A 57,671-nucleotide genomic window follows, 5' to 3' on the forward strand; every position below is an offset into this window, starting at 1 on the left:
CCACGGTAAGCCGCCTGTAAAGTCAGTCCACCGGCCATTTTAGGATAAGGGCTGCCAATAAAGGTGCGGTCGTTCAGGTCTATTTTATCGTCGCCATTCACGTTGCGGTAAATAAAATCACCCGGACGGGCATTGGGTTGCAGCTTATCGCCTGCTTTATTCCGGTAGTTGTCTATCTGTTGCTGATCCTGGAAAACGCCATCCACCACATAACCGTAATAGCCACCTACAATATCGCCGGCGGCTGTTTTCGTGCGGCGGGTAGACTGGAACACGTCGTTGGATATCTCGTCATACAATACCTGTCCCCTGAGGTCTACTGCTTTGGAGATAAAGTGTTGCAGGGTAAGTCCGATGTTGTAGCTAACCTTACCTATTTTATCCTTGTAGCTGATGGCCGCCTCGTAACCGCTGGTACGCATAGTACCTACGTTGGTATAGATAGTGGGGATATAATCCTGCGGATAGCCCAATGATGGCTGAACCGGCAGGTACAACAACATATCTTTCGGCGAGCGCCAGTATTTATCTACCACCAGGGAGAATTTGTTGTTAAATAATTCCGCGTCCAGGCCTATGGTAACGTCCTGGGTAGTTTCCCATTTGATGTTTGGATCAGGCACGTTGGATGGCGTATAGCCGTAGATGCGGCTATGATCGCCATTCACATAATCCACCAGTCCCAGTGTGCTTTGATAAGCCCCGGGCGATGCCGGCAGGTTACCACCCACACGGCCATACGAAGCACGCAATTTCAGGTAGTTGATCCATTTCACGGGCGACATAAACCGCTCATTGGAGAGCACATAACCCGCGGAGACTGTTGGAAAATAGCCCCATCTATTGGCCGGCGATAACAAAGAAGAGCCATCCGCCCGGAAGGAAGCAGCCAGAAAATAGGTTTCGTTGAAATCATACTGCAGGCGGGAGAAGTAGGAATTCATTTTACCGAAAGGACCGGCGCCGGGTTGGTAACCACCGCTGCCATCCGCCAGTACAGCGCCTCCGGAGACGAAACGATACGGGTCGGCATCATAAGGGATGTCTTGCCGTAATACGTAGGTACTATTGGTGATGTAGTTGTCGGCCGATTGCCCCACCAGCACGTTGATATGATGTTTACCGATAGCACCCAGGTAGTTCAACGTATTGTCTACCTGCCAGCGATAGGCCAGTGCTGTTTTTTGGGATACTTCGGCTTTGTCTCTTTTATCCTTGGGATCTATAAAATATTTCGGATTGTAATTGGTGGCGTTGGAAGAATTATAGAACCCGGAGAAGCTGGTCCGGAACGTAATGTTTTTGATTGGTTTTACTTCCAGGTAAGCAGAGCCTTGTGTACCAAAGAAACGGTTTTTATTGAAATCCCGTGCCATAGCCGCTACCGGGTTACTGATATTATTAAAATTGGAACGGGTGAACTGGCTGTATACCGGGTTGTAGGCGGTAAAATTCCAACCGGGATTACCTGCTGCATAGGCATTTACATCAGCGGCTGTTTGTTCCGGTGTTTTAGTGATGCCTACGTTGGGTGCGATAGACATAATATTGAACAGGCCCGTGCCGCCGCCATCACCATAGGTTTCAAAGCGGGGCACCAGGTTCACGCCTATCTTAAAGATTTTGGACAACTGGTAGTCGATATTCAGTCGCGCTGTTACTTTCTGGTAATCGCCGGTGTTGCGTTGGGCGCGGAAAGTAGACGTTTGATCGAAATAACCCAGGCTGCCGTAGAAAGAGAGACCGTTTTTATTTCCGGAAGCGCTTACATTATAGTTGTGCGTGTAGCCGTCACGGATAGTAGCGTTCCACCAGTCGGTGTTTACATCCGATACCGCGCCGTTGGCCGGCAGTGTTTGATTGTTGGCAGCATATACTTTTTTGTAGAAATCAACGTACTCGCCGGTTCCGGCCAGATGGGGCTTTACCCAGTGATTGACACCGGAGCTGCCGTTAAAATTGACGAGTGTTTTTTCTTTTCCTCTTTTGGTAGTTACCATGATGACGCCGGCGCCGCCCCTGGAACCGTAGATGGCCGTAGCAGCGGCATCTTTCAGCACGTCAACCTTCTCGATGTCAGCCGGGTTCAGGTCATTAAGTCCACCGAAAGAGGTGAGCACACCATCCACCACAATCAGCGGATCGCTGCCGCCGGTGATGGTGGTAAACCCTCTTACCAACAACTTAGGTTGGGCGCCGGGTGTTCCGCCGCCCTGGAAAACCTGCAGACCGGGCACTTTACCTTGCAGGGTATTGGCCACGTTGGCGGTAGTGGTAGGCGCTATATCTTTTGTATTGACAGAAGATACCGCGGTAGTCACACTTTTACGGGTAATGGTCTGGTAACCGATAACCACCGTTTCATTGAGGTTATGCTCCGTTTCGGTGAGTACGATCAGATGCAGGGCGGCCGCTGTAACCGGCGTCTCCCGCGAAGCGTAGCCGACAAAAGAGCATACCAGGGTATCGCCTATACGGGCGTTCAGGGAAAAGAGCCCGTTTGCGTCCGTGACCACCCCGGTTTTTTCATGTTTAACGTGTACACTCACACCCGGTAAGGGCTGTTTGTTACCGTCTGTCACCTTTCCCCGCACCGGATGTTGTTGTGAAAAGCCCACCCCGCTCGTCAAAAGGAGCAGGATGAGTAAAGGAAGGAAGGCATTTTTCATATACCAGTTTTTTCATTTGGTGTGAAATACTGTCCTGCTATGCCCGGCCGCCATCCAGGGGCTGCCGGACCATCACAGTGAACGTGGATACCAGTTGGCGTTACATAGTCTATGGTTTAGGTGCAACAAACGTGGAAGAAAGGGTATATTGTATGAGCTGAAGATGAACCTGGGCGCCGGTATGCATACTATCGAGCGCTAATACTTCCTGCAGGCAGGATGCGCTTTTATCATATTGTTCCAATCCCAGGTATCCTAACCCCAACAGATATTTGCAATGTATTTTGTTGCGCAGGCTCAGGTCATCATCGAAGATGAGCAGGTTGGGCAGGGAAACAGCGAAATAGTCGATCCGTATTTCGTCGTTTTCATGAGCCTGACCGTAAGCCAGCAGTTTCTCAAAAATGGCGGTGGCGGCGGCTTCCTGCCCGGCTGCCTTGCAGGCGAGGCCCTGGTAGAAGATCTTATCCGGCTGCTGGTCGTTGTAGTAGATCGCTGCGCCAGGCTCCGCATTGCCTTCGGCTGCGGTGTTCCAACAGGCTTTGGCTTGTGTTTCGTTACCCGCCTGTTGATGGGCTACACCCATCCAGTAGAAGATGTCATTTTCCCGGGCGCCGAACAGTTTACCTTCGCCGAGGTTGTCGGGGTACTGTTGTGCTTTTTCCAGGTAAACCAGCGCCTCTGCCGGCTGGCCTTCGCGGATAGCTTGTTTAGCCAGTTCCACCAGGCTCAGTACATACTGACCGGATACCTTTCCTTCTCCCCCTTCCCAGGGATGAAACTTCCGTTGCTGCAACAGCGTATAGGCGGTATCGTGATGACCCAGGAAATTATGCAGGGCCGCTATTTCCAGGTACAGGTCATCTCTTTCGCGTGCGACGGACCGGTGTGTAGTCAGCAGTTCCAGGCGGGTGGCTGGCGGCACATTGAGCCGCTTGTACAGCTGGTCCAGTTCCATGAGTACCCGCGCATCCTGCTGGTTCAGACGGAAGGCCGTTTCGAGATAAGTCCGTGCTGCGGCCGGGTCCTGGCGTTTATTAAAGAAAGCAATGCCCAGGTTGCGTTGTACTGTTGGGAAAGCCGCGTCTTTCGCGGCAGCCGACAGCCAGTGGTCTATTGCCAGTTCGTATTGTTTTTTATCGTAGAACAGGTTACCCAGGAAATAATGCGCCTTCGCGTCCTGTTCATTTAACCGGATAGCCGTTTGCAGTACCGCGATATCCTGCAGCCTGTTGGGGAAGTGATGCCCTGCCTCAGCAGCGGCAGCGCGCCGGAAATGATCCGCCGCCTTTGTGGCTTCACCCGCTTTATGGTGACAATATCCCAGGTAGTATTGTGTTAATGGTAGTTGTAATTGTGTTGCCGAGGCCAGGCTGATCAGCGCCGCTGCATGCGCATACAGCCCCATGCCCATATAATCCAGCGCGTAGGCAATCAGGTTGCCGGCATGCTCCCTGCTCCGTTCCCGTATAGCCGTGAGCGTGGTAGCTGCTTTTTCTGTATGACCTGTTTCCTGGTAACTCAGGTACAGCTCATAAAGGGCGCTGAGGTTGAAAGCATCCCGCTGCAGCGCGTATTCCGCCGTGGAAAAGGTTTCTTTCATACGCCCCAGCTGCCGCAGCGCCTGGCACTTTACCGTATAGGCGCGGCCGTTACGGGCGTTACGATCGATAGCCCAGTTAATGTGTGACAAAGCGCGGGCTGGTTTGCCCTGCAGGATGTCCAGCTGGGCAATGAAATAATAAGCCGCATCCTGCCAGGCGCTGCTCCATGCTGCTTTGAAGAAGGCATCGTAAGCCGCTTCGTAGCGCTCCTGGTAATACAGGCAGAGGCCCAGGTTATAATAAGGCTCCCCATCATAAGGATTAGGGTTCCGTTGGGTGATCGTGGTAATAGCCCGGCGGAAATATGGTTCACTTTGGGCAAACTGTCCTCTTCGCAGGTACCATAGGCCCAGTGCGTTATTACAGCGTACATCACCGGCATCACGGCGCAGCGCCTCTTCATAATAAGGTACCGGGCTATAGGTTGCGTGGCGGTATTGTTCCAGGTGTTGCCCCGTAAGGAACAGCTGTTCATTCTGCGCTATTTCCGCAGGCAGTTTAGCCGGGGCTGCCGGTTCGGGTACTGGTTTTTCCTCCGCAGATACCGCTGCGCTGAAATGCAGCAGCTCCTGTCCACTGCTACCTGCTATGCTGATCTCCAGTGCGGTGCCGGCCACACCGGCCGGCCAGGGTGCTGTGGCGGTAAATATTGTTTCGGGAGATACCGTAGCGGTTTCACGCCAGATAATTGTTCCTTCGGCACTGGCTTGTATCGTTAGTCCTTCCTGCAGACTGGTAGCAAACAGCTGCACCTGCAATTGGCAGTCCGCTACCGCAGCGCGCAGCAACAAATCTTTAGAAGCGTTGCTTACAAGCCCCAGTTCCCGGTAGGGCAGGAAATATTGTTTGAACGTTTTTTCTTCAAAAGGCATCAGCCAGGTAAAGTCTGGCTGGTTATCGGTATAAACACCGGTCATCAGCTCAATATAAGGACCGTCGGTGTCTGTCAGGTTTTTATCCCATGCCAGGCCGAAGTCGCTGTTACCCCAGGTCCATTGTTTTTTACCTGGCGACACATGATGATCTGCCACATGCAGTACACCTGCGCCGGTATCATGTTCGTAGCCACCTACAAAGTCATACGCCGAATTGACGGCCATATATGAAGTTGGTACCGGAATGTTTTTATACCGGGAAATATCGGTCCCTGGTGCATAGTCGACTTTATAGTACACGCCTTTCGCAATCGGGAAGGTCGACACATCTCTTTTACCGTGGTCAAATACCGCATGTACATCCGGTGGAAACACCGACTGGTAGTGATCGTTTACCTTCACCGCCGGATTGGCCCACCAGAGAAAGGTCTGCGGCAGGTGCGTACGGTTAAACAGTTTGACATCTATTTCCAGGTAGGCTTTATCTTCATACAACGTGAAGCCCGCCATGCCTTTGGTTTGAAACATAGCCTCTACCTCGCTTACCCAAATTGTTTTACTGCCATCAGGTTGTTCCGTGATATGGTAATCTACCGGTTCAAACGTAGAAGGCCGGTGGTGCTGTGGCCAGTTGAACTCGATACCGCCTGAAATCCAGGGACCGCACAGCCCTACCAGTGCCGGTTTGATCACCTGGTTATAATAAATAAAATGCCGTTGTTTCAGTTTATCATAGGCCATTTGTATACGGCCGCCCAGTTCCGGCAGTATCATGATCTTCAGGTAACGGTTCTCTATAAACAAAGCCACATAAGGCTTATCCTGCTTCTCATCATGAATTTTTTCAATCACCGGGTTGGGATATACTACCCCGCTGCTGCCCTGATACACCCGTTTTTCAAAGAACATGGGATTTTTTTCCGGCTCCCCTACCGCATAGGTAGGTATCATAACAATCTCCTTCCAGGTTGCTACTTTCATCAGCTATCTTTTTAATATGCAATTAGTGTATGGTTAACCGTTGTTCCAGCTCTTCGAGTGTCTGGCCTTTGGTTTCTTTTACTTTGGCACGGATAAACAGGAAGCCCAGCAGGCAAATGCCGGCATAGAGATAAAAAGGCCCATAGGCGCCCAGGCGCTCTGCCAGTAACGGGAAGGTAAAGACCAATATAAAGTAGGCGCCCCAAAGGCTTACAATTGCGATGGAAGATGCTTTCCCCCTCACGCTGTTGGGGAATATTTCCGATATCAGCACCCAGGTAACCGGAGCCAGGGAACTGGCATACATGGCGATAGCCAGCAATACGAGCAGGGAAATCCAACCGGCGGCAGCTTTAGCGCTCAGCAATACTGCCAGCACCACGTATACTACACACAAGCCAAGAGAGCCCATCAGCATCAGCGGACGGCGTCCTATCTTATCTACCTGCGCCATAGCCACCAGCGTAAACACCGTATTCACCATGCCGATGCCGATGGTCTCCAACAGCTGCCGGTTGACGTCAGCGCCGATAGAAGCGAAAATGGTTGAAGTATAGTTGAAGACTACGTTAATACCACAGAACTGCTGAAACACCGCCAGTGTAATACCGACGAGCACCGCAGGCCTCACCGCTTTTCCAAATACATCCCTGTAGGAGGGCGCAGGCGCATTTCTCACCGTGGCCTTCACATTTTCTTCCACAGTAGCGGCAAAAGCAGGCCCGCCGATTTTCAGCAGCGTCTTTTGGGCAGCTGCCTGACGGCCGGCCTGCAGGAGCCAGCGCGGGCTTTCCGGCAGGAACAGTACGCCCAGTAAAAACAGGAGCGACGGTACCGCCCCCAGCCCAAACATCCAGCGCCAGGCATCCGGTCCTTTATCTGCCAGGAAATAATTCACCACATTGGTGATCAAAATACCGAGTACAATGGTCAGCTGGTTAATGGCCACATTTCTCCCCCGTATAGCCGTTGGCGATACTTCCGCTATATACAGCGGACTTAACATAGAAGCCATGCCCACACCGATACCGGCACAAAAACGCATACCCACGAAAATGGTGAACCCTGTAGCAGCGGCCATACCCAGCGATGACAGGAAAAACGTCAATGCCGCCACCACGAGGCCCGGCCTTCGCCCGTAGCGATCCGCCATCCAGCCTGCGAGCAAACAACCAACAATACAACCCAACGCCAGCGAACCGGTGAGAAATCCTTCTCCCAATGTAGACAATACAAACTGCTCCCGCAGGAAAGGCAAGGCCCCTGAAATCACGGCAAAGTCAAATCCAAACAGATAGCCGCCCAGCGCGGAAATAAAAGATATGCCCAGAATATAGCCGGCATTGTAAGCATTGTTGTCTTGTTTCATTCTTCAGACGTGGATGATTGGTTGTAATGTAAAGCTACTGATTGATCCGGCATAGCGCCATGGACAATATACAGTAAAACATAGATTATCTTATGCTCACTGCCATATCACTTGTATAGTAGTAAACGATTTTCCCGGAAATTCCACCAGGTAATAATTCAGATTCACATTGTCCTGTGTCCATACCAGGGCCTGGTTTTCCGTAGCGCTGGTGCGGTAAATACGGATCGAGGAGATATTCCTGCCGAAGTTGATACGCACCCGGTTTTGTGCATAGGTATTCCAGTTGACCACGTTCACCATCCCCCGGTTATTATCCATGAAAGCTGTCACATTATCCGCACCGAAGTTAACGATGCTATCCAGTGTAGTGGGGATATAACGTTTACGCAGCAACGAATCCGTAAACTGTTTGTAGCTATAGTAATTCTTTTTTCTCACGGCATCCTGGCCCCATGGCGTATACAGGAGACCGCCGAAGTTGGACTCCGGATTGCCCCATTCAAAGTAGAGCCAGCCCCTGGCGCCACCACGGAAGGCATCGTGGAATTTGTTGACCAGGTCGAGCGCGGAGACCAGTTCATCCGGCGCTGTACTACCAAAACCGGTATGCCATTCGGTCATATAAAGTCCTTTATTGCCGGCAAGATTGGAAGCTGCTGTAAAATTAGCGGCAGAACTCCCCCCGTACTGATGGGTAGTAAATTTATCGATGTAGGGATTCAGCAGGCTCGCGTAGTTGACGGTATGTGTTACATCAATACAATCAGGCGCAGTAAGCTGAGGCATCACCACACCGGCGGCAGGTAATTTGGTTTTTAACCAGCTACCAGTTTGGTTATACACCGCCTGCGCCACCGATGGCGTGAAGGTGGCGGATTCATAACCGGTATTATCTGCATTCTGATCCGGCTCATTCATCAGGCTCAGATAGTCCACCTGCAGTCCGTTATCTTTCAGGTGTTGCAGGTGCGCGTATATATGTTCCCCGAATTCCGCATAAGCATTGCTGACACTGGTATTCAGGGTACCGCCGTGATTGACATCGTTATTTGTTTTCAGGAATTTAGGCGGTGATAGGATGATTGCCCATATTTTGATGCCGGGGTTGAGTAACCTTGCTTTCTTCACCGCCGTGATCTGGTCTACCAGGTTGGAGTTGACCGAAAAATTAAATTTGCTGAAGTCGGTCACATTGGGATCGGTGTTATCATTCACATCTTCCACTCCACCTGCCCGCAACACAATACGGAAAACGTTTACGCCCAGGTCCTGCCAAAGCCAGTTGGCTGCCGTATTGTAGTTGGTGATACCGTTCACGATATGTCCGCTGTAAAAGTAACAGCCGGCGCCGAGCAGATCTATGGTTTGGCGGGGATTATTCAGGTCCAGGGTAATTTTACCGCCGGTTTCAATGTTGGCAGCGATACCTGTCTGCTGCTTATCCGGTTTATCTATATCGGTCAGTGCCCGGTCGATGGCCGATTTGCTGCAGGCCAGGCCAAACATGGCGCTGACGCCTGCCAATACAGCAATGTAGTGCAGTTTTTTCATGACGTGGGTGATTGATAAAATGATTAAAATCGCGGAATCGATATGAAATTAGGCATAGTTTCCATGCACGCCTATGGATATTTTTGTTGATTACATGGATTATATTATTATTGTCTTCCTAAACCAGTGCGCATGACTTACAAACGCGATGGATTCGACGGGCAAAAGGCGATCATCATTCCCGGAATGGTGCAGGCAAAATTTTGTAAGGCTAACCCGATGATCAGCGGGGCGTATATTACCGATATCGGTTATTATCCTAATGCACGTTTTCATTTCCGCAGAAGGGCCAGGGGTGCAGATGAGAACATCCTCATCTATTGTGTGGACGGTAAAGGTGTGACGTCCATTCAATCTAAAATACACCCTATCAGTGCCGGTGATTTTTTTGTGATACCGGCTGGTCAGCCACATTATTATGGCAGTGACGAAGAGCATCCCTGGAGTATCTACTGGTGTCACTTTAAAGGCCCACAGGCGGAAGAAATTATCCAGCAGATCATTAACCGGAACGGTTCCTGTAAATACAGCATAGACTACGCAGAAGCACGTACGCATTTATTCAACCAGCTGTATTCTCACCTGGAAAAGGGTTATAGCTATGAGAACCTGAGCTATGTCAACATCCTGTTTCTGCAATATTTACTCTCTTTTCTTTTCAGTGATAAGTTCACCTCTGCCCTGCCGGAAAAACAGGACAACTTCCCGGAGAGTTCCATCGAGTATATGCAGGAACACCTGGACAGCGCGCTGACACTGGAAATGCTGGCACGGCGGACCAATATCTCTCCCAGTCATTACTCCGCCCTCTTCAAGAAAAAAACGGGCTTCTCTCCTATTGATTATTTTAACCACATGAAAATACAGAAGGCTTGTCAGTACCTGCAATTCACTGATCTGCGGATCAATGAAATAGGCTTGCAGCTGGGTATTGAAGACCCCTTTTATTTTTCCCGGCTTTTTACCAAAACGATGGGAATGTCGCCACGGCAGTACCGGCAGTCGAAACAGGCGAATATCTGAAGTTCACAACTTAGCCTTAGCGGCTGTAAAATCCTGCATAAAAGTCCGGAGCATGGTTAACGTAAACATTCCCCTGGTACTTACAAACGCCTCGGTTTTACCATTGGTAACAATGTGCAGCACATAATATAAATCATCCACAAAAACAGATTTCCTGCTTACCTGTTCATGCTCCGTTAGTAACAGCACGGTATCTGCAATATTTACCCGTATAATATACCGCCTGAAGAGCCGCCGGAATATTATTTCCACCTGTGTATCCGTCAGGTCCAGGGATACTACCTGCTGTTTTCCCAGTATGAGCAGGACCAAAAAAGCCACCAGTGCGACTACCATGATGCATGTTAATATTAAAGACGAATCTGCAAACATCAGTCTATTCATATAGCGTAAAGGGATATACGTAAATATACCTAATCTAACGACTCATAAAACCAGCTGTTTGCATTTTCCCTTACTTCTATTATTTTGTGAGACGATAAACAGGTTTATGTCAGGTTCAGTTCCGGTTCAGCTCGCAGAAGGCACCTATGTAGGTACCAAGGTGAAAGAACGCGCTTTTGGCGCGATCATCACCAGTGAGACCACTTTTGCACCCAACCAGGCGTCTGACTGGCATTTCCATGTAAACCCACACTTCTCCCATATCCTGGAAGGAGGCAGTAAAGAGGTTAGGAAAGGCGGTACAGAGCGGCAGCTTGCCGGTACCGGTCTGTATTATCATCCTGGTGTGGCACATCAGAATGTGGATTATCTACCGGATACGCGTATATTTAATATCGAGTTGAACAACGATTTCTTTGCAACCTTTGGCTTGTCACATCCGCCGCCCTCCATGATGTTTGATGACAGGTTCCCCTTCAATACCAGCGGTCTTGTCCGGATCATGAAAGAACATTACCTGAATGATAGCGCGTCTGCGATAGCGATGGATCAGCTATGTATAGACCTGATTGCTCCCTCCCAGCAGGATTTCCGCTGCTTCCCGGAATGGACGGGGAAAATCAGGGATATCATGCACGACCACTGGGATACCCCGTTATCACTCCCCTTCCTGGCCGCCGAGCTGGATCTTCACCCGGTCACCATTTCCCGTTACTTCTCCCGTTATTTTGGTTGTTCGGCAGGGGAATATCTCCGGAAAATAAAAGTCGAGCGGGCTATCTCCCTTATCAAAACAGCCACTACTTCCCTCACCGATATTGCCTATGAATGCGGGTTTACCGACCAGGCACATTTCACCAAAACCTTCCGGCGTATTACCGGTATGCTTCCCAATCAATACAGAAAGATCTGACAAAAGGTTAATCCCGTACAATTTTACCTCCTGACGGTTGGGTAGTTTTGTGGCATGACAGTCACCAGCAACATCCGGCCGCTGCAAGAACGCGACAACCAACAATTGGGCGCGATCATACAACAGGTATTAAAGGAATTTAAAGCCGATATACCTGGCACCGCCTATTTTGACAAGAATCTTTATGAACTGTATCGTTCTTTCACCATCCCTGGTGCGGCCTACTGGATCGCAGAAGTGAAGGGCAAAGTAGCCGGCGGCGCCGGCATCTTCCCGGTACCCGGACTACCGCCCGGGCATTGTGAACTGGTGAAGTTATACCTGTTGCCCGAAGCCAGGGGACTGGGTCTGGGAAAACAGCTGATCGCACAATGCCTGCAATCCGCGCGTTCCTATGGATACAGCCATGTATACCTGGAAACACTACCACAGCTGGAACAGGCCATACCGTTATACGAAAAAATGGGATTTAATTATTTACCCGCTCCGTTAGGCCATGCCGTTCACTTTGGCTGTACTATATGGATGATAAAAGAAATATAAACGATGATGAAAGGATTGATGAAAACCCTGCTGATACCGGCAACACTGTTTTACACGATCAGTACTCAGGCACAGGGAAATAACCAACAACTGCACCAGCTCTTTGATGATTATGCTGAAGAGCGGATGCAATTCTTCCCTTCCGAAGCCACTACAGCCGGTTTCCACCAGTACGACGACCGCCTGGCCATTGACGGCGGAGCGCCCTACCTGGCCGCCAGTAAAATCTTCTACCAAAAATACCTGCGGGCGCTGCAAAAATTTGACAACACAGTATTGAATGCCGGTGACCGGATTTCCTGTGATGTACTCGTATACATGTTACAGGCAGCCCTGGAGGCGCAATCTCTCCATCTGGAATACCTACCCATGAACCAGTTTGTTTCCACGCCGCTGGAACTGGCTTCTTTTGGCTCCGGCGATGGAGATCAACCCTTTAATACAGTAAAGGATTATGAAAACTGGGCCAAACGCATGACCGCCTTCATGGAGTGGACGGATACCTGTATCGCCAATTTCAACAAAGGCATACAGGCCGGTGTAGTATTACCCAAAACGCTGGTGAAGCTGATGATTCCACAGATGGAAGCCCTGGCAGAAAAAGATACCAGCAAGAACATCTTCTATAAACCACTTTCCAAATTCCCGGCATCTTTTACGAAAAAAGATAAACAAAGACTCACCCTGTTATATCACCGGGTGATTACAGCAAAGATGCGTCCTGCCTACGCCAAACTGGCCACCTACCTGCAGGAACGTTATCTTCCCGCAGCACAGGACAAGGCCGGTCTGTATGCCGTGCCTGGCGGAGACCGGATTTACGATTATTATGTCCGTTATTTTACAACCACCGATCTCACCCCGGAACAAATATACCAGACCGGGCTGACGGAAGTTGCCCGTATCCGGGCAGCGATGGAACAGATAAAAAAACAAACAGGCTTTAGCGGCAATTTAACGGAGTTTTTCACCTACCTGAAGACCAACCCCAGCCTGATGCCTTTTAAAACGCCGGAGGAGGTGCTGGATGCTTACAGGGCCATTTATAAGAAGGTGTTACCGCATATACCGGCGTTATTTAGTCATCAACCACAAACGCCCATGGAAGTACGGCGGTTGGAGGCATACCGGGAAGCGGCCAGCGGAGGGCCTTTTTATATCAAAGGAAATATCCTGGAGAAACGCGCTGCTATCTTATACGTGCCGGTACCCGATGCCACTAAGGTGAATGTGACCTTTTACGGTATGGAAGCAACGTTTATCCATGAAGGTATACCGGGGCATCACTTTCAGATTGCCTTACAGCAGGAAAACAAGGACATTCCGGCTTTCCGGCGGCAGCCCTTTTTCAGCGCCTATTTTGAAGGCTGGGCATTGTATGTGGAGTCACTGGGAGAGAAACTGGGTTGTTATACGGAGCCTTATCAGAAAATGGGAGCGCTCAACAATGAGATCCACCGTGCTATCCGGCTGGTGCTGGACGTAGCCATCCATACCGGTAAAATGACCCGGGAAGAAGCCATCGCCTATATGATGGAGAATGAATCGGTGAGCAAAGCCATCGCTACGGCGGAGGTGGAACGTTATATGGCCATGCCTGGACAGGCATTATCCTACAAAACCGGTGAGATACGCATAAAAGCGCTGCGGGACAAACTGGCTGCACAGCTGGGGGCGAATTTCAGTCTGCGCGCCTTCCACGACGCCCTGCTGGCTTACGGCGACATGCCGCTGCAGGTACTGGAAAAATACATGGATAACTGGGCCGCGCATTATCAGCAACAATAAACAGCCATATCTTGTACAAGTAACCGGCAGACATAGATCGTCTGCCGGTTATTTACGTTTACCGGATCAATAACCATCGTTTTGCCAGATCACGTTCTTGTCGGGGTTTGTATTGAGTTCATATTGTGGAATCGGAAATACAACCATATAAGGTTTCATGGAATACCGTCCGCTTCCCTGATCAGCGCGGCTGAAATGCGCATTCATAATAGCCACCGCTTTATCGGCACCCTGCCGCACAATATCAAACCAGCGGTTAAATTCTCCGGCCAGTTCCCGCCTTCTTTCCAGGAATAAGGCGTCCCGGAAAGCGGCCTGACCGGGCAGGTCGGTAGCCGTATAGGCATTTACGTGAGCCCTCACCCGGATATCGTTTAATTGTTTGAAAGCCTCTCCTCCAGCGGCATACCCGAGTTCATTCAACACTTCGGCATACATCAGTTTTACATCGGCCAGGCGTAAGATGGGTTTATTCACCGCATAATCTTCCTTGCTCAGCGGAATAGTACCCCAGGCAAACTTCACGAACATAATGGAAGCGGTATCCAGCAATTGTGAGGTGGTGCGGTACCCCTTTTGTATGGTGATATCCCGCCGTACATCACCGGCTTCGTAGATTTCGTACAGCTCCCGGCTCAGGTGCGGCCAGGTAGAACGGCCTCCATTGGGGAACATAGGACTGAGAATATCCTGCGGCACATAGGAATAAATCAGCGCATTCCCTTGCCCCATACCAGTACCGGATTTATGTTGCAGCTGGAAGATATGTTCCGGCCCGTTGTTATTGGCATCTGTAAAAGCATCTTTAAAATTAGGGTACAGCTGGTATTTACCCGACTGCAGGATGTCTTCCAATAATGGACGGGCGTCGGTATACTTCTTCCTGAACAGGTGTAATTTTGCCAGCACCCCTTTTGCCGCATACCGGGTGGCCCTTCCCAGATCGGCAGTACCCCAGGCTTCCGGCAACAGGTCAACAGCCGTTTTTAAATCATTGGCCGCGAAATCCAATGTACCGTCCTGCGTACTACGCTTCACTTTCCTTACCTCTTCTACAGACATGGTTTTGTCAATCAGCGGCACTCCGCCAAACTGCCAGCCCAGCTGAAAATAGCAGAATCCCCGGATGAACAGCGCTTCTCCCTTGATCGCTTTTTTCATTTGTTCGTTGAAGTTAGCCTGGTCTATCTGAGTCAGTACCGTGTTACAGTTATTAATAGTAACAAAAAAACGTTGCCAGAAGTAGTTCAGGTCTACATGCGCCGCATCCAGGGTGAACTGGGCAAAGGCCATCTGGTTACCGGGATTGTCTGCATTGGCGTCGTCGCTGTGGCATTCCAGGTTTTCGGGCACATAGTCTGTGTAAACATTGCGTAAGGTACCGTAGGCGCCCAGTACCGCCAGTTTAAATTCTGTTTCTGTTTTAGCGGTGCCGGCAGTATACTGTGATTCCGGTAGTATGTCCAGGTATTTATTGCACCCGGCGAAAGTACCGGCGCCGAGGAGCAGTGTTGTACAAAGTGTATATCTGATCAGTGTGTTCATCTCTTTTGTTTTAATCATTTTTAGAATGACAGATCGATGCCGATGTTATAGCGGCGTGACAAAGGATAGGTGCCATAGTCGGTACCCGGCATGGTGGTGAGGTTGGAGGTGACGCCGCCTTCTGTGGTGGTGGCTTCCGGCGTATAGCCGGGGTAACGGCTCCAGGTGTATAAATTATCTCCCATGACATATACCCTGGCCCTGCTGATGCCTGCACGGCGCAGCAATGCCGGTTGAAAATTGTAACCCAGCGTAATACTACGGATACGCACAAACGTCATATCATACAACCAGGTATCGTTATAACCGGGATTATTGCCTTTCGGATAAGGTGTTTTGCCATCCCATGACATATCTACGCCTGCCGGCACCGGGTTTTGTCCTTCGGCGTATTCCGGTTTCCAGGCATGCAGCCAGCGTGAAAACATATTACTGTTACCAGAGCCTGCATCCATGTGACGGGTACCCAGGAAAAATACGCTGCCGCCCTGTGAGCCTTGCAGCACCACATTGAGATCAAATCCTTTGTAGCTGATAGTATTGGTAATGCCCCATACAAAATCCGGCAGGTTGTTTCCGCAGATGGTTTTATCATAGGCATCGATCTTGCCATCCGGTACGCCATTAGGCCCGCTGATATCCCTGATACGGATATTACCTCGCTCCTGTCCGGGTGCAATGGGCACCAGTGCTTTGCCGCTGGCATCAAAGTCTTTGTCTGTCAGTATACCATCTGTTTTATACATCCAATAGCTGCCGATCGGTGAACCTACTTTTGTTACATAGGCATCCTGTCCCCAGGCCTGCAATATGAGCGGCGCATTGCCGGGACCCATGCGCAGCACTTCGTTCTGGTTCCGGGATATATTAAAAGTAGTGCTCCATTTCAGGTTGGGCTTACTGATGTGATTAGCCACCAGCTGTATTTCCCAGCCACGGTTCACTACTTCCCCGATGTTTTCCCGCACAACGGAAAAACCGGTAAGGAAAGGAATGGGCACATTCAGCAACATGTCTTTTGTGTTATTATGATAATAGTCGAAGCTGAACTGAAAGCGGTTTTGCAGGAAAGAAGCGTCCAGTCCCAGGTCTTTGGAGATGGTTGTTTCCCAGCCCAGCGACTCATTACCGAAATTGGCAGGCGAAAGTCCGCTCACAACGTTATTACCCAGTACGTAGTTGAAGGGATTTAACTTCTGCAGGTAGTCGAATGCGCCGATACGGTCGTTGCCTGCTTTACCCCAGGAAGCGCGCAGCTTCAGGAGCGACAGCCAGCTAACATCCTGCAGAAAGGCTTCCCTGTCTATCTTCCAGCCAACAGAGGCAGAAGGGAACATGCCCCAGCGGTTGTTTTTACCAAACCGGGAAGAGCCGTCTTTACGCAGGGTGGCTTCCAACAGGTATTTGTCCATCAGCCCGTATTGCACCCTTCCAAAGAAAGAAGCCATCCGGGTAGGGTCCCCGATGTTGGCGCCGCCTGTTTTCTGGGAAGCTACGTCTACCACGCCTATCAGATCGTTGGGATAGCCGGTACCGGCAGCGTTCAGGTTGTAGGATGTCCAGCTGGCAATACTTTGCCCCGCCAGCACATTTAACTGGTGAATGTCCCGGATGGTGGTTTCGTAGGTGATGGTATTCTGCCAGTTCAGCGTATATGCATTCAGGTTAGTAGAGTTCCCGTTTGCCGGCAAACCACCGTTTACATTATAAGGATGGAAAAAATTAACCTGCTGGTTTCTGAACGCATAACTGAATTGAGAACGGACCGTCCAGCCTTTCGCCGGCAGCCATTCTACAAAGGCGTCGTTCAGGAGGTTCAGCGCTTTATTGGTACGTTTTACTTCTTTGAGTCTTTCCAGTACATTGACGTAGGTAGGCAGTCCTGCAGCAAAGCCCCAGTCCTGTGTGTTGGACTGCAGCGGCATAATAGGCGGTGTATTCTGTGCGTGATGGATCACACTTTCCTTACCTTGTGTTTCCGGATCATTTTGTGTAGAGAAAGAAGGCACCACATTGAGTCCGGCACGCAGTTGTTTACCGAGATTAAAAGCCGTATTCAAACGGAAATTGATTCTTTTATAACCGGAATACCGCATAATTCCTTGCTGATCGAGGTATCCGGCGGATAAGGAGAAAGTCCCGATATCGCCGCCGCCCTGGATACCGACCTGGTAACTTTGCATGGGCGCATTGTGGAAGATGATCTCCTGCCAGTTGTTATTTGGCAGGGAAGCAGGATCTTTCCATGCGTCGGGTACCTGGAGGTCGGCCGGACGTGATGACATAGGTGCGTTGAGATCGCCTCCACGGCGGCGCCAGTCCTCGTTCCTGGACCATGTCTGGTACGCTATATAACCCGGACCATCCATCACATCCGTCATTTTATCGGCTTTCTGGAAACCGGTATACATACTCAGGCTGGCTACCGGTTTACCTTTTTTCCCTTTTTTGGTGGTGATCATCACCACACCATTACCACCGCGTGCACCGTAAATGGCGGCGGAAGCGGCGTCTTTCAACACATCCAGCGAAGCGATATCGGTAGGGTTCAAATCGCGGATATCATCCATCGGCACACCATCTACCACATACAGGGGCGTAGCGCCGGCAGTGATGGTATTGGTACCACGGATCTTGAGATTAAGCGAAGCACCAGGCAGACCGGTTTGCTGCATCACCTGTACACCGGCTACCTGTCCTGCCAGCGCTTCTTCCGGAGACGCCACCGCACGGTCTGCAAAAGCAGCGGCTTTAACAGAAGAAACAGCGCCTGTCAGGTTTTCGCGTTTCACCTGGCCATAACCGATCACCACCACATCGCTCAGTGACTTATTGGCGGTTTTCATGATAATATGAATACCCGTTTGTTTGGTTACCGGTACTTCCTGCGGTTCATAACCGATAAAAGATACCTGCAACACGGCGCCCGGGTCGGTATTACGGATCAGGAACGCGCCTTTGTCGTTGGTAAGGGCGGCCTTATCGGTACCTTTTACCCGTACGGTAGCACCAATCAGGGGTTCGCCTTTTTCATCGGTAATGGTACCTTGCAGGTCTTTTGCCTGTTCGGGTTGTACCGGTGTGACAGGCGCAGGGGTAATAAAAATGGTATTCCCCTGGATGTTAAAGCGGAGCGACGGTGTTTTCAAACACTCTTCCAGGGCATCCTTTAAGGGTGTTTGCCGCCAATCGACCGTCAATGGCGGGGTACCGGCGATATCCTGGTTCTTGTAAAAGAACACATAGCCGGTTTGTTGTTCCATTACATGGAAGATCTTTTCGAGGCTGATACGCCTCCCCGTATAGGTAACATGTTGTGCGACGCCCGTGGCGCTTGCCTGTAGGAGTACGATAGTCAATAAAGCAGTGGTTAGCTTCATAACACGGAATAGTTGGTTTACAGCACGCGGAATCTCTCTTACCCGCTTACTGCGAATAATAATTTTCATACTTTTACGATGTTTGGGTAAATAATAATTGGTCCGGAACGATCCGTTGTTAGCTTATCCAGACGTTCTGCCGGGTCCTGCTGTCACAGGGCCCGGTTTTTATCCGGAAAGCCTTTCTACATATCTGTTTTGGTTTTACGTTTATTGATCAGGGTAATATAATAATGCGTTTGCCTTCTTCCATACGGGAATGCACGTTTGATTGTGCCAGTCCTTGCAGCACCTGGGAAAGCGTCAGCGTGCGGCCGATTTTTCCGGAGAACAGCTCTTTACTCACTGGTCCCTCGTAACTTACTTCTACATTATACCAGCGGCTCAATTGCCGCATCACGGTGGCGATATCTGCGTCCTGGAATACAAACCAGCCATTTTTCCAGGCCAGTTCATCGGCGGTATTTACGGGTACCACAGACAATTCACCACCAGGTGCCAGGCGGGCCTGTTGCCCTGGTTCCAGGATATTGGCTGTTGTTTTACCGGCGACTTTTACCTTACCTTCTACCAGCGTGGTTTTCACCAGCTGTTCATCTGCATAGGCCATTATATTAAAACGGGTACCGAATACGGTCACCTCCATGCCACGGGCTTTTACATGAAACAGGCGGCGGTCTGCTGCCACTTCAAAATAGGCCTCGCCATCCAGTTCCACCGTCCGGTCCGTGCCTGTAAAGGCTGTCGGGTAACGCAGGGAAGAAGCAGCATTCAACCATACGCCCGTACCATCGGGCAGGGTTATACGAAACTGGCCGCCCCGGGGCGTGGCTAATACATTATAGGCCGGGGCACCGGTGGTAGCAGCGTTATCATATTGTAACCGCCCGCCTTGTTGACGGATAGCTACGCCGCCTTGCCGGATCACTTGCTGCCCGGTGCTGTCGAGCGTAACGGTGGAACCGTCTGCCAGGGTCAATACCGCCTTGTTACTGCCTGGCGCTACATCCTGGACCGTCGGCGCCACTTGTGTAATGGGTGATATGGTAACCGGTTGGGTGCGGTGAAACATTATAGCGGCGACAGCGATAAGCACCGTTACAGAAGCGGCAGCGATCCATATCCTCCCGTTGGTCCAGCCGGAGCGGCGCCGTTCACGGGTGATATTGCGGAGCATCCGGTCTCCCTCAGCGGGTGTAAACGGCGGGTGCTGGGGACTAAATTCGTTCCAGGCCTCCTGCATTACCTGGCGTATCACCGGTTCGTTTTCCGGCAGGTCAATCAAACGAAATAATTCCTGCTCCTCTTCAGGAGTGGTCAATTTATCAAGATGGCGCTTAAAGAGCCATACCAGTCGTTCATTTGACATAGTGGTCAGGTTTGCGTTCAGGATATAGACAACGCCGACCGTCAAAAAGGGTCCATCAGGGGGAAAATTTTTTCCAAAAAATTTTTCAGGAGTGGTTCTTCAGCGTGAGCAGTAATAGTACGGCGGCATGCGCTCGCATAAAACGGGTAACAGAACGGATGGCCAGCTTGGCATATTTGCGCACCGTTTCGGTGGAGAGACCCAGCAAGGCGGCAATTTCCTTATGTTTCAATCCTTTTAGGCGGCTTAACATATACACCTGTTGTTGTTGCGCCGGCAATTGCGCTACAGCTCTTTCCAACAGCGAAAGGTATTCGTTGTCTACGGGCCCCGGCATCGTCCGTATGGTCATCTCCGCATATAGTTCTTCCCGTCTGCGGTCGCGGGCTATTTTTTTCAGGCAGTTGTAGGTATAGTTACGGGTAAGTACAAACAAATAGCCGGTAAAGCTGTCCAACAGCGGCAGTTCGCCCCGCATCAACCATATTTTGGTAAACACATCCTGTACAATATCGGCGGCGAGGTCGCGGGAATCTACTATCCGGTATACAAATTCGCCCAGTTGATTGTAGTAGGCATGAAACAATGCTGCGAAGGCTTTTTCATCTCCCTTCGCCGCGGCGGCCAGCAGCAATGCTTCGTTATGGACAGCTTGTATAGACATCTACAGGAATAAATGTATAGAAAAGACGGAACAAAACAAAGGCGGGAAAATACTTTCCCGCCTTACTCATCAGCAAAACCCTCTATTTAATATACTATGTTTCCTTTGTTGATCAGCGATCTTACCGGTGAAATCCTGGACACCGCCTCCGCAGAACAGCTGGCATCTATCAGCACCATATCCGCTGCATCGCCGGCTTTAGGCCACTGTTGCACGCCTTTATCATCCAGCGGGAGTATATTGCCCGTAGCCAGTTTCAGGCTTCGTGACAGCAGAAACTCCGAGGAGTAACCATACAGCTGGGCCATGGTATTAGCTTTTTCCAATACGCTGCCGGAGCCGAACGTGCTCCAGTGGTCAATGATACTGTCGTTGCCGGTCAGCACTGTGACGTTGTGTTTATATAGCGTAGGTATAGGCATCACAAGCCCGCCGAACGGAATAGTGGAAACGATCCCGATGCCCGCAGCACCCAGCTGTTCCGCCAGTTGCTCCTGTTTTACCTTGTCCACTCTTGCCAGCGCAAAACAGTGACTGATGTAAGTTTTATTTTTCAGGGACGGATTTTCGTTCACCTTTTTTATCAGGTATTCGATTGTTTTGATGCCCGACTCGCCTGATTCATGCAGGTGTATATCGATGCCTTTTTTATTGTCCAGCGCCAGTTGCACCGTGAAGTCCATTGTTTTTTCGATAGCTCCGTCGATGGAATAGGGATCGACCCCGCCGATAAAATCGATGTCCATTTTCGCCGCTTCTTTCAGATAGGGTACCGAATCCGTATAGAATACGCCGTGCTGCGGGAATGCCACCAGTTCGGCACCGAAGCCGTTCTTTTTATTCTCCAGCGCTTTGAGCAGGTTATTGAGCGATTGTAATTTTGAAGTAGGTTCGATATTAACATGACTTCTGGCGAAGTTGGTCCCTTTGGACTGCAGCAGTTCTATCAGCTTTTCCGCCCGGTGGGTAGATGTTTTCAGCATCTCCGGAAGGATTTTCTGTTCCAGGGCAATCATGCCTTTCACGCCGCCCGGCCCTCTCCTGGTGGCCTGCCAGGGGCCGCCATAGAATGTTTTATCGAGGTGGATGTGCATGTCCTTAAAGGCGGGCAGCATCAGCCAGCCTTTAGCGTCGATGGCGTTGGCCGCATCCGGTTTATTGGCGGAAATGCCGTTGATTTTTCCGTCTTTGATGGCTACGCAGCACAATTCGGTTTTTGTGTGTACTACCTCCCCTTCTTCGTATACAAACCCTGTTTCCAGCCGCACGTTTTTCAACAGGTAGTTTTTCCCGCCTTTATTGCCTGTTTCGCCGGCAAATGCTTCCGCAGATCCCGGTAAGCCGGAGGCAAAAGCCACGCCTGCCAGTCCGAGGCCCGACATTCTTATAAATTCCTTGCGGGATATTTCCGTTTTCTTCATAGTCCCTGTCATTTTTTACAAAAGTAACTTTCCGTGGCGCTTCTTTTGTGAAGGATTCATGACATGCCTTGAAAGATTTATCAATAATCCACCGGTAATGATAAATCTTTCAAGCATCCGTATAGATCACACAAAGTTGCGGAGATATTAACCGCGTACTTTGCTGTAGTAATCTTTAGCACAAAAAATGGAACAAATGGATAAAATAACAAACGACAGCCGCCATACATTTAAGAATGTATTGCTGGAAACGGGTTTTGAGTATGATGGGGATGAAGTTGTAAAGACGAAGACCGCACTTTTCTGTGTGGAAACCGAAGGTAGTAAGATCAAGGCCATCACCCCCAACGATCCTCATAAAGACGCCATTGATGCCAAAGGCCGGCTGATGCTGCCCGCCTTTAAGGATATGCACGCCCATTTGGACAAAATGCTTTTTGGTTTGCCCTGGCAGGCTGTTTCTCCCAACAGAAAAACGGTCAGGGACCAGATCGCCTATGAGCAGAAAATGATTCCCGAATGGCTGAAAACCTCCGTGGAACGGGCAGAAAAACTGATTGACTTCCTACAGTCCAATGGTACCCACTATATCCGTTCACATTTTAATGTGGACCCTACCTCCGGGTTCGACTCCTTAAAACACCTGGAAAGAGCGCTGAAAAACAAGGAAAAGACCGTTGGCGCCGAGCTGGTGGCCTTTCCCCAGCATGGCGTGTTTTATACCGACACCGCGCCCCTGATGAAAGAAGTGGTTAAAATGAACATCGATTTTATTGGCGGTGTCGACCCTTATTCTATCGACGGCAGCATCGAAAAGCCGATGGACCTGCTGACGCAGCTGGCCATCGATCATAACAAGGGGATCGATCTTCATCTGCATGAAAGAGGTGAAAGCGGTATCAAAACTATTGAATACCTGATCAACAAAGCCAAAGAAAACCCCGGTCTGCGTGGCAAAACCTTTGTGAGTCATGCTTTCGCCCTGGCTCACCTTAGCCAGCCGGAAACGGAGCATATAGCAGCCAGGCTGGCCGAAGCCGGTGTAGGTATTGTGTCCTCCGTGCCTTTTGGTAATACTATTATGCCTATTCCCCTGCTGAGAAAGCATGGCGTGGAAGTGCTCATAGGCAATGATAATATCCAGGACCACTGGAACACTTTCGGTCCGGGCCATATGCTGCAGAAAGCCAGGCTCATCGCCGGTTTGTATGGTTACAGCTCCGAGTGGGCGCTTTCCAGGACACTGGCTTTCGCTACCCGGTATGTACTGCCGCTGGATGATAAAGGCAACCAGCAATGGCCCAAAGCCGGTAACGATGCCGACCTGGTATTTGTGGAAGCCTCCTGCTCCGCGGAAGTAGTAGCCAGGGTTTCACCGGTAAAGTCACTGGTACATAAAGGTCATATTGTATTCTGATAATCACGGCGTATCCATCCGTTATAAATCCTTCAAGCATTGTAATGAAAACCGCAAAGGGTTGCAACCAGAGGCAAATACCTTTGTAGTGCTTAAAAAATTCATTTTATGAAGAATCTGAAAAAAGTAACCGCAGTACTTGTACTCGCTGTATGTAGCGCCTTTTTCTTTAGCTGTAAAAAAGACAAAGATCCCGAACCCAAATCACTGACACCTGGCGAAACGCTGGCCAGTGTATCCTGGGAAACTACCAACGCCAAAAACAACAAAGGTGAAAACGTGGTACTGACCGATGCCAACGTAGTTAACTTCGTGGGCTTTGCCTATTTCAAAGCAGATGGTACTTTCACCATGTTCAACCTGGACGATTCTCCGAAAATGCACGGTGACTGGTCCGTTTCCGCGGATGGGAAAACACGTACCATCGTGGCAAAAGATGCTGAAGGCAAGGTTTTGTTCACCCGCGTGGTAGACATCACAGTGTTGACACAGCAGGAGTTTACCTACCGTATTTACCCTAACAGCAACGACAAAACGGTATTCTTCGACATTATACATACGCCAACCAAACACGCGGAACCTAAAAAGTAACCGCTCAAACTGATTAAATCAACATGGATGAGTTCCTGCCCCCTGGCGGGGCTCATCCATTTTTTTATCGTAAATTCCCTGTCCTTAACTTGCTGATATGAAGACTTATGACGAAACGAGCTACATACCGGTTTTAGGTATCCATGAATTCAGGCAGGGCCAGCTGGCCGGCAGAGAGGAATTCCTCTTTAATGAACTGCATGGTGAACGGCATATCGCCAGGCCGCATAAGCATGATTTTTTTATCATCAACCTGTTTGAATCAGCCAAAGGAGTACATACGATCGATTTCCACGATTACCCCATCGGTAATAAACAAGTGCATGTACTGTTCCCCGGACAGGTACACACCTGGAGCATCAAGCCCAATACCACCGGTTACCAGCTGATGATACAACAAAACTTTTTTGAACGCTTCGCTCCTTTTTTCCGGTTTTCTTTTTCGAATTACATGAACCATCCGGTGATCCAACTCAGCAATGATAACTTCAAACTGGTAAAGTATGAATTTGATGCCATCCGGGATGAATTGAATGCGCCCAACTCCGTACAGGAAATCATGAGCGCCAGGGCCGCCGTGATCGCGGCCATTGTGAGCAAAGAAGCAGAGAATATTTTTACAGATCTGAAAGTGCTCCAGTCTAATCCCCGGCTGGCGCAGTTCAATATGCTGATAGATAAATTTTACAAGCAGGAAAAAGGCGTCGGTTTTTACGCCGCCAAACTGCATATCTCCGCCAACTACCTGAATATTCTTTGTAAAAATCATCTTCATGTATCTGCTACCAAACTGATACAACACCGGGTACTACTGGAAGCCAAACGGCTGCTTCAGACAACAGACCTCTCCATTAAAGAAATAGCCTTCGAACTGGGATTTGTAGACCATGCCTATTTCTCCAATTTCTTTAAAGCCCAGGCAGGTATTACGCCTACGCAGTTCAGGGAAGGGTGATGGTTGCGGGATCTTTAAAATTCAAGGTGATCTTTTTTACAGTAACGGGTGGGGTGATAATCGCCGATAACACAGCCTCCCAGGGCAATCTTACCCGCATCGGCGTCACGGAACATTTTCGGGCTGGGAAAACCGTACAACACCGGGATCACATTTTTACGGGATAAACAGACCGGGCATGTTTTTTTCGCTGCAAATGGTTCATAAAACGAAGTATCGGGTATTTGTATGGTAACCAGTGTATCCGTTACCGTGCCTTCGGGAAAACGATATACCCGGCTTTTTTGTCCGGTAATGTAACAAATATAAAATACCCGGTGTTGAGGTGATGCTACATCGACAGTAATCTTATCAGTTTCTTCCAGCGGAATCGAATCCTGTGTCAGCGGGAATATAATATGCCCTGGCTCCCACGGAGCAGTGGGACTGGTAAGTATCCGTCCCCGGAATATATGGGAAGGTAGTTGGGGCGATGTGGTATAGGTATACAGGAGCGTTACCATCAAGGTGGCATACAAAGCGTATTTCATAGCGCAGCATTTAAACAGCTGTCTCAAATATATTGATTTCCCGGTTGCTAAAATTTTCCCTGGTGGAATGGTAATTTTTTTATCTTTAAATGAAGAGCCACCATTTTATCAATCATGTCGTTATACCGGACTTACACCGATGAAGCGTTATTGCCATTGCTGCAAGACAGCGATGAGACGGCATTTAATGAGATCTATCACCGCTACTGTAAACTGTTATTTGCCGTAGCGGCCAATAAACTGAACAGCCTGGCAGATGCGGAAGAAATTGTGCAGGATGTATTTGCCGACCTGTGGAAACGCCGGCTCGAAATCACCATAGAACGTTCCCTTAAATCTTTCCTGGCAGCCGCCGTGAAGTTCCAGGTATATTCCGTAATGGCGCGCCATCACCGGCAACGGGCCAGGATGGCTGGTTTTGAGCCGGACAGCATGAGTATCTCCCCGGTAGAAGAACAATACAACCTCAAAGTTTTACAGGAGCAGCTGTATCATTCCACCGCAGGCTTGCCGGAACGGTGCCGCCTGGTGTATCAGCTGAGCCGGGAAGATGGTCTCTCCAACAAGGAGATTGCCGCTGCCATGGCTATTTCAGAAAAGACCGTCGAAAACCAGATGACCAAAGCACTCAGGCACCTGCGGGCCGTTTTTCGTTTCCTCTTCTCTTTCTTTTAAAATTTTTTTCTCCGGCATAGGGGGTCGGCTACTTTTTTAATACCTGTATGGTATAAACAGCATACTCATGCCGGAAGATCAACCGTTTGATACCGCCTACTATGAAGCATTAGCCAACAAATGGCTGGAAGGGACCATTACTCCCCGGGAACGGGAGCTGCTGGACCAATGGTACCAGCAGGGGCAGGATGAACAGGTAGATATTCCGGCCTCTTTTGTGGCAGGAGAAGCAGCCCATGATGAGCGTATACGCGCAGGCATCCGTAAAAAGATTGCGGCCATGAAAGTTACACGCAAAGCCCGTTTCCCACGCCGCTGGCAGGCTGCGGCAGCTATATTAATACTGGTATCTGCCGGTGCTTATCTGTTGTTTGTTAACCCATCCCCTTCCCTACCAATAGTAAAAAACGATACCCTGTCCATTTCCCCGGGCTCCAGCAAAGCCGTACTCACCCTCGGCAATGGCTTTACGATCACGTTAGACAGTACAGGCCGGCAGGTGATACAGCAGGGCCATACGAGGGTACAACAAACAGGCGGACGACTGACCTATGCCGCTACCGGCACCGAAACCGCAGTCAGTTTAAACACCCTTCATACACCCCGTGGCGGCCAGTTTCAGCTTACATTGCCCGATGGCACCAGGGCCTGGCTGAATGCCGCCTCGTCCATCACCTTCCCTACTGCTTTTACCGGTAAAAACCGGTCTGTAACGGTGACCGGTGAGGTGTACTTTGAAGTGGCGCAAAATGCGGCTCAGCCGTTCTTCGTACATGCGGGAGCGGTAGATATAACGGTCCTGGGTACCCGTTTTAACGTGATGGCCTATACGGAGGAAACAGCCATCCGCGCTACCCTCCTGCAAGGCAGTATCCGGGTCGGCAAACTGGATAACACCCTGCTACTGAAACCGGGTGAACAGGCCGGCCTCCCGGAGAACAGTGAGCGCTTTACCGTTTCCCATCCCAACCTGGAACAGGTGATCGCCTGGAAAGACGGGATATTCCGCTTTAAAGATGAAAACATTGTCAACATCATGCAGCAGCTGGCACGCTGGTATGATATTGAACCCGTGTTTAAAGGTAATATGGCCGGCAAAGATTTCTCCGGCACTATCTCCCGCGGGTCGGCCATTCAGGAAGTGCTGCACATGCTGGCATTAACAGAAGACATACATTTTAAGATAGAAGGCAGGAAAGTAATCGTCTCAGCCCCGTAATATATTCCATCAGCCATTTTCCACGTATACATGAAAAATTTTCACTTATGAACAGCTAACACTACCATCCACACCACGCAGAAAGATTGTCATAAAAAAGCCAGGAGCGGTTGCGACGCCCCTGGCGGTATTCGGGCAATCCATTAAAATCATTGGTCAACGATTGCTAACGGGGAAACCCAAACTGAACAAAAATATGAAATTCTACACGAAGTGTAAAGGCGCGCCTTTGCCTGGCTGGCCGCTGCCTAAAATATTCCTGGTTATGAAATTGGTTTTCGTATTCATCCTTGGGCTAAGCCTCCATGTCAACGCCCATGTGTTTGCCCAGTCCGTCACCATCTCCAAAAAGAAGGTCCCGCTGGAAGAAGTGTTTGACATGGTCCAGCAGCAGACCGGCTATTTTTTCTGGTACAATGCCACACTGCTGCGACAAGCCGGTAAAGTAGACGTAGACGTACAAAACGTGTCCATTCCGCAGCTGCTGGAATTATGCCTGAAAGACAAGCCGCTCTGGTATACCATCTCCGGAAAAACTATTGTGATCAAACGCAGGCGCATGGCTGCTGAAGAGGTCCCTATTCCGAAAGAAGTCATACGCGGCACCGTCACCTCCTCCGGCGGCGTGCCGCTGATAGGCGTAACCGTGAAAGAAAAAGGCGCTGCCAACGGCGCCGTTACCAAAGAGAACGGAACCTTTGAGCTCACAAACGTACATCCCGGCGCCACGCTCGTTTTTAGTTATATCGGTTATGACAGTAAAGAGCTGGCCCTCCACGGAGAAACAACCCTCACTGTCACCCTCACCCCTTCTCTCTCCGGCCTGGACGCGGTGGTGGTAGTGGGTTACGGTACACAGAAAAGAGCGGATGTAACCGGCGCGGTATCTTCCATTTCCTCCAAAGCGCTGCGGGAAGTGCCTGTTACCAATGTACAGCAGATGTTGCAGGGAAGGGTTCCCGGTGTGTATGTGAATAACACCGGCAACAAACCCGGCTCTCAGCCATCGGTACTGATCAGGGGCGTTCGTTCTTTCAGTGCGGGCAACGAGCCTTTATATGTGGTAGATGGCATCCCTTTGTCGGGCGGATTGAATGATATCAACCCCGACGACATTGAATCCATCGATGTATTGAAAGATGCATCCGCTACCGCCATCTATGGGTCCCGAGGCGCCAACGGCGTGCTGATCGTTACTACCCGCCGGGGACGTGCAGGCCGTACCGTAGTCGGTTATAATGCTTATCTGAATGTGGAAGATGTAACCCGGCTGGCTAATATGATGGACGGCCCGCAGTTTGCCCGGTATCGCCGCGAAGCCTACCGTGCAGTGGGTAGTTATAACGATAACGACCCGCATGCAGATGAAAAAATATTCAGCAGCACAGAAATGGCCGCCATTGCCGACGGTACTTCTACCAACTACCAGGAACTGACCGTACGCACCGGCATTGCACAAAACCACGAGCTGAGTGTATCCGGAGGAAATGAAAACACACTCTTCAACATCTCCCTGGGATATTTTAAAGACAAGGGATATATCCGCACACAGGATTTCACCCGCTATACTACCCGTATCAACATCGATCAGAAAATAGGCAGCAGAGTGAAGGCTGGTATGTCTACCCTGGCGGCTTTCAGTATTACCAACGGAAGTGACGTCAATCCTTTTTACGCAGCGCTTACCACGTCGCCGTTAAGTCCCGCTTTTGATAACGAGGGCAAGATCAATATGCGCCCTTCGGGCGATAACCTGCAGGTAAACCCATTGGTAGACCTCGAGCCCGGCGCCGTCGTAAACCGCAACAAACGTTTCCGTTTGCTGAGCAGCCTGTATGGAGAAGCAGATCTATTGCCGGCACTGAAGTTCCGCATGAACTTCGCGCCGGACCTTACCCAAAGCAGAACAGGCAACTACCGCGGCGCTATCTCTACGGTTCAGAATGGCGCCGCACCGGCAGCCAGTAACAGTGAATTTTTTACATTGTCCTATACCTGGGAAAACATGCTGACCTATAACAAAACATTCGGAGGCAAACACCGGCTGAATGTAACAGGGCTATACAGCGTACAAAATCTTACCAGCGAAAGCAGCAGCGGCAGTGCCAAAGACCTCCCGATGGGGCTGGACTCCATCCTGTATTACAATGTAGGCGCCGGCGCCACCATCACCGGTGTAGGAAGCGGCTATACCAACTGGAGCATCCTGTCCTGGATGGGCCGTGTTAACTATGCCTTTGACGATCGCTTCCTGCTCACACTCACCGGACGTGCAGATGGATCTTCCAAATTTTCCGCCGGCAACAAATGGAGTTTTTTCCCCGCAGTGGCGCTGGCATGGAATCTCAGCAACGAAAATTTCCTGCGTCATAACCGGTTGCTGAATAACCTGAAAGTAAGGTTGACCTACGGGAAAAACGGTAATGCCGGTATAGATCCTTATCAAACGAGAGCGCTGCTGTCACGTACTTCCTACGACTGGGACGGCGCACCCGCCTATGGTTACCGGCCTGCGAGCCTGAGTAACGGTGCCCTGAAATGGGAAACCACCGCCTCCGCCAATGCAGGCATCGATTTCGGCATACTGGGCAACCGCATTACCGGCAGCCTGGACGTGTACCAGTCTAAAACCACCGATCTGTTGCTGGCACGCCAGCTGCCGGTGTCTTCAGGATATACCACCATCACCTCCAACATCGGCGCTACCAGCAATACAGGCATTGAGTTAGGCGTATCCTCCGTCAACATCAAACCCAAAAAAGAAAACGGATTTGAATGGAGCACCGATTTTAATATGGCCAGCAATAAGGAAAAAATCCTGGAGTTGTCCCAAGGCAAAGTAGATGATGTGGGTAATGGCCGTTTTATCGGTCAGCCGCTGAACGTCATCTTCGACTACGTAAAAGATGGCATCTGGCAGAAAGGGGAAGAACAACAGGCCGCCCAGTATGGTTCCGCCGTAGGACAGATCAAAGTGAGAGATCTCAATGACGATAAAAAAATAACTGCTGCAGACAGGGTTATCCTTGGACAGACAAGGCCCAAATGGACCGGCGGTATTACCAATCGTTTTGCGTACAAAGGTTTTGATCTCTCTATTTTTCTGAATGCAGCCATTGGGGGGATGATAAAAGACCCGCTGCGTACCGGCAATACCTTCACCCTGGCCGGCAGGTATAATTCCGTGAATGTAGACTACTGGACCCCGGATAATCCGGCCAATGTATATCCGCAGCCACGTTATGGCCAGTCGCAAGGGCCCGCATACGGCAGCACGTTATCTTATTTCAGCGGCACTTATGTGCGCATCAAAAACATCAACCTGGGCTACCGGTTCTCTCCGCAAACATTAAAACACATGGGCATGCAATCCTTCCGCGTGTATGCCAATGTACAAAACCCTTACGTGTTCTCTTCCTTTGTGCATCAGCACCAGGGCATAGATCCGGAAATCACCAACCAGCCTTTTTATGTGAACTACGTTTTCGGAATTAACGCCACCTTCTAAATCCAGATTATGAAGACAATCTTTTACATCATTCTATTATATGCCTGCATGGCTTTCTCCTGTTCCAAACTGTTGAAGGAAGATATGCGTTCCGCTATACCGGATAACTATCTCAATACGCCGGAAGGTTTTAATGCCGGCGTAAACAGCGCCTACAGTTACCTGCGAGCCTGGTATGGCAACCAAAACGGCGCCCAGCTTACCGTATATGGCACTGATACCTATATGTGCGGCGGTGGCGAGCTGGCACTGGATGCCTACAACTTTAACCTCACGCCGGGCAGAGGCTTTATTGCCGCTCCCTGGAATGACCTGAACCTCGCCGTGAACGCCTGTAATGCGGTGATCTCCAGAGCGCCCTCCGTACCCATCACCGAAGCCCTCAGGAATACCAGGGTAGCAGAAACACGTTATCTGCGCGCCACCTATTGGTTTCTGCTGATGCAAACCTGGGGACCGGTCAACCTGGCGATGGAAGAAACCACGACTGTCACCACCTCGGCACATCGTACACCGATAGACAGTATCTACCGCGCTATCGTGGATGACCTCAGCTTTGCGGTAGCCAACCTGCCGGCCACCGTAGCAGATTATGGCCGGGTAACCAAACCGGCGGCAGAACATCTGCTCGCTAAAGTATACCTTACCCGGGCAGGCAGCACCGCCAAACAGCCGGACGACTATAAACAGGCAGCTATGCTGGCGAAAAATGTCATCAACAATTATCATTACCAGCTGCTGAATAATTTTGCCGACGTGTTTGAACAAGGCAGTGGTGAAAAAAATCCGGAGGTGGTATTTGCGGTACAGTATAGCAAAAACATACTCACCAATGGCATCGGTAACCAGGCCCATTTATTTTTCGGCATGGGCTATACCGCACTGCCGGGTATGACAAGGGACCTCGCCAATGGCCGGACTTACAGCTACTTCCGGCCTACCCGTTTCACGACGGATACGTTGTATGATAAAACACACGATAGCCGTTTTGAAAAAAGTTTTCTCAACATATACTATTGCAACTATCCCGGTACCTTTACCATCAATGGCAGGCAAGTGACGCTACAGCTGGGAGATACGGCGATCTACCTGCCAGGTTATGAAGTGAGCGCCGCCGAACGGAACCGCGCCAGGTATACCATCATCACGCCCAGTCAGTATACCACCACCTATTTTCCGTCGCTCACCAAGTTCCTGGACCCACAGCGGCCTGATGTGAACAATGAAAATGGTTCCCGCGATTTTCTCGTATCCCGGCTGGCAGAAACTTACCTCATCGCCGCAGAGGCGCTGATGATGAGCGGAGACCCGACAGCAGCGGTCCCCTATGTTAATGCCGTTCGCCGCCGCGCCGCCAAAACCGGCGCTACACCTGTTGAAACTGCCGCTAACCAAACTGCGATGGAGATAACCGCCGCCGATCTTAATATTGACTTTATCCTCGATGAAAGAGCCAGGGAACTGATGGGGGAATATACCCGCTGGTTTGACCTGGTACGCACCGGTAAGTTATTGGAAAGAGTAAAAATCCATAATCCCAATGCAAGGGGTAATATAAAACCGTTCCACGTACTGCGCCCTATCCCGCAGGACCAAATAGATAAAACCGCCGGAGGACCGGCAGCCTTCCCGCAGAACACGGGATACTAAGTGTCATTCGCTAACAAAAAAACTTAAACCCATTTTATGCCAAATCTAATCAGTCGTTGTTTTGCATTATGCATTGGAATGTTGTTTATGGTTACTTCACTATCCGCCCAAACCGGCAGCCCTTTTGGTGTTTGCGCCCATGCCGCCAAAGATCCCGAATGGCCGCAGATTGATAATGAGTTGTTGAAATGCCAGCAGGCCGGTATAAAATGGCTCCGGGTAGATATCCAGTTTTCCCGCGTATGTGCAGTCGCCGGTCAGTATGAATTTACCCGGTACGACTCCCTTTTGCTGAAACTCCAGCAATACGGTATCCAGTGGCTGCCCATCTTACAGGGTTTTGATACGGAGATCAGCAAACCCCGTCCGGATATGGTACCATTGTATAACCATCTGCCCGAATGGCGGGCATTTGTACAAGCCGTCGTAAACCGTTACCATAGCCATACCAAATACTGGGAGATATGGAACGAAGAAGACGGCGGTTTCTGGAAACCGAATCCTAATGCCGCTCAGTATGTTCCGTTGTTAAAAGCATCCTACGAGGAGATAAAAGCCATTGATACCAGTTGCTCCGTCATCGTAGGCGGGCTGGCAGGCTGGAATGCCGATTACCTCAGTGGTATGTATGCCGCCGGCGCCAAAGGTTATTTCGATAAGATAGCGGTGCATCCCTATGGCTATGGTATCGATAACAGCGCCCGGACCACCCGTTTAAGAAACGACTTTAATACGGTACTGCAACAAAACGGCCAGGCCAATATGCCCATCTGGATCACCGAATCCGGCGGCAGCTCCTTCGTGGCGTCTACCATCCAGAAGCAGCCGTTGTTTGCCGTACAAGCCATCAAATACGCCCTGAATAAGCTGGGAAAAGATACCACCACATTTAAAGTAGGCATAGCGGTATCTCCCCGGATCACCAACCTCGATGAAGTAGAAACCTGGCGCTCCTGGCTACCCGGTATAACGTTGGTGCCTATACCCTTTTCAGATCTTGCCACATTGGACCCGGCTGAATTCCCGGTGTTACTCGGCTCTGAGTCTACCGCTACAGATCAGCCTATGCTCAACCCGCTGCGCGATTACGTTATCAGGGGCGGCCTGATGCTGGCGGTGAACATACTCCCTTTTTATTACACCAATGTACAGAACCCGGATGGCACCTGGAGCAGTACCGGCGCGGCGTCCTATAACTATCCCTTTTTCCGGATCGGCTTCGAAGCATCGTGGACCAAACCAGGCATACCTGCCAGCACCACCAATATCTCCGTTACACCGGATGCGCTGGCAGGCGGCGTGCCGGCGTTGAGCAATGTGCTGGTAGACCGTTTCATCAGTCCTAAGAATCTCCAGCCTACAGACACCTATTATCCTATTGTCCGCTGTTTTAACAGCAGTAATGTGAATGTAGGAGAAGCGATGTCGTTGTTTACCTATGGTGATTGGAAAGGTGGTATTCTGATGGGTACCGCTGCGCTGACGGGCGGCTATTCCGTAAATGAACAGGCCAATCTGCTACAACGGGTATACCTGAGTTACCTCTCCTTAGGTGTAGAAAAAATATTCTGGTATGACCTGCACAGTGATAATGGCCAACCTGCCGATAAAGAAGGTAATTTTGGTTTGCTGAAGTGGGATTTCAGCCCTAAACCGGCTTATAACAGTTACAAGGAAATGACCGGCTACCTGGGCGCTGAACCGCGTTTCCTGAAACGTATCTCCGCCGCCAATACCCAGGTATGGGCGCTGGCATTCCGGAAAAAGGAAGACAGCACCAACATACTGGCAATGTGGAGTGCCGACTCCGCGGCCAGTTACCAGGTATTACACCGCGATACGGTGATGGGCACCTGGAAGGGTAATAAAGTATATTTTATTCCCTTAACAGACAGCGTAAATGCTTATAAGATCATCACACCCGGAACATTACAAATGGATTCCGTCGGCGTAAAAACATATGGAGATACCGATTTTATATTGAATGCCACCAGCAGCAACAAACTGCTGCCGGTAAGTTTCTCCAACCGGAATGCCGCTGTAGCCAAAGTATACCAGGACAGCACCGCCGGCGGACAGTGGAAAGTAAAAATACTCGGCGCCGGTACAGACACCCTGGTGGCTACCCAATGGGACCTGAACAATTATCCGTCGGCAGACAGCACACTGCGACCACTGGTAGTAAGCCCCGCAGTAATCAGCATTACACCCGAAGACACCAGTAAAATCTATGGCCGTGCCAACCCGTTTTTTACGGCACGTTATACCGGATTTATGTATAATGACGATACGACCGTCATTACCCGTCACCCTGACCTCAGCTCCACCGCTACGCAGTGGTCTGTGCCAGGACAATACCCCATCACCGCCTCCGGTGGCGCCGCCCGCAATTATATTTTTCAATACCACCAGGGTACCCTGCAGGTAGAAGCCGCGCCGTCCAAACCGAAGAACAGCAGCCTGGTTTCCCTGTTTCTGGGCAGTAATACCGTGCTGGCGACCGTATTAACACCCTATGAAGGAAAAGCGCTTTTTGAAATAGTAGACCTCACAGGCAGACGGGTGTTTGCGCAAAACATCAATTTACACAAGGGTATTAACCGACTGCAGTTCCAGGTACAGGATGTGGTAAGGGGGTTTTATGTAGGCGTGGTAGGCACAGCGTTGTGGAGTATGACGTGTAAGATGGTGAAGTAAGTACGTTCCTTATACAAGGACAAACGGCTTGTAAGACAATTCTTACAAGCCGTTTGTTGTATGTGAAGGCAGGAGATTATCAAGCAACAATTAATTAAATCACACACACATTAAAAAGATCATGGCGTATTAATTCCTACCACATTATTTTCAATAGCCGGGAACAGTCCGTCCTTAGAAGAGATTGCCAGGTATCCCGCAGCAGCGCCTACCGTTAGCCGGCTTCCTTTCTTCACTGCAGCCGGCTTCTCCAGCAATACATAAAAACACTGGCCGGGATCGGTAGATAAGTACCCGCGGATTAGTACACGTCCTGCTTCTTCCGGCAACATATCATCCAACGCTACACCGTAGATACTTTGTGCGCCTGCCGGCGCTTTTATCAATCGTTCTGCGCTATTCTTTTGCACCGCCGCTCCTTTGGGAATCGTTTCTCCCGCCGTTTCCCTGCTTACACAGTCACTTAAATCCGGGTAGTAGTCGTTACCCACCGTATATAACGAAACGGTGGCGGACCGGCCCAATACGCGGCGGATTTCATTAATTACCTGTTCATTGGAAAACGCCGGAGGACCTGTCTTTCCCCCCGCATAGTTTTTATTAAAAACAATATCATACCGAGTACCATCCACTATGACTCCCAGTATTTTTGTGTTACAGCTGCAATCACCCAGGCGGTTGCCCAATGCGCGGCCGTATCCTTGTTGTATATCGGGGGTATCAGCAATATCCACACATCCTCTTGCATATGCTTTCACTTCGCCCTGGCCTTTTCTATAGGCATATCCTCCAACGAAATGTTCCACACCATGTGATGCCGGGGGAACGGAGCCTTTCATGATCAGGGGATATGCGCTGCTCAGCGTGTCCAGCTGAACGGTGGAAGCGGCGGTTATTTTAAGCACCTGGCCTCCAAAGGCCGGATTCCAGAGCAGGGGGCTGTTACCCCTTCCTGATATTTTCAGGTCACAATGGTTGTAATACCGGCCTGTGCCCCGGGAGGATAAATAAGGTACATCGTCCGACTGTATCACATAACCGGCGTTCCAGGTACAGCTGTCCAACACTATTTCATCTTTGCGATGGCTGCCCAGACTCTGGAAACAAGCCAATAATTTCCCCTGGCCTGTTCCTTCAAAACGGCTATGTCTGCATATGAACTTACAAGGTCGCCTAAAATCGGCGTTAGTATGCATATATAGCGGCCAGGAAGGCGACCGGAACACGGATGACACAACTTCCAGCACCTGGCCCTCTGACATGCCGAGGCCCAGCGGATGCCAGCTACGCCAACGGGCAGCATCGCCGGTATTGCCATCATGCACCAGGTTTACATGGCCGAGATAAGTATAAGCTCCTGCCATTCCGGTAGCTCCGCCATCAATATGTACCGGATACCGGATATTTTTTGCAGTAACCGTTATATGCTCCATACTACCAGAGCGGGCGTGCCAATAAATCGTCTGATAACTTTCATAGGAAAAAGAAGCGCCCAGTTTATCCGGTAATTCCCCGCGAATCACCACTGCTTCCCTATCTGTTCCCCTTAACGACACGTAATCCTTTCCCCTGATAAATGCATAGTTTCCCGGGCCACTACCTGCACTGTTAAAATCTGCCGGGCGCAGTGCTTCATAAGTTCCCGGGCCTGCTTCTATCACATAGGGCTTTGTTGCAGAAGCATCACGGATACTTTCTATCGCATCCTCTATCCCTCTGTTGCCGGCAAAATCACAATCTTTTCCAGGGATGCCGTTTCTTTTTACCTTCACTACTACCGGCGCCACTACAGCCGTGAGTGACAATCCTTCCAACTGAAGCCCTGCATCAAAGGTACCGGGTACCTCCCATCCTATATTCATGCCCGTGATATACATATCATCCCAGGAAGAAGACTTCAGGTACCCGTTACGTTTAGCTGTTTCAAAAGCCCTCCTGATTGCAGGATACAGGTCTTTCGATATATGCCGCCACTTCCCGTCATGAAAACTGCCGGTATATACTTCCCTTCCTGCCAGGCTGTAGATGAATTTACCGGTGGCATCCGCTTTCCCTTTATCACGGGCTTCGTACCGTTTGATATCATTATAACGGTAATCATACAACGGAACGCCAAACCACACGAAATCACCATAACCGGCCGAATGGCGGTTACGATTATTGATGGCCAGGTAGAGGGAGAATTGCGCGGTATGCAATTTTTTCCGGTAAGTCGCCGGCTTCATTTTATTCATGCAATACATTAACCGGGTATCCATTTTTAACCACAGCGCACTCATACTATCCATTCTCAACGGGTGCGGAAACGATTGCTCCAGGAGCAGATGGGGCCAGTCCTCTCCATCCTTACGGGCTTCCTTAAATTCAGCGGATGTAAAAATCTCCATATCTATGCGTGTTCCTTTGGCGGTACGCTCAAAAACCATCTTCTTACCATCATTGGCGTAGATCACCTTATTGGCCGCCCGCTGTGGCTGCACACGATTAAGCAGATGCCTGCTACCCCATTCCGCCAGCATCCAGCGCGGCACTTCCATCGCTTCATCAAAAGGTTTGATAGTATCTGCAACAGCCGGTGCGGCGGAGTTGCTGCCTCTCAGAATAATCCCGTCACTGAAAGCGGTGTCTCCCATCAAGGGAATGGCAGCGGTAGCTGCCGGACCATTATTTTTAACAACAATGGCTGGTTTCACACCGGTGCAGGCATTCCATACCAGGAAGCCTGCCACCGGGATAATGATCTTCTTTATAAAATTCATGGTCATATTAGTTGGCGATCAGGCTCAGGTTCTTTACCTGCATCGTACCTATGTTCAATCCAGGGCATTCCCATCCCATGGTAAATAAAGAAATTTTATAGTCGTTATAATTCTGCGATTCAGTAAGTAGTCCCCTGTTCCAGGCTTCATTTAAACCGTCTTTGATCAATGGCAGCAAGTCTCCGCCTACATGTTTCCACTGCCCTGCCGTTAACCCTGAACCGGTGAAGGGTGCTAGTCCTACATCATAGATCAGTTTACCGGTAAAAAGGTCTGTCGACACTGATTTTCCAGGTAATGGATACCTGTCGTCGTACAGCATTACGAGGAAGTACATTGATTTTCCGTAACCGGGGTTACCTTGCCGCAGGTTTTGGATAAGGAAGGTGCAGCTAAACTGAATGGCATGAATAGCGGAATTATAACCAGCCTGCTGGTTTCTGGCGTGATATTGCAACAAGGCATCTATATCAAACTGTACGCTCGACATAGCTCCTATAAACGGAGTTGCCGTTCCCAGCCACCCGTCAGGATCTGCAATTTTAAGATCTGCCAGCAGTACAGGGAACGGATCTGTTGCTCCTCTATAGGTATTGTTGAATTCACTTTGGCCATTGATGGCAAAAACCAGGCTTCTGTCGGCCGAAACAGCCGGCCCCACGGTTACCGCCTTATAGTTATTGGCGTACCGGTACGAACCGGATGACAGGATGGTTGGCGTTGCTGCGTAGATGCTGGCTGCGCTGTACCATTGTGCCAGATTCCATACGGGGCTGCCATTCGACGAGGTGTATTGCAGCGGCCCCTGTAATGCCCCTGTGGAGGGATGCAATACATTAAACCCTTTCTGAAAACCGGTATCTGTCAATAGGTTTACCGATGCCGGCAAACCGGTAGCGGACACCGTTCCGGCCGTCTTTACTCCTTTGACCAGCTCCGGGTTTGCCGTCAAATCGGCCGACCGGCTGCAAGAAATTAGCGCGGTAATACTTACCGGAAAAAGCAGCGATAAAAAAAATTTCTTCATACCCTGTTTTTTTAGTGATAGCATTAATAACCTGTATTTTGCTCAAGCGGACTGAGTTCTATTTCTGTTTTAGGAATCGGGAACCATATTTTATAGGGTTTCCAGTTGGTTTTGATTAATGGCACAATGGTGTTCCAGCTTCCCTTGTCGTTGCTCAAGCCGTTCAATGCCGTTCCCAGTTTACCGAACCGGATCAGGTCAATTCTTCTCCAGCTCTCAAAACATAATTCCCTGGACCGTTCTTCCAGCAACTCGGTCATAAAATCGGCATTAAAGTAAGCCGTGGTAAGCAGGGCGGTATCTGCCGGCGTAGCGGCAGCCCTGGTGCGAACCTCATTCAACAGTTGGCGGGCGCCTGTTTCATCGCCGGCATAATAAAGTGCTTCTGCGCGCAGTAGCAGGATATCCGCATAACGCAGCAACAGGAAGTCCCCATCCGACCAGGCCTGTGAAATGGCTTTGGTGGCAGGGTCGCGGTACCTGAATTTACCCACGCAATAGTTCCCGTTTTTGGGATTGGTACACGGTAAAGGCACAAAATATTTTGTTCCTTCCACCACTTCTGTCTGCCCTATCGGGTCCAGGTATAAGGTTAGGTTGTGCGTACGACGGACATCCGCGGCATGATAACGGAAAAACTGCTCCCCCGTAGGCCGGAACCAGCCGTATCCCCCACCGGCGATGTTACTGCCAATAGGTATTTGCCAGAAGAGCCAGAGATTATAGTTGCCATTTACTGAACTGGTACTACCTTTGACGGTGAACAGCCCTTCTTCATTTTGTGCAGACCTGGTGGTTTCCCGGAAAAGATAATCGTAGCGGGCCGTTAGTTTATACCCGCTATTGGCCGTAATATCCGTGGTCACCGTCAATAGTTTGTTGTACATCTCAGCTGCATCCACCCAATCAAAACTATTCAGCTTAAAATTCAGCTCCTTTCCTACATTATTTTTTTTGCAGGCAGCGAGATAAGCATATACTTTTGCCAGATAACCGGCGGCTGACCATTTATTGGCCCTGCCCGGCACTCCCGCTCTGGCAGGTAAGGACTGATAGGCTTCCTGTAAATCGGCCAGTACCAACTCATACACCTCCTGTAAAGATGCCCGTTGTACGCCCGGGTCCTGTACAGAAGACCGGTAAACCGGTACGCCGCCGTATTCCATGGCGAGGTACATGTACAACAGTCCTCTCAGGAAATGTCCTTCCCCTATGATTTCTTTTTTCCGGTTCTCATTTACAGGTGTCCCGGGTACCTGTTCCAGTAAGTAGTTTATCCTGTTGATACCGGCAAAAAGAAAGAACCAGTTATTACGGATGGTTTCATTCTGACTGCTTACATCCGCCGTACCAAATGGTGCATAATTGGGATTCGTGAAGCCGTCCTGCGCTACCAGTTCATCAGTTCCAGCACTCAGCATGAAAGGCATGGCCACCGCAAATGTTTCTCCAAACCCGGTATTCTGTATGGAATTAGTATTCAGTATGCTGTAACAGCCTGTAAGCCCCAATTCTGCGTCAGCAGCGGTCTTATACAGATTCTCCACCGTATTGAAAGAGTAAGGTTTGGTATCCAGGTATTTCCTGCAACCACCGGTAAGGACCACCACGCATAACAGACAAATATTAACAACTATTCTCATGACAATTTTCAATTAAAATGAAACGTTCAATCCTAACGTAAAAGATTTTGATCTCGGATAAGAAATACGATCGAAGCCTGGCAGCAAAGGGTTGCCTGAATTCAGCTCAGGATCATATCCTGTGTATTTTGTCCAGGTAAAAAGATTGGCGCCGGTGAAATAAACACGCATGGCAGATATGCCCTTCTTTTCTGTAATAGCAGCCGGTATCCGGTATCCGATAGATATACTTTTGAGCCGCAGATAGGAAGCATCCTCTACATAATAACTGGAAGACAGCATGGCCGTTTTATTGAGCGCTCCGAAATCGCCTCGTTCATTGGTAGGATTTTCGGTAGACCAGCGATGGGCGAAGAAATCTTTCGTAATGTTCATCCAGGTTTCCATTACACCGCCTTCCAGCTGGTAACGGGATTCGTTGAATACCTGGGCGCCATATGATCCTTCCAGGAACACATTAAAATCAAAATTCCGGTAGTGGAAAGTATTATTGATACCTCCGAAAAATTTCGGCTGGCTTCTGCTGATGGTAGTTCTGTCGTGATCCAGGTCTATTACACCATCATTGTTCAGGTCTTTGAACTTAAAAGATCCTGGCCGTACATTCACACCGGCTATCTGCAATTGTTTGTCCTTTAATTTATATTCTCTTTTTTCATGTGGTATGGCAGGGTCATTATTATTCTGCCAGGTGAAATCGCCGATCTGATATACACCGTCGAACACATAACCGTAGGCGGTGCCTATGGGCTGGCCCGCCGTTACCCGGCCTACGTCCTGTATCCAGCCGCCTCCCATGGTAACCGGAATAAAACCAATGTTACCGATATCCTTTACTTCATTTCTGTTGCTGCTGATGTTAAAATCAGTCTGCCATTGAAAATCGCGGTGGTCTATATTTTTGGAAGATATCCTTATTTCTATTCCGCTGTTGTCTACCCGTCCCAGGTTCTGCCATTGCTGGATATAACCGGTACGGGAAGGTACGTAAGCCGGCAGCAGCATGTCTTTCGTTTTTTTACTGTATATATCTGCACTAAATTCCAGGCGGTTGTTGAGTACACCCACATCAATCCCGGCATTATACTGGATGGTGGTTTCCCACTTCAGATCAGGATTAGCCCGCGATGCAGGCGCCAGTCCCAGATCGCCGGCGTAGTACGCATTTTCAAGCGCTGACAGGTAACGGTAGGAAGTGATCCGCTCATTCCCCGTTTGGCCGTAGCTGAGCCGCAGCTTCAGATCGCTGAATATCTTTTGCGCTTTCATAAAAGATTCTTCCGTCAACAGCCAGGAGTAGGCAAATGACGGGAAATATCCGAAGCGTTTGCCGGCGCCGAATTTATCAGACCCGTCGGCACGGAAAGTAGCGGTGAACAGGTGTTTGGTAAGCAACGTATAATTAATACGTCCGAAGTACGACAACCGTTTGTTGACATCCCTGTATGAGCCGGATGCCTTCACATTGGTACCTTTACTGATGTCGTTGATACCGGTGGATTCATCAGCAAAATTTGATTTCTGCAGCGAAAAGAACTCATAGTTGTATTTACTGGTTTCAAAAGCTACCATCGCGTTCAGATAATGATCTTTACTGAACCATTTTTCATAGGTAAGCTGATTGGTGTTAAATAGAGAATAGGCACGCTGTTCCTGGAGAATGCCCAGGCCATTGTCTCCTACTCCCCAACTGGTCAGTTTACCATAAAATTCTTTCCCTTTGGAACTGGTAAGAATACCGCCGCCGGAAACGTTCAGCGACAGCCCTTCCGCCAATTTGTAGTTAACGTATCCGCTCATATTGGTTTGCAATACGGTTACATTCTTATCGGCGTTATTGATCATGGTTACAGGCGAAATATATTGTCCGGCCCTGTCCCATAGCGGGTCATAGAATTCTACCGGTTTGGATATGACCAGGTTTTGTACCACGCCGTTAAACAATGCGTCACCACCACCGCTTTGGGTAGCGCCATTCAATTCACTGAAAGCGGTGCTCACATTGAGACCCAGTTTCAGGCGCTGTTGGTGTTCATGGTCCAGTTTCAACCGTACATTATAGCGGTGGTAATCGTTATTGCTGATGATGGCCGACTGGCCCAGATAGCCGACCCCTCCGGCAAAAGAGGTACCATTCTTTTTACCACTCACACCCAGGTTATGCGTTTGTGTTACCCCGGTGCGCAAAATTTCCCGCTGCCAGTCGTGTTTGGGTAGTTTGGTAAGGTCAACCGGTTCATCCTGGTCATTATACAACCCGTCTTTATTGGTGTCTTTATAGAACAATATAGTATTGGGAGATACGATCCTGCGATAGTCCAGGTATTCGTCAGCGCTCAGTACCGGCAGTTTCCGGGTTGCAGAGGAGAGCATCATACTACCGTCGTAATCTATTTTTGACTGACCGGCTTTTCCTGATTTGGTGGTGATAATGACTACGCCATTAGCGCCCCTGGAACCATATATCGCGGTAGCGGAAGCATCTTTGAGCACATCAACAGAGGCGATATCAGCCGGATTCAGGGTTGCCAGCGGGTTAGAGGCCGTACCGTTGCCAATGCTGGCTCCAGCCACTTCATTTGAATTAGCATCATAGGGAATACCATCTATCACGAATAACGGACTCGCCCCTCCGTAGATGGTATTGGCGCCACGAATGGAGATGTTCATAGCGGACCCCGGTTCACCGGAAACGGAGGATATCTGTACCCCGGCCAGCTTTCCCTGTATCGCTTCCTGAATGGAGGTTACTTTCGACTGTGCTATTTCATCGGCCCGTATACTGGCTACAGATCCGGTAAGATCACGTTTGGTAACGCTGCCATAGCCTACTGCCACCACTTCGCCCAGGCCGGTACTTTGCATTTTCAGTATTACGTCCAGCACAGGCTGGCCTGACCAGGTTACTTCGCGGGTGGTAAAGCCTACACTGGTAAATATCAGCGTACCGGTATTACCAGGCAGTTGCAGGGAATAGTTTCCATCGGCATCTGAAATAACACCCAGTCCTGCATCTTTCAGCCTTATACTGACTCCCGGCAGCGGCGTACCTTTTTCATCAGTCACCCTCCCATGTATGGTAGCTCGTATAGCCTCTTTGTTTTCCGGTGATACAGGCGGCAACAGCTTCAAGGCCACTGTCTTCCCGATGATCATCCAACTAAAGGGCTGCTTGCTGAAACACATGTCCAGCGCCTGCTGCAAAGGCACATCCTGTATCCGGACAGATACCTGCGGAACATGGTTTAACCATTCCTCCCGGTATACAAAATGGTACCCGGTTTGTTTTTCAATCTTCTTCAAAACGGTCCGGAGAGGAGTGTTGGTTTCGGAGAGCGTGACCGTTTGGGCATAACCGGCAGCACTTACCTGTAAACAGGCCGCCAGTAAAAAAGCCGTAAGTTTCATCATCAACGCGATTTTGTTGATTAAAAGGCATAGTCTTATCCTGCCTTTTAAAAGAGCCATCAAATGCATAATTTTACATTGTTTGGGAACGACCGTAGTCAGTTAATAAGTGGAAATATTAATTCAAGGTTGGTCTCAGACATTCGCCGGAGGTGCTGTCAACACTTCCGGTTTTTTTTGACCGAACATTCATACATAACGTGGTAATAGTGTTTAACGGTGGTATTTACATTTTACAATTCACGGATTTTTGGTTGTGCTGTGGCGTCCGTCGCTGTCCAGGCCACTTACATGACAATCAGTTTTCTGCCTTCCAGGCGATATTTCAATCCGCTTTGTTCAAGCACCTGCAGCACCTGTAAAAGCGTAAGATTCATTTCAATTTTACCGGTCATATGCCAGTCGGGAATATTTTTCGTATATACAATATCTATATCGTACCAGCGAACCAGTTGGCGCAGCACAACAGACATCTCTACATTATTTAACTGAAAGAACCCGTTCTTCCACGCTATGGCAGCTTCCGGGTCTGCCTCATCGATGACCGTTATTTTACCGTCGGCATTCAGTACGCCCTGCTGTCCCGGTTTAAGCAATACGGCCGCGGATGCTGCACCTACTTTCACCGCACCTTCCAACAGGGTAGTACGTGCTTCTTCTTCATCGATATACGCCATAACATTAAAATGCGTTCCCAGTACCGTTATCTCAAAATTTCCGCCCTTCACCAGGAAAGGTTTGCCCGGGTTTTCACTAACTTCAAAATATCCTTCTCCCGAAAGTTCCACCACACGCTGGTTACCTGTAAATGCAGTAGGATACCTCAATGAACTGGCAGCATTTAGCCATACCCTGGTACCATCCGGCAATACCACTTCGTAGCGCCCGCCGCGGGGAGTAGAGAGTGTATTGTAACTAACGTTGGCGGGTATACCGTTGTACTGATAGGTCAACTGCGCATTATTTCCTTTCATGATCTTCACATTGCCCTGTTGTGCCAAAAGCCCGCTGTGAGCGCTATCCAGTATTATTTCAGCACCGTCCGATAGCGTAAGTATGGCCCTGTTGCCACCGGGCTGCACATCCGCTGACAGCGTATTTCCGCCAATGACGGGCGTCGGCGTCAGGGCATGATGGCCTCTCCAGAACCAGATACCGGCACTGAGTACCAGCAACAGTACAGCTGCTGCCGCGGCTACACGCCGTAACAAAACCAGCCGCCCCCTCTTTTTGCCAGTGCTGTGAATATTACGGGGCGTTGTTTTCAATATTGCCTGTATCACATGTTCCCAGGCATCTTCCCGGTAAAGCGGGTCCCCGGGGCCGTTTTCCATCATTTCCTGCAATGCCTGTTCCCATTCAGCAGCATCCCGCTGTTCCAGCGCTTCAAACAAGGCTATACGCTCATCGCGGGACAGCCCGTTATGCAGATATTGCCCCAGTAAATATTGCATCCTTTCCTTATCCAATCCTTAAAATTTAAGTAGTGATCGCAGGGCATTGCATGCCTTCTTTCTATAAAAGACGCAGCGCAGGCATAACAGGACTGTTCTGTTGGCAACTTTTTTTTAAATAGCAGCAATCAGTACCAATACGGGTATGAGGCCTCCCCATTCTTTATAAATATATTCCCTGATATATTTTAAGGAGATGACCAGCTGGTCTTTTACTGTATTCTGAGAGAGAGATAATTGTTCGGCTATTTCCTTGTGACTAAGACCTTCGTGCCGGCTAAGCCGGTAAATCTGCTGGCGTTTTGGTGGCAGCTGACTTACAGCACGCTCAATCAGCACCTGCAATTCACGGGTAGTCAATTCTTCCAGTACGTTGTCAGCAACTGGTTCAGTGATATTTTCGATGCTCAGCAATTGTCTTTCCTTCCCCTGCAGGCTGCGCAGATAGGAAACTGATAAATTGGAAGCCACCCTGAAAATCCAGGAGGCCGGACGCTCCATATAGGCCAGTTCCTCCCGGTTCACCCAAACACGGAGGAAAACTTCCTGTACCATTTCTTCCGCTATTACTTCGGATTTGCAGATCTTGTAAATAAATGGCAGGAGCCTGGCATTGTATTCGTGAAACAGCTCCCTGAAGGCCGCATCCTCTCCGTTGGCCATCCTCCTGAATAAATCTTTTTCGTCATATATGCTCATGGACCCAGGAGTTGATGTTAGTCATAACAAGACGAAAATAGTAAAAAGAAAATACAAGGTTTAAAATGATCATACACATGCCTGAAAATAAGAAAGGTGCCTCCCTCATATCAGAGACACCTTTCTTTATCTGCCTATGGCCAAAACTCAATAACTCACCGTCACTCCGTCTACCAACACCCTGTTCTCCTTTTTCGTCACTTTTCCGCCGGCGGGCGTCAGTACCAGTACTGCCGGGCTATGCGCCGGCAAAACGAGGTCGTACGATTGTTTTACCTTACGCGCAATAAACTGCCGGGTAATGGTGTTGTAAATATCCACCGGCTGATCGCCCACATTGACTGTCACTGTTTTTTCTTCCGTGTAGGGATTGTAGTACAGCCAGGAAGGATACGCCTTGTCCCTGAAAAAATCCGTAGCCAGCAAATTCAGTTGTAATATACCGGGAACAGTAGTCGTGCGGATAATACTGCCGAAGATACCGGCGTGTCCGCTGCCGTATACGCTGAACTGTGATACGTCTGGGTTCCCTTTGGCCCATTGCGGCCCGTCGCCCTGCGCTACCGGCGCTTTCAGGTGTGCGTACTGCGGGTAGGAAGATGTATGGATAATCCCTTCGTAGCCAATTACCCCTTTGGTGATGGCGGCCTTCTCCGGGATTGTTTCATGATCGTCCGGCATATATTGGGTGTAAAAGAAACGGGCGGCATTACCGGCATTCAGCATCCATTTACCTACAACAGCGGCATAGGAAGGATCGTAGCGTACCATGGCTACCAGCGGCCAGGCGGCGTCAAAAGTATTCATGAGAAAACCATATCCGCCTCTGTCTGTTGTGCTGCCCACGATACCGGATATATCCATGCCGTTCCAGTTGCCCGCCAGTACTCCCCAGCCCTTGCGGCATTCGGGATCGCCGTTAAACGTCCATTCCATAAATTTCCGCACATCGAATTGTTTGCCTTGCTCGGCATTCAGTCTTGCTGCCATATAGGCGCCGAAAGGCATCAGCACTTCGTAGTTGGTGTTATGCGGTTGCTGTTCCAGGGCTTGCAGCGCTTTTACAGCATGATCCAGGTATCGCGGATCACCAAACTTTTTGTAGGCGGCATACAATACATAGGCATGACCGGCAGCGGCATCCTGCTGTTTACAGATCCAGTTTTCTTTTGGTTGCAGCTGCGCATAATCAAAAAAGGTATGATCGTAGTTGCCATTCAGTACCGAGTCTGCCGCGCAGAATTTTTCCGCAATGCGCCGGGCCAGCATGTCCAAATCCGGCATATGGGGATAATGATGATAGATACCATAAAAGAGCACATTGGGATACACGTCGTACCACCAGTCACGCCCGTAGCCGCCGCCCAGCTGGGCCACTTCCGGACAGGTATTGTTCATCATAATATCCCAGCCTGTTTCCCGGTTGAAATAATTTTTCAGCATGCCTACATAGTTAAGGCCTTGCTGGTTGCTTTTGTCCACCCCTACCAGGGTAGCTCCCAATGTGGCGCCCATGGTGGCCAGCGCTTCATGAAAGATCCCCTTGTTATGCGCGGGGCCTTGCCGTTGGTCGTCCATCGCGGTATACAGGCCTACCACGGGCTGATCAAAATTATGCCGGCTGCTATCCCACCAAACCAGCGGCCAATGCGGACCGGTGCTGCTAAAGTCATAAGCGGTGCTGTCAAACTGCCGGGCCAGTGCGTACCAGTCTATTATCTGCAGCGGCTGCGGCACGTCGGCCATAGCGTCCAGTCGTGGCAAGTGCTGCTGTGCCACAGGCGGCGGCGGAGATGTTTTACAGGCCCCCCACAGCAAACCGAGCACCATGGCTGTTGTTCTTAATTTTACCATGCTATAAACAATTTATACCACCGCAGTGGTTTTTTCAGATATTTCTTTTATCAGTGCTTTCCCTTCTTTAACAATACGTTTACCTACTGCAATAGAAAGCAGTTGTAAAACGGCAATGATGATGATAGCGTAACGCAGCGCCACTTCCGTGGAAAAATAATAGGCCAGGAAAATAAAAGTACCCGCGCCCAGAAAGCGGCCTGCATAGAGGCCTACTTCGTGATTGAGAATATACGCGTATTCATTGCGTTTTTCTTTTTTGGAAAGAATGTCAATGACGCTGAATTGAATCGGGAAATAGGCCATGTCCAGCAATGGTTTTGCCAGCAACAGGAACAGCATAAAAATCACCACGCCGGTGGCATTGTATAAAACGCCGTTCAAAACAGCCGCCAATGCAAAGCAGATAAGTCCGCACGCAAAAATAGTGATGCGGTGTTCCGGTTTAGCGGCCCTGCCGATAATATACATCAACACAGCCGCTATGATGGCGCCCACCGATTGCGCCGTACCCAATGCCCCTTCTTTTCCCAGCAGCAACATGATCAGCATAGCCGGCGCCGTTACCAGGTATCCTTGTGCCAATCCCTTTAAAGAGGCCAGCATCAACAGCTTGCGCCAGTACGGATGGAAACGCAGGTACAGGAATGTTTTTTCATCCGGATTCCGGAAGCGTCCTCTGAAACAGACCACAGAAGCAAAAATGGTGATCACAAATACCAGCCCGGTAATAATTCGGTAAGCGTTGTTCACATTGATATCGCCACCGGCTTCAATAAACCAGCCAATACAGACTGGTACTATGACAGCGATAATCGTATAGAAAAATGTTTCCAGGCCATAATAATAATTACGGTTTTGGTCACTGGTGATCGATAGCGCCAGGTAGTCGCGGTTGGCCCAGTAAAAACCAAACGACATGCCCATAATGATGCCGGCGATTCCAATACCGGTAAGGTCCAGTGTTTTCAGCGACATCATCACGATCATAGACACACCGCTCAACAGCATCCCAGCGGAATACAATACTTTAATACTGAAACGGTTCAGCAAAAAACCATTCAGTAAAAAAGTCAGCGGTATGCCGGTGTAAATAGTCAGCTGATAGATCACCACTTTCGTAGGGTCGTTGGAGTTACGCATCACATAAGCGGCTACAAAAATATCGATCACCGGCAGTACCAGGGCGTAGATCATATTGGTAAGCACCAGGATACGGAAGTCGTGTGGTTGCTGATTAAAATGCTTTATTTCTGTGGAAAGGTTCCTGAACATAAATGTCAACTTTTTAAGGATGAAAGTATTTCCCCGATAGAAAACCGGGCGGCACACACTACTTCATCGGCAGCGCCATAATAAAGGATGAGTTCATCCCCTCTTACAATATGCCCGTTGGTAAAAACTACCTGGCCGAAAAAACCGGTCAGTTCGTAAGGGGCTTCCGGCATCATAATGGGGTCAACACTCCGTGCCAGCACTTTGGAAGGATCGTTGAGGTCCAGTAAAACGGCGCCCAGTCCGTATTGGTGCGCGGCATTGGCGCCGTGATATATTTCCAGCCACCCTGCTGCGGTTTTAATAGGTGCTGCACCGGCGCCTACCCTTGCGCTGTCCCAGGAGCCGGCGCAGGTGCGTACCAGGCATTGGTGCTTTCCCCAGTGCTCACCATCCGGCGACTGTGCCAGCCAGATGTAGTTGCCGCCAAGATCTACACTGCTGGGACGATGCAGCGCATAGTACATACCGTTTATTTTTTCATCGAACAGGGTACAGTCCTTGTTGTGCGGTGGTATGATCATGCTTGGGCTGGAGAAGGTCTTCCAATCTCGCGTAGTGCGCATGCCCACTCCTACACCGTTTGATGAAACGGCCGTGTAGGTGAGATAATAAACGTCTTCCAGTTTTGTTACCCGGCAATCTTCTATACCAAAGGCTTCCAGTGGTCCTTCACCATGCAGCTGCGGATAACCCTCCGGTTCGTGAAAGTGAATTCCGTCTTCACTGCAAAACAGCCGCAAATGGGAAAGGGTGGTGAGATAATCATCTCCTTTATAACAGAGCACCCGCGGATCTTTCGCGTCCAGGTGCGGGTCAGTTCTCAGGATCTCAATAATTTCTATCCCGCCATTTTGCAATACCGGGAATGAGATGATGTCCGTCTGTTGTTGTGGCCGTTCTGCTACGCGGATGATCAGCCATATTTTATTGTCGAATTCAAATACGCCAGGATTCAGCAGGCAGGCTACTTCCAGCCCGGGCCTGCTGGGTTTTACATCCGCCGGTGTTAGCAATGGGTTTCCGGCAAAGCGGTTGACAGTCACTTTTTTCATGTTGATGCGCTTAAGAGAATGGTCTGCTGCCCGCGGCGGAGAAGAAGGTATTCAACCGCCGGCGGACAACAAACAGGTTTCCGTGTTCATTAAAGCCGGTCAATAGCCGGTGTTTTGAGACAGTTTCAGCAAATCAGCCTCCCGCTGAGGAATAGGCAACAGCTTATTAAAAGATTGCCAGCCATTGCCATAGTCCTTGTATCCTTTCAGCGGGTCGGCGTCAGCTGCTTTGGCGAGGATGGTCCTGGCAAGGTCCCATCTCACCAGGTCGTAATAGCGATGGCCTTCCATCGCCAGCTCTACGCGTCTTTCATGTTGAATGGCGGAAAGGAGCGCATTTTTATCATTGGTGGTAACAGGTGGCAGTGCGGTGACCGGATTAGCTGCGTACTTGCGTGCCCGTAACCGCACCCTTTCCAGGTCGGTGCGTGCTTCCGGCAGTGCGCCCAGGTTAGCGTGGCACTCTGCTTTCCACAGTATCACGTCTGCTAAACGGATATATGCAAAGTCAACACCGCCATCATCGATGGGGTTTACATTACTCATAAACTTACGCACGTTAAAACCGGTTACCGGCGACCAGGCCGGGTCGTAGCTGGAGCCATCGAGGTATTTATCGCCTGCCTTAAAAAGGGTGGCTGCCCTCCGCGGATCATCGTTTTCGAAAGCATCCACCAGGTCTTTGGTGGGTATTTCAAACCCCCAGCCTTTTCCCTGCGGCCCAAATACGGCATTCAGCACAGATCCCTGGGAAGGGGTTTTGCCGGCATCATGGCGGGCCGCAAAAATGATCTCGCCTCCCTTCTCTCCTATACCGTTAAAATTATCTTCGTAATGGTCCAGCAACAGATAGCTGCCTTTTTCCACTTCGGCGATCTCATTTAAACAATCCTGCCAGCGCTGCCGATACAGGTAGGTTTTGGCGAGCAACGCATGTGCGGCGCCGGTGGTAGCACGCTGGTAGTTATCGGCATCATAGCTGGCCGGTAACATACTGATCGCCTGTGCCAGATCGCTTTCTATCTGCTCGTATACCTTTGCTGCCGGTGTGCGAACGGAATTATCCGTCATCTTTTTCTCCGGCACCAGCAAAGGAATATCACCAAAGTTGAGCACCAGCCTGAAATAGTAAAACGCGCGCAGGAAATAGGCTTCGCCTTTCATACGTTTCAGCAATGCCGGGTCAAGACCAGGAACTGCGGCGCCGTCCTGCGCCAGCAGCGTATTACAGGCATCTACGCCTTTGTAGTTGAAACGCCAGATGCCCAGCACATTATTATTCTCCGGGAAGATGCTGAAAGTCTGCATCCGCCGCATATCTTCCTGGTCGCCCAAACTACCGCCGCCTTTCACCGCATCGTCACTCATCAGATCGCCAACTACCCAGTCGCGGGGGATGCTGCTGCCTTCATCCCAGCCCCAGTCTCCGCGAAAACGGTTGGTAAGCGGTAAATAAGCGGCGTCAGTAGCCATCACAAAATCATTGGCTTCTGTAAAAACATTGCCTCCTGTCAGTTTTCCCTGCGGGAGCTTTTCCAGTTGTTTGGAGCAACCCGCCATGCTAACGGCAACGGCTATAGTTAAAATTAGTTTTTTCATGGTGTGTTGATTTTTAATAAATGGCATTCCTAGAAACCGAACTGCAATCCAAAAGTATAGGTGCGGGAAGGCGGGTAAGTACCCATGTCAACCCCTACTGCCATATCCCCGTAATTGGCGAGGTTATCGTTGGTATACAGCTCGGGGTCCATGCCGCCATATTTCGTAATGGTGAACAGGTTCTGGGCGCTCACATAGACACGTGCATTGCTAAAGCCCATACGTTTTAACAAGGCAGGTGACAAGGTATAGCCCAACATTACGTTTTTAAGCCGCAGGTAGCTGCCATTCTGCACATAACGGTCTGAAGCACGGCGATTGTTATTGGGATCGAGGAAAGTGGCTCTGGGTGTTTTATTGCTGGTGCCTTCTCCATGCCAGCGTTCTTTATAAAAATCTTCTTTGTTGTTAAATCCTCTTCCGTCAAAGCTGTTGATGATGTTATCGGCCTCATTATAGATCTGGTTGCCCTGCACGCCATTAAAAAACAGGGTGAGGTCAAATTGTTTATAATTGATACCGGCATTCAGGCTGTACAGCAATTTCGGATTGGGATTACCGATAATAGTACGGTCTGCATCATCAATTTTGCCGTCGTTATTATAGTCCACAAAACGGATGTCGCCGGGTTTGGCATTGGGCTGATATAGTTCTCCCTTGTTGTTTTTATAATTGGCGACATCCTGCTCGTTCTGGAACAGACCATTTGTTTTGTAACCATAGAAGGAGCTGATCGGTTCTCCCTCCCGCAGGATCACGCGGCCGGAGCCGGCAGAAAAGATCTGTTCGCGACCTTTATATAACGACACCACCTTATTGCGCAGGGTAGTAACGTTGGCGGCTATATTAAAAGAAAGGTCTTTTTGTATGGCTTGTTTGTAGCCGGCGGTAATCTCCACGCCTTTATTACTCATTTTGGCGCCGTTGACATAAGGTGGCGCGGCATCGCCGTTGGTATAGGAAGAAGGCAGTTGTATGAGGATACCGGAAGATTGTTTATTGAAATAATCTACGCTGAGCGTCAGCGCGCCGTTCAGGAAACCTGCGTCTACGCCTATGTTTGACTGGGTAGTGGTTTCCCATTTCACATCGGGGTTGCCGCGGCTGATTACCTGTAAAATATTATTGGTGGTGGTATAGATAGTCGCAAAGGGGTAAAGGCCGATGTCCTGGTTGCCCAGCTGTCCCCAGCCACCGCGAATTTTGAGGTCGTTCAGCCAGGTCAGGTCTTTCATGAAGTTCTCATGGGCGATGTTCCATCCGGCAGAGAAAGATGGGAAATAACCCCAGCGGTTATCCGCCCCGAAACGGGAAGAGGCGTCGGCCCTCATGTTGACGTTTAACATGTATTTGTTGTCGTACGCATAGGTGACCCTGCCGAAGTAAGACATCAGCGCCCATTCTTCCAGGTTGCCGCTGTTAAACTGCTGACCGGACCCATAGTCCAGGTAGCGCAGGCTGGGAGTGCCATCGGCACGGTTATCGTAACCGTTGCGGGAAGCGGAGAGATAATCTGTTTTAGCCGCAATATATTCCGAGCCCAGTGTTACACCGACATTATGTTTTTTATTGAACAGGTGATTGTAACTCAGTACGTTGGTCCAGTTATAGGTCGTATACCGGTTACGGTATTTATCCAATCCTTTGTCTTTATCCTGCATCAATGTACGGTCTCCGGGTATCTGCCCGCTGTATTGCTGTTGTTCGGCAATATAGAAATCGGTGCCCAAATCGGTACGCAGTTTAAAATCGTTCAGGAAGCGCGCTTCGGCAAATACATTGCCCAGCAGGCGGTATTTGCTCATGGTGCGGCTACGGTAGTCGGCAATAGCCAGCGGATTTTTCCCATCACCGTATAAGAGTGGGTTTTTATAAAGGCTCGCCGGCGGCAGATCGGAATAGAAACCGGTTTTATCATCGTAAAGCGGCAGCGCATTGGGCCTGATCAATGCATAGCGTACCACGCCAGGCAGGCTGCCGGGGCGGGCGCCATCGCCGGAGGCGCCTATTTCCTGGGTACGGTCGTAGGTAAGGTTCAGGTTCTCTCCTACCCGTAGCCAGCTTTTCACCTCGCTGCTCACATTAGAGCGGAGGCCATACCGTTTAAAATTAGAGTTGACGATGGTACCATCCTGGTTGACCACATTCCCTGCCAGGTAATAACGGGTTTTCTCCGAACCGCCGGAAAAGGCCAGGTTGTAGCGTTGTGTGAGCGCCTGGCGGAAAACAGCGTCCAGCCAGTTGGTATTAGGCAGTTTTGAAGGATCGTCCTGGTTACGGGTAGCAGATCCATCGTTGGCAAAAGCTTCGTTTTGCAGTTCTATAAACTGACTGGTACTGAGCATGCGTGGCAATCCGCTCGCCCTGGCAATGCCATAGGCGACATCGAGATTAATTTCATTTTTGCCGGCCTGCCCTGTTTTAGTGGTGACAAGGATTACGCCGTTGGCGGCACGGGAACCATAAATAGCGGCGGCGGCGGCATCCTTCAGTACTTCAATAGAGGCAATATCGTTGGGTGAAATGGTATTCAACCCACTGTTCATCGGCACGCCATCAATAATATACAGCGGGTTGCTGCTCTGGCTGAGGGAGCCTATACCCCGGATGCGCACTACCGCTTCTGTTCCGGGCGCACCGGTAGGGGAAGTCACCGAAACACCGGAAGCCTGTCCCTGCAAGGCAGTACTAAGATCTACCGCCTGTGTTTTAGCCAGGTTTTTTCCATCTATAGAAGAGATGGCCCCTGTCACCTGGCTTCTGCGTTGGGTGCCGTAACCGATCACGACCACGTCTTTCAGGGCCACTTCATCTTTTTGCAGGACCACCTGAAGAGCGCCGCTGCCGGAATATTGTACCGTTTTGGTCAGAAATCCCATAAAGGAAAATTGCAGCGGGACAGGAGCGCTGCCCGTGATGCTGATCGTGAAACTGCCATCCACCCCGGAGACTGTCCCATTTTTAGTATTGGGCTGTGTGATGGTAACGCCGGGAAGGGCGCCCCCCTGTTCATCGGTGACACGGCCACTTACTTTGACCTGGGCATAGGTTGCCCCGCCCAATAGCAGCAGTATCACAACTGACATGAGTTGTATCCAGTTTTTCATTCGTAAGAATTTAATGGCCTTCTCTTTCAGGAAGGACCCGTTTTAAAAAAGTATTTAATGTTGGATTTGAATGGAATTTACAGGTCGTACTGATCCTGTTTTTTCATACGTCGGATTCTTTTTTTGATTGATGTTGATGTGCTAAAGATAGGAGTAAGCAACAGGAAGGGACTGTACTATAGTTGCAAAAAGGTGTACAATAGCTTCACAACACCGGCAAAAACAATTGACAATCAATATATTAAATTATACTTATCAAGTACACCCTCCTATACGGCAGTTTGTTGTTCACGATATTCGTTGGGAGAACAGTGGTACATTTTTTTGAACTCGCGGAAAAAATAGGACTGGTTATTAAACCCTGTTTTATAAAAAATTTCCGACACTGTAAGCTGGGTTTTAATGAGGAGTTGGGCTGCCTGTTTTAACCGGATATAACGGATAAATTCCGCCGGTGTCATATTGGTCAGTGTTTTGAGTTTCCGGTACAATTGCATTTTGCTGAGGAGCAGGTGCTTTTCGAGTGCCTCGGCATTGAGACCTTCTTCGTCTATCCTTTCTTCTATCACCCGTACCAGCTCCTGCAGGAACTGTTTGTCGGTGTCCGGCATACCGGCTTCTTCGAGTTGCCCGAGTGGTTGATCTCTTTTGAAAATGTCGTGCAGCCGTTGGCGGTATTCCAGCAGTTTACGAACCCTTACCTGTAAATGTGTTGCATGAAAGGGTTTAGGAAGATAGGCATCGGCGCCCGCCTCATATCCTTCCGTTTGCTGGTCAATAGTCCCTCTGGCCGACAAGATAATAAAAGGAATATGACAGGTACTGGCTGCATTCTTTACTTTGTTGCACAATTCCAGGCCATTCATATCGGGCATCATGATATCGCTGATGATCAGATCGGGCAGTGTTTGCCGCATCAATTCCAGCGCTTCGTGGCCATTACCGGCTTCATATATAATATATTGACCGGCCAGCAGGTCCTTTAACAACTGGCGGATAGCATATTCGTCTTCCACCAGCAGAACGCTTTTTTTCCCCGTTTCCTGTACTTCCTGAATACGGGACAGTTTGTTGGGATCGATCAGCGGCGCCGCCTGCAGCGACAAGTCAGCAGTCATGGATTGCATCAAACCCGAAGGAACCGGGTCAGCGGGAGCCTCCTGTTGCTGCGGAGAAGTGGTATCTGTTACCGAAAGCGGGAGGCGCACGTAAAAAGCCACGCCATTGTTTTCATTCACTGCACGGATGCTGCCATCGAGCAGCTGCACCAGCTGCTGCGTAAAAGCCAGGCCAATGCCGGTTCCAAATGCTCCGTGTGTGGCGGTGGCCGTACTGAAAAAACGGGTAAACAAATTATCCAGTTGCTCAGCAGGTATATGGCTGCCGGAATTATATATGTATATATCAAGGCCATGTATCGTCTCTTCAGCACGAAGCAAGATGGTTTCATCCCGGCTGGTATATTTACAGGCATTGCTCAGCAGGTTGAACAGGATCTTTTCCAGTTTATCTTTGTCCATAGGCGCTATCATGTCGGGCGCAATATGGGTTTCAAAACGCAGCGCCTTTTGCTGGCACATGGGTTTAAACAAAGCCGCAATATTTTCCAGCAACGCAGAAATATTCAGCGGGGAATAACTGTTTTTCAGAAAGCCAGCTTCCGCCCTGCGGAATTCCAGGAGCTGTTGTACAAGATAGGTAAGCCGGGAAGCATGCTGGTGTACCAGGGCCTGGTGATAGGTATTCCCGGGTTGTTCGCGGCTACGTTCTGCCGCGCCTACAATGAGTGTGAGCGGTGTTTGCAGTTCGTGGGCAATGTTGGTAAAAAAGCGGAGTTGTTCTTCGTGTACCTCTTCTTCTTTTTTCCGCAACAGGTGTTCCATCTCCAGCTGGTGTTTCATTTGCAGTTTATTTTTCCGGTACAGCCAGAAGGCAGTGCCGGCGCCGCCCAGTACCAGCAGGTACAGCAAGAATGCGGGCCAGGTGAGCCAGAAATACTGTTGCACGGTAAGGGTTAGTAATACGCCGGGCGGTGTCCACCCTCCTTCTCCGTTACTCCATTTTACTTTCAGCACATACGTGCCGGGAGGTACATTGCTATAGGCGACCCTGCCATTGCCCCCGGTGTATTGCCAGCTTTTGTCGTAGCCTTCCAGCAGCCAGGCATATTCGCATTTTTCCGCATGCAGAAAACTGACAACTTTGCCTTGCAATTCAAAAAAATTGTCACGCCTGTTCAGCGTATAGGCAGCTGTATTGGACTGTGCCGGCTGTAATACCTGTAAGCCATTCCCACTGGCCTTGCCCGCCAGTTGCAATCCGGACACCAGCAGGTTAGGATATACGCGGCGTTCCTGTGTAATGCGCGGCGTGAAATAATTGAACCCATAAATACCGCCAAAATAAAGGCGGCCGCCGGGGTCTTTCCATACGGCGCCATCGCTGAACTCATTGCTCTGCAAGCCAT

General features: G+C 49.8%; 35 protein-coding genes (2 of these 35 cut by a window edge). 12 read left to right on the forward strand and 23 right to left on the reverse strand.

Annotated features, from left to right (window positions below; translation table 11 throughout):
* From ICL07_RS01095 to ICL07_RS01110, 4 genes are all read right to left on the reverse strand, one after another.
* A protein-coding gene (locus ICL07_RS01095; RefSeq protein WP_188086105.1) for a SusC/RagA family TonB-linked outer membrane protein crosses the window boundary here: on the reverse strand, window positions 1–2,669 show its 5' portion. The gene continues 448 nt to the left of window position 1, outside the view; 2,669 of the gene's 3,117 nt are visible here — the first part of the coding sequence; the start codon lies at window positions 2,667–2,669; the stop codon falls past the left edge of the window.
* Window positions 2,670–2,778: 109 nt separating this feature from the next.
* Window positions 2,779–6,129, reverse strand: a complete 3,351-nt coding sequence (locus tag ICL07_RS01100) for a tetratricopeptide repeat protein (protein WP_188086106.1) — start codon at window positions 6,127–6,129, stop codon at window positions 2,779–2,781.
* Window positions 6,130–6,151: 22 nt separating this feature from the next.
* Window positions 6,152–7,498, reverse strand: coding sequence for a sugar porter family MFS transporter (locus ICL07_RS01105; protein ID WP_188086107.1), 1,347 nt, complete (start codon window positions 7,496–7,498; stop codon window positions 6,152–6,154).
* 96 nt (window positions 7,499–7,594) lie between these two features.
* Window positions 7,595–9,052: a glycoside hydrolase gene (locus tag ICL07_RS01110; protein WP_188086108.1), complete on the reverse strand. Its 1,458-nt coding sequence runs from the start codon at window positions 9,050–9,052 to the stop codon at window positions 7,595–7,597.
* Window positions 9,053–9,184: 132 nt separating this feature from the next.
* Here ICL07_RS01110 and ICL07_RS01115 point away from each other — a divergent pair, with 132 nt between their 5' ends.
* Window positions 9,185–10,075: an AraC family transcriptional regulator gene (locus tag ICL07_RS01115; RefSeq protein WP_188086109.1), complete on the forward strand. Its 891-nt coding sequence runs from the start codon at window positions 9,185–9,187 to the stop codon at window positions 10,073–10,075.
* A 3-nt stretch (window positions 10,076–10,078) separates the two neighbouring features.
* Here the strand turns inward: ICL07_RS01115 and ICL07_RS01120 are convergent, their stop codons facing one another.
* Window positions 10,079–10,411, reverse strand: coding sequence for a hypothetical protein (locus tag ICL07_RS01120; protein ID WP_188086110.1), 333 nt, complete (start codon window positions 10,409–10,411; stop codon window positions 10,079–10,081).
* 154 nt (window positions 10,412–10,565) lie between these two features.
* Between ICL07_RS01120 and ICL07_RS01125 the strand changes: the two genes are divergently transcribed.
* Genes ICL07_RS01125 through ICL07_RS01135 form a run of 3 tightly spaced genes read left to right on the forward strand, consistent with a single transcriptional unit; the run spans window position 10,566 to window position 13,703 of the window.
* Window positions 10,566–11,372, forward strand: a complete 807-nt coding sequence (locus ICL07_RS01125) for a helix-turn-helix domain-containing protein (protein WP_188086111.1) — start codon at window positions 10,566–10,568, stop codon at window positions 11,370–11,372.
* Window positions 11,373–11,426: 54 nt separating this feature from the next.
* A complete protein-coding gene (locus ICL07_RS01130) occupies window positions 11,427–11,915 on the forward strand; it encodes a GNAT family N-acetyltransferase (protein WP_188086112.1) in 489 nt (162 codons plus the stop codon).
* Between the two features lie 3 nt (window positions 11,916–11,918).
* Window positions 11,919–13,703, forward strand: coding sequence for a DUF885 domain-containing protein (locus ICL07_RS01135; RefSeq protein ID WP_223151719.1), 1,785 nt, complete (start codon window positions 11,919–11,921; stop codon window positions 13,701–13,703).
* 66 nt (window positions 13,704–13,769) lie between these two features.
* On the opposite strand, the gene ICL07_RS01140 is transcribed toward ICL07_RS01135, so the two are convergent.
* From ICL07_RS01140 to ICL07_RS01160, 5 genes are all read right to left on the reverse strand, one after another.
* Window positions 13,770–15,248, reverse strand: coding sequence for a RagB/SusD family nutrient uptake outer membrane protein (locus ICL07_RS01140; RefSeq protein ID WP_188086113.1), 1,479 nt, complete (start codon window positions 15,246–15,248; stop codon window positions 13,770–13,772).
* Between the two features lie 20 nt (window positions 15,249–15,268).
* On the reverse strand, window positions 15,269–18,628 hold the full coding sequence (locus tag ICL07_RS01145; RefSeq protein ID WP_188086114.1) for a TonB-dependent receptor: 3,360 nt from the start codon (window positions 18,626–18,628) through the stop codon (window positions 15,269–15,271).
* A gap of 217 nt (window positions 18,629–18,845) precedes the next feature.
* Entirely contained in the window at window positions 18,846–19,997 is a 1,152-nt protein-coding gene (locus tag ICL07_RS01150; RefSeq protein WP_188086115.1) for a FecR family protein, read from the reverse strand.
* Window positions 19,998–20,082: 85 nt separating this feature from the next.
* Entirely contained in the window at window positions 20,083–20,661 is a 579-nt protein-coding gene (locus tag ICL07_RS01155) for a sigma-70 family RNA polymerase sigma factor (RefSeq protein ID WP_188086116.1), read from the reverse strand.
* 86 nt (window positions 20,662–20,747) lie between these two features.
* Entirely contained in the window at window positions 20,748–22,082 is a 1,335-nt protein-coding gene (locus ICL07_RS01160; protein WP_188086117.1) for an amidohydrolase, read from the reverse strand.
* Between the two features lie 196 nt (window positions 22,083–22,278).
* On the opposite strand from ICL07_RS01160, the gene ICL07_RS01165 reads away from it, so the two are divergent.
* The 3 genes from ICL07_RS01165 (at window position 22,279) to ICL07_RS01175 (ending at window position 25,045) form a co-directional block, all read left to right on the forward strand.
* A complete protein-coding gene (locus tag ICL07_RS01165; protein WP_246484954.1) occupies window positions 22,279–23,499 on the forward strand; it encodes an amidohydrolase in 1,221 nt (406 codons plus the stop codon).
* A 108-nt stretch (window positions 23,500–23,607) separates the two neighbouring features.
* Complete coding sequence (locus tag ICL07_RS01170) at window positions 23,608–24,090, forward strand: DUF4822 domain-containing protein (protein ID WP_188086119.1); 483 nt, start codon at window positions 23,608–23,610, stop codon at window positions 24,088–24,090.
* 97 nt (window positions 24,091–24,187) lie between these two features.
* A complete protein-coding gene (locus tag ICL07_RS01175; protein ID WP_188086120.1) occupies window positions 24,188–25,045 on the forward strand; it encodes an AraC family transcriptional regulator in 858 nt (285 codons plus the stop codon).
* Window positions 25,046–25,059: 14 nt separating this feature from the next.
* Here the strand turns inward: ICL07_RS01175 and ICL07_RS32240 are convergent, their stop codons facing one another.
* Window positions 25,060–25,575: a hypothetical protein gene (locus ICL07_RS32240; protein WP_223151720.1), complete on the reverse strand. Its 516-nt coding sequence runs from the start codon at window positions 25,573–25,575 to the stop codon at window positions 25,060–25,062.
* A gap of 114 nt (window positions 25,576–25,689) precedes the next feature.
* Here ICL07_RS32240 and ICL07_RS01185 point away from each other — a divergent pair, with 114 nt between their 5' ends.
* The 5 genes from ICL07_RS01185 (at window position 25,690) to ICL07_RS01205 (ending at window position 35,324) form a co-directional block, all read left to right on the forward strand.
* Window positions 25,690–26,250, forward strand: coding sequence for an RNA polymerase sigma-70 factor (locus ICL07_RS01185; RefSeq protein ID WP_188086121.1), 561 nt, complete (start codon window positions 25,690–25,692; stop codon window positions 26,248–26,250).
* Window positions 26,251–26,317: 67 nt separating this feature from the next.
* Entirely contained in the window at window positions 26,318–27,469 is a 1,152-nt protein-coding gene (locus ICL07_RS01190) for a FecR family protein (RefSeq protein WP_188086122.1), read from the forward strand.
* Between the two features lie 265 nt (window positions 27,470–27,734).
* Window positions 27,735–30,977 carry a TonB-dependent receptor gene (locus ICL07_RS01195; RefSeq protein ID WP_188086123.1) on the forward strand — a complete coding sequence of 1,081 codons (3,243 nt, stop codon included), beginning with the start codon at window positions 27,735–27,737 and terminating at the stop codon, window positions 30,975–30,977.
* Between the two features lie 9 nt (window positions 30,978–30,986).
* Complete coding sequence (locus tag ICL07_RS01200) at window positions 30,987–32,627, forward strand: RagB/SusD family nutrient uptake outer membrane protein (RefSeq protein ID WP_188086124.1); 1,641 nt, start codon at window positions 30,987–30,989, stop codon at window positions 32,625–32,627.
* Between the two features lie 36 nt (window positions 32,628–32,663).
* Window positions 32,664–35,324 carry an MBG domain-containing protein gene (locus tag ICL07_RS01205; RefSeq protein WP_188086125.1) on the forward strand — a complete coding sequence of 887 codons (2,661 nt, stop codon included), beginning with the start codon at window positions 32,664–32,666 and terminating at the stop codon, window positions 35,322–35,324.
* A gap of 119 nt (window positions 35,325–35,443) precedes the next feature.
* Here the strand turns inward: ICL07_RS01205 and ICL07_RS01210 are convergent, their stop codons facing one another.
* The 12 genes from ICL07_RS01210 to ICL07_RS01265 form a co-directional block, all read right to left on the reverse strand.
* Complete coding sequence (locus ICL07_RS01210; protein WP_188086126.1) at window positions 35,444–38,083, reverse strand: hypothetical protein; 2,640 nt, start codon at window positions 38,081–38,083, stop codon at window positions 35,444–35,446.
* A 7-nt stretch (window positions 38,084–38,090) separates the two neighbouring features.
* The gene (locus tag ICL07_RS01215; protein ID WP_188086127.1) at window positions 38,091–39,110 is read right to left on the reverse strand and encodes a hypothetical protein; all 1,020 of its coding nucleotides are present in this window, start codon (window positions 39,108–39,110) and stop codon (window positions 38,091–38,093) included.
* Between the two features lie 23 nt (window positions 39,111–39,133).
* Window positions 39,134–40,753: a RagB/SusD family nutrient uptake outer membrane protein gene (locus ICL07_RS01220; RefSeq protein ID WP_188086128.1), complete on the reverse strand. Its 1,620-nt coding sequence runs from the start codon at window positions 40,751–40,753 to the stop codon at window positions 39,134–39,136.
* Between the two features lie 12 nt (window positions 40,754–40,765).
* A complete protein-coding gene (locus ICL07_RS01225) occupies window positions 40,766–44,164 on the reverse strand; it encodes a SusC/RagA family TonB-linked outer membrane protein (RefSeq protein ID WP_188086129.1) in 3,399 nt (1,132 codons plus the stop codon).
* Window positions 44,165–44,448: 284 nt separating this feature from the next.
* Entirely contained in the window at window positions 44,449–45,630 is a 1,182-nt protein-coding gene (locus ICL07_RS01230) for a FecR family protein (RefSeq protein WP_188086130.1), read from the reverse strand.
* Between the two features lie 99 nt (window positions 45,631–45,729).
* Window positions 45,730–46,314 carry an RNA polymerase sigma factor gene (locus tag ICL07_RS01235; protein ID WP_188086131.1) on the reverse strand — a complete coding sequence of 195 codons (585 nt, stop codon included), beginning with the start codon at window positions 46,312–46,314 and terminating at the stop codon, window positions 45,730–45,732.
* A gap of 147 nt (window positions 46,315–46,461) precedes the next feature.
* On the reverse strand, window positions 46,462–48,168 hold the full coding sequence (locus ICL07_RS01240) for a hypothetical protein (RefSeq protein ID WP_223151721.1): 1,707 nt from the start codon (window positions 48,166–48,168) through the stop codon (window positions 46,462–46,464).
* 12 nt (window positions 48,169–48,180) lie between these two features.
* Entirely contained in the window at window positions 48,181–49,443 is a 1,263-nt protein-coding gene (locus ICL07_RS01245; RefSeq protein ID WP_188086132.1) for an MFS transporter, read from the reverse strand.
* A 5-nt stretch (window positions 49,444–49,448) separates the two neighbouring features.
* Window positions 49,449–50,498, reverse strand: a complete 1,050-nt coding sequence (locus ICL07_RS01250) for a glycoside hydrolase family 130 protein (protein WP_188086133.1) — start codon at window positions 50,496–50,498, stop codon at window positions 49,449–49,451.
* A gap of 99 nt (window positions 50,499–50,597) precedes the next feature.
* Complete coding sequence (locus tag ICL07_RS01255) at window positions 50,598–52,097, reverse strand: RagB/SusD family nutrient uptake outer membrane protein (RefSeq protein WP_188086134.1); 1,500 nt, start codon at window positions 52,095–52,097, stop codon at window positions 50,598–50,600.
* 29 nt (window positions 52,098–52,126) lie between these two features.
* Window positions 52,127–55,204, reverse strand: coding sequence for a SusC/RagA family TonB-linked outer membrane protein (locus ICL07_RS01260; protein ID WP_188086135.1), 3,078 nt, complete (start codon window positions 55,202–55,204; stop codon window positions 52,127–52,129).
* A gap of 269 nt (window positions 55,205–55,473) precedes the next feature.
* On the reverse strand, window positions 55,474–57,671 hold the 3' portion of the coding sequence (locus tag ICL07_RS01265) for a hybrid sensor histidine kinase/response regulator (protein WP_188086136.1). Its footprint extends 1,873 nt past the window's final position; 2,198 of the gene's 4,071 nt are visible here — the last part of the coding sequence; its start codon lies off the right edge, out of view; the stop codon is at window positions 55,474–55,476.

It is taken from the genome of Chitinophaga qingshengii (genome assembly GCF_014529935.1).
In the GTDB taxonomy this organism is placed as follows: Bacteria; Bacteroidota; Bacteroidia; order Chitinophagales; family Chitinophagaceae; genus Chitinophaga; species Chitinophaga qingshengii.

Bases quoted from the DNA above. Each gene is read 5' to 3' on its own strand.
- ICL07_RS01100 (WP_188086106.1), bottom strand. From the start codon at position 6,129: ATGAAAGTAGCAACCTGGAAGGAGATTGTTATGATACCTACCTATGCG.
- ICL07_RS01105 (WP_188086107.1), bottom strand. From the start codon at position 7,498: ATGAAACAAGACAACAATGCTTACAATGCCGGCTATATTCTGGGCATA.
- ICL07_RS01110 (WP_188086108.1), bottom strand. From the start codon at position 9,052: ATGAAAAAACTGCACTACATTGCTGTATTGGCAGGCGTCAGCGCCATG.
- ICL07_RS01115 (WP_188086109.1), top strand. From the start codon at position 9,185: ATGACTTACAAACGCGATGGATTCGACGGGCAAAAGGCGATCATCATT.
- ICL07_RS01120 (WP_188086110.1), bottom strand. From the start codon at position 10,411: ATGGTAGTCGCACTGGTGGCTTTTTTGGTCCTGCTCATACTGGGAAAA.
- ICL07_RS01125 (WP_188086111.1), top strand. From the start codon at position 10,566: ATGTCAGGTTCAGTTCCGGTTCAGCTCGCAGAAGGCACCTATGTAGGT.
- ICL07_RS01130 (WP_188086112.1), top strand. From the start codon at position 11,427: ATGACAGTCACCAGCAACATCCGGCCGCTGCAAGAACGCGACAACCAA.
- ICL07_RS01135 (WP_223151719.1), top strand. From the start codon at position 11,919: ATGATGAAAGGATTGATGAAAACCCTGCTGATACCGGCAACACTGTTT.
- ICL07_RS01140 (WP_188086113.1), bottom strand. From the start codon at position 15,248: ATGAACACACTGATCAGATATACACTTTGTACAACACTGCTCCTCGGC.
- ICL07_RS01145 (WP_188086114.1), bottom strand. From the start codon at position 18,628: ATGAAGCTAACCACTGCTTTATTGACTATCGTACTCCTACAGGCAAGC.
- ICL07_RS01150 (WP_188086115.1), bottom strand. From the start codon at position 19,997: ATGTCAAATGAACGACTGGTATGGCTCTTTAAGCGCCATCTTGATAAA.
- ICL07_RS01155 (WP_188086116.1), bottom strand. From the start codon at position 20,661: ATGTCTATACAAGCTGTCCATAACGAAGCATTGCTGCTGGCCGCCGCG.
- ICL07_RS01160 (WP_188086117.1), bottom strand. From the start codon at position 22,082: ATGAAGAAAACGGAAATATCCCGCAAGGAATTTATAAGAATGTCGGGC.
- ICL07_RS01165 (WP_246484954.1), top strand. From the start codon at position 22,279: ATGGATAAAATAACAAACGACAGCCGCCATACATTTAAGAATGTATTG.
- ICL07_RS01170 (WP_188086119.1), top strand. From the start codon at position 23,608: ATGAAGAATCTGAAAAAAGTAACCGCAGTACTTGTACTCGCTGTATGT.
- ICL07_RS01175 (WP_188086120.1), top strand. From the start codon at position 24,188: ATGAAGACTTATGACGAAACGAGCTACATACCGGTTTTAGGTATCCAT.
- ICL07_RS32240 (WP_223151720.1), bottom strand. From the start codon at position 25,575: ATGAAATACGCTTTGTATGCCACCTTGATGGTAACGCTCCTGTATACC.
- ICL07_RS01185 (WP_188086121.1), top strand. From the start codon at position 25,690: ATGTCGTTATACCGGACTTACACCGATGAAGCGTTATTGCCATTGCTG.
- ICL07_RS01190 (WP_188086122.1), top strand. From the start codon at position 26,318: ATGCCGGAAGATCAACCGTTTGATACCGCCTACTATGAAGCATTAGCC.
- ICL07_RS01195 (WP_188086123.1), top strand. From the start codon at position 27,735: ATGAAATTGGTTTTCGTATTCATCCTTGGGCTAAGCCTCCATGTCAAC.
- ICL07_RS01200 (WP_188086124.1), top strand. From the start codon at position 30,987: ATGAAGACAATCTTTTACATCATTCTATTATATGCCTGCATGGCTTTC.
- ICL07_RS01205 (WP_188086125.1), top strand. From the start codon at position 32,664: ATGCCAAATCTAATCAGTCGTTGTTTTGCATTATGCATTGGAATGTTG.
- ICL07_RS01210 (WP_188086126.1), bottom strand. From the start codon at position 38,083: ATGAATTTTATAAAGAAGATCATTATCCCGGTGGCAGGCTTCCTGGTA.
- ICL07_RS01215 (WP_188086127.1), bottom strand. From the start codon at position 39,110: ATGAAGAAATTTTTTTTATCGCTGCTTTTTCCGGTAAGTATTACCGCG.
- ICL07_RS01220 (WP_188086128.1), bottom strand. From the start codon at position 40,753: ATGAGAATAGTTGTTAATATTTGTCTGTTATGCGTGGTGGTCCTTACC.
- ICL07_RS01225 (WP_188086129.1), bottom strand. From the start codon at position 44,164: ATGATGAAACTTACGGCTTTTTTACTGGCGGCCTGTTTACAGGTAAGT.
- ICL07_RS01235 (WP_188086131.1), bottom strand. From the start codon at position 46,314: ATGAGCATATATGACGAAAAAGATTTATTCAGGAGGATGGCCAACGGA.
- ICL07_RS01240 (WP_223151721.1), bottom strand. From the start codon at position 48,168: ATGGTAAAATTAAGAACAACAGCCATGGTGCTCGGTTTGCTGTGGGGG.
- ICL07_RS01245 (WP_188086132.1), bottom strand. From the start codon at position 49,443: ATGTTCAGGAACCTTTCCACAGAAATAAAGCATTTTAATCAGCAACCA.
- ICL07_RS01250 (WP_188086133.1), bottom strand. From the start codon at position 50,498: ATGAAAAAAGTGACTGTCAACCGCTTTGCCGGAAACCCATTGCTAACA.
- ICL07_RS01255 (WP_188086134.1), bottom strand. From the start codon at position 52,097: ATGAAAAAACTAATTTTAACTATAGCCGTTGCCGTTAGCATGGCGGGT.
- ICL07_RS01260 (WP_188086135.1), bottom strand. From the start codon at position 55,204: ATGAAAAACTGGATACAACTCATGTCAGTTGTGATACTGCTGCTATTG.